Below are 57,117 nucleotides of genomic sequence, written 5' to 3' on the forward strand. Positions count from 1 at the left end.
TTCGTCCTGGGTGTAGCCCGCGGGCGGCTGCTCGTCGGGTCCCACGCAGAGGACTTCGCCGTTGGGGCCGTAGAAGATCGGGATGCGGTGGCCCCACCACAGTTGGCGGGAGATGCACCAGTCGTGCATGTCGTCGACCCAGTCGAAGTAGCGGGGTTCTTGGCTGGCCGGGTAGATGACGGTGTCTTTGGCGCGGATAGCCTCGCCGGCCATGGCGGCGAGCTTGTCGACCTTGACGAACCATTGCAGGGACAGGCGGGGTTCGATGGGTTCGCCGGAGCGCTCGGAGTGGCCGACGGAGTGGACGTAGGGGCGCTTTTCAGCGACGATGCGTCCTTGTTCGGCCAGCGCTTCGCGGATTTTCACGCGCGCTTCGAAGCGGTCCATGCCGTCGAATTGGGTGCCGGTGCCGGCGATGTGGCCGGTGGCATCCATGATGGTGGGCATGTCCAGGTTGTGGCGTTGCCCCATGGCGTAGTCGTTGGGGTCGTGGGCCGGGGTGATCTTGACGGCACCGGTGCCGAACTCGGGGTCGACGTAGTCGTCGGCGATGATGATCATCTTGCGGTCCGGCAGGAAGGGGTGGTCCAGGGTGGTGCCGATGAGGTCCTGGTAGCGCTCGTCGTCGGGGTGGACTGCCACCGCGACGTCGCCGAGCATGGTTTCCACGCGGGTGGTGGCCACGATGACGTGGGGTTCGTTGTCGTTGAGGGAGCCGTAGCGGATGGACACCAGCTCGCCTTCGACGTCTTTGTAGACGACCTCGATGTCGCTGACGGCGGTTTCGAGCACGGGCGACCAGTTCACCAGGCGGTTGGCCCGGTAGATCATGCCCTGGTCGAATAGTTCTTTAAAGATGGTCTGCACCGCGCGGGACAGGCCCTCGTCCATGGTGAAGCGCTCGCGCGACCAGTCCACGGAGTCGCCGATGGCGCGCATCTGGTTGCCAATGCGGCCGCCGAAGTCGCGCTTCCATTCCCACACCTTCTCCACGAAGTCTTCGCGTTCGTAGTCGAAGCGGTTTTTGCCCTCGGTTTCTTTGAGCATTGCTTCGACTTTGGTTTGGGTGGCGATGCCGGCGTGGTCCATGCCGGGCAGCCACAGCACTTCATAGCCTTGCATGCGCTTGCGGCGGGCGATGGCGTCCATCAGGGTGTGATCGAGTGCGTGACCCATGTGCAGCTGGCCGGTGACGTTCGGCGGGGGCAGCACAATGGAAAAGCCGGGCTTGTCGCTGGCGGGGTCAGCGGTGAAGTAGCCGGCGTCGACCCAGGAGTTGTAGAGGTCTGATTCGACCGCCTTCGGGTCCCAGGACGCGGGCAGGTTGTTGGCTCGATCATCGGCATTAGACATGCGGCCCATCTTAGCCGGTCTATGGGCGATCTTTTGTGATGGGCCGGGTTTTTGGTGGTGCCTGCGCCGGCGTGGGTGTGGCTTGGGGTGGCGGGGACTCCTGGAGGCTGGGGAGATCATTTTGGGGGTTGCTTGCCCGCGCCTGTGGCTGGGGCGGATGGTAGATGCCGACATCGTGGGCGGGGCACACAAGCCACAATTTATGTGTCGTTGGACACATTTTCTTGCGGGAAGGATTCAATGAGCGATACCCGTTCCGGGTGCAAAATATTTTCACCTACACACATTTAGCCCGCCTAGCAGCCCACATATTTAGGGTATGTACAGGCAAAACGTAGCCTAACCCCACCAATACAGCGACAGTTTTTGACAACAAAGCACGTCGCCGAGAAATTGAACAATGTTCATTTCTTGCTGTGATAGGTCGTAGACTGCCTAAACATGTCACAAACTTCAGATGATTTACAGGGGCACACAAGCGCCCCGAAGGAAATGGACACGCGGTTTTTCGGCCACCCCCTCGGACTGGCAAACCTGTTCGGCGTGGAAATCTGGGAGCGATTCTCTTTCTACGGCCTGCAGGCCGTGTTGGTGTACTACCTGTACTACTCCGTCACTGATGGTGGCCTCGGCAAGGACGAAGCGGTCGCCACTGCCGTCATCGGTGCCTACGGCGGCCTGGTGTACCTGGCCTGCATCGCCGGCGGCTGGGTAGCCGACCGCATCCTGGGCGCGGAAAAGACCCTGCTCTATTCCGCCATCGCAATCATGGCCGGCCACGTTTCCCTGTCGGCGCTGCCCGGCATGTTGGGCCTATCCATCGGCCTGGCGCTAATCGCCTTTGGCTCCGGTGGCGTGAAAACGACCGCCTCCACGGTACTCGGCTCCCTCTATGACCGCGCCGACGCCCGGCGCGACGGCGGTTTTTCCATCTTCTACATGGGTATCAACATCGGCGCCTTGTTTGGCCCGCTGTTGACTGGTTTTGTGTGGAAGGAATTCGGTTTCCACCCGGCGTTTTTGACGGCGGCGTTTTTCATGCTGGTCGGTGTCATCCAGTACATTGCGCTGCGCCGCAAGACTATCGATGTCGATAGCTTCGGCCCGACCAGCCCGCTGGAAAAGGGCGCCTACCCGAAGATTGCGGGTGTTCTCATCGTGGGTGCCTTGGTGGTGTTCGCCGCTTTCGCGTCCGGCTTGTTGACTGCTGGTCGCCTTTCGGATGCGGTCAGTGCGGTGGCTTTCGTGTCGGCAATCGTTTTGTGGCTGCAGATGTACCGTTCTGATTTGGTCTCCGAGGTCGAACGCAAGCGGCTGGTGGGCTATGTTCCGATGTTCTTGGCGACCAGTGCTTTTGCCGCGCTGTTCCAGCAGCAGTTCACGGTGCTGGCTATTTATACCGATCAGCGCCTAAACCGCGATATTTTCGGCTATGAGATTCCCCCGGCGTGGATGAATTCGATCAACCCGGTGTTCATCATCGTGTTCGCTGGTGTGTTCGCGGCCCTGTGGACCCGCATGGGTAAGCGTCAGCCGACCACCCCGACGAAGTTCGCCATTGGTCTGATTGTCATTGGTTTGGCTCCGCTGATGTTCCTGCCGTTTGCTGGTGGCGGCCCGAACTCCACCCCGTTCATGGTGATCGTGGCGATTTTGTTTGTGTTCACCATGTCTGAGCTGTTGATTTCCCCGATTGGTTTGTCGATGGCCACCAAGCTTGCTCCGAAGGCTTTCCCGACCCGCATGATGAGTTTGCACTTTTTGTCGTGGGCGATCGGTACGGCTTTGGCTGGTACTTTTGCCGGTTTCTACCACCCGGATGTGCCCTCCCAGGAGCGCATGTTCTACATCGTGACCACGGTGGTCATGATTGGCCTGGGCCTGTTGCTGATGGCGTTCCGTAAGCCGATTGAGAAGGCTTTCGGCGGCGTGCTGTAGCAGCCGCGTGCGCCTGTTGCGGACAAACCGCCCGCGTGCTCCCCGATTGTGGGGAGTGTGCGGGCGGTTGTTTTTGTGCCTTTAGTCGGCGTGATGCCGGGGGGTTAGTTGAGCTGGAAGTGTTGTTGGGGGATTTCTCGCAGCTGTTGGCGCAGTTCGAAGGCGAAGCCGGGCCATACGGCGGTGAGTGTGTTGGTGCGCCCGTCGACGTACCAGGCACCACAGCCGCCGCCTTCGGTCCACACGGTGCCTTGCGCCATCTCGGCGAGTTTGTGTGCGTAGGCGTCGTGGGCGTCGCGGCGGGCTTGGAAGGTGGCTGCGTTCCATTTCAGTGCCTGCATGGCGGCGTCTACCTGGGTTTCGATGATGTGCACCAGGGAGTTGTGGCCAAGACCGGTGTGGCGGGCGTTGACGGCGATCAGGTTGGGGAAGTCCGGGGCGAACAGGGTGTGCAGGAGCACATCTCCCCTACCCCATGCTTGGGACAGGCTTTCGCCGCGGTCGTTGAAGACCTTTTCGGCGTAGACGGGTTCGGCGACGTCGAATCCGGTGCAGAAGATCAGCACGTCGGCTTCGATGGTGGTGCCGTCGGCGGCGACGAGGGTGTGGCCTTGTGCGTGATCCAGGGCCGAGGCTACGAGTTCGACGTTGTCGCGGTTGAGCGCGTGATAGAAGTCGTTGGCAACCAGTACGCGTTTGCAGCCGGGCGCGTAGGTGGGGGTGAGTTTTTCACGGAGGGCTTCGTCTTCGATGAGGTTGGCGCGGTGGGCGTCGGCGAGTTTTTTCAGCATTGCTTGGGTGCCGGCGTGTCCGCGCATGGCCGGGTAGAGGGCTTCGCCGTGCCAGAAGCGGTAGGCGCGTTCGGCTTCGAGTGCCTCTGGCACGCGGGCGAAGGTGCGTTTTTCGGCCTCGGTGTAGGCGCGGTCTTCGCGGGGGATGATCCAGGCGGGGGTGCGTTGGAAGACGGTGACTTCGGCTGCGGTGTCGGCGATGGCGGGCACGACCTGGATGGCGGAGGCGCCGGTGCCGACGACGGCGACGCGCTTACCGGCGAGATCGACGCTGTGATCCCAGGCGGCGGAGTGCAGCACTTCCCCGGCGAAGTCGGTGTCGGGGATTTTCGGGTCGATGAGGTGCCCGGTGGCGGTGATCAGCACGGTGCAGCGGTAGCTGGCCTGGTCGGTTTTGACGTCCCAGCCGCCGTCGCGGTAGGTGGCGGATTCGAGGTTTTCGCCGGGCCGGTAGTGCTGGTCAAGGCCGAGTTCGAGCGCGGTGTCTTCGAGGTATTGGCGAATTTCTGGGCCGGTGCCGTAGACGCGGGAGAAGTCTGGGTTGGGGCGCCAGGAGAAGGAGTAGAGGTGGCTGGGCACGTCGCAGGCGACGCCGGGGTAGGTGTTATCGGACCAGCAGCCGCCGAATTGGTGGTTGCGGTCGATGATGAGGAAGTCGGTGATGCCCTGCTGGAGCAGCCCACGGCCTAATGCGATACCGGAGAAGCCGCCACCGATGACGAGGACGTGGGTGGTGATGGGGGTGGTGTTCATGATGCCTGCCTAGTTGTACTCGTTGGCGATGGTGGTGCCCGGGGCGTGCCGTTCGGGGTCGTTGAAGAAGTCCGTGAGAACCGCGGTGATTTCTTGGGCGCGTTCCATGACCACCATGTGTCCGGACTCGATGTGGCGCAGTCGGGAGTTTTCAATGGCGCCGAACAGTTGCTGTTGGTGGTGCGGTGGCACCATGGTGTCTTTGGTGCAGGACACAATTAGGGTGGGTGCGGTGATGCGGCCGACCTCCCCACTGATGTCGATGCGGGCGTTGAGGTCCATCTGGGCGCGGATGAATTCGTTGATCGGCAACGCCTCGATGGCCGGGGCGATGGCAGCCGGCGGGGTGTGCAGGATGAAGCCCGGGGAAAACGCGCAGAAGGCCATGTATTCGCGGATGGCGCCGGAGTTTTCGTCGTACAGCTTCGACCAGATGCCGTTGCGGAGTTTTTGTTGGGCGTCGGTGGTGATCCAGCCGGCGATGAGCGCCAGGGCGCCAACGCGTTCGGGGTCGCGGGCGGCAATCGCTGCGGCGGCGACCGCCCCGAGGGAGAATCCCACCAGGTCGAACTCACCGTCGGGCGCAGCTTTCATGACCTGTTCGATGATGTCGTCGAGTTCGAAAGTATCCCCGGTGGGGCTCCAGTCGATGCCGCTGACATCCCGGTAGCGGCCGAGCATCGGCGCGATGGTGCCGTAGTGGCCGGCAAAAGTTCCTGATGTGCCGTGGATCATGACCAGTGGTCGGTTCATAGCGAAGGCTCCTGTACTCGCAGGTGGATTTGCACGTAGCTTTGGACGCCACAATGTGCAATATTTGATACAGTTTCATGTATTCTCCCTCACACAATGAGCGTCGACAAGGGATTTAAGCAAGAAAGTTGTCCAACTAATGAGCGTCATTTCTAAAGCTGCTTCCGTAATCCGAGTCCTGGAAGCCATGGGGCCATGTGGTGCCACCATGGGTCAGATCACCGACGAAACCGGCCTGCCCCGCCCCACCGCCTATCGCCTTCTCGACCAACTATCCGAAGAAAACATCACCCTCAATAAGAGCGGACGCTGGTACGCCCGTAACCAACTCTCACCCCACCTGGCGGAAGACGAGTTCGGCATCGTCGACAAGTACGCCCGCGAACTCGCCCACGTCACCGGGGTGACCGCCTATGTGGCCCAGCTCGACTCCGGGCGCGCCCTGTATGTCACCCGCGCCGATGGCACCAGCCCCATCCGCGTGTTCAGCGTGCGCGTCGGAGAATCCAAACGCCTCGCCACCAGCTACGCCGGCGTGGCCTTACTTTCCCGGCTCCCCCGCCGCCGCCAGGAAGCCGAAATCGAACACGTAGCCTCCCACATCCCGACCCGCTGGATGGTCAACGGCGCACAAGCCCGACGGAAGCTGTGGGACTGCCTGAATCAGACCCTCGAGCAAGGCTGGTGCGGCACCGAGGTCTTCATCCCCCAGGTCGCAGGTCTCGCCGCCCCCGTGCCCAACACCGAACTCTCACTGACCATCTCCGGGGTGCTCAGCGACATCCCCCCAGAAACACACCCCCGCCTGGCCCCCGAGCTGCTGCGCATCTGCGCCGATCTCGGTCAAGAACTTAACGAGCTGCGCGCAGCCCGCACCCCCAGCACCTAGTCCACACACGAAAAAGAACCCCACACTGATGTGAGGTTCTTTTCACTTTGCTTGTGCTGCACTAAACAGCAAGCCTAGATCAGGCCAGCAGCCTTCACGGCGTCACGCTCGGACTCGAGCTCGGCGACGTTGGCGGCAATGCGCTCCTTCTGGAAGTCGTTGAGCTCCAGGCCCTGAACGATCTCCCACTTGCCATCGCGCGCGACGGTCGGCAGGCCGAAGATCAAGCCCTCCGGCACACCGTAGGAACCATCGGAAGACACGGCAGCGGAGCACCACTTCTCAGTGCCCTGCACCCAGTCGCGCATGTGGTCGACAGCGGAAGATGCGGCAGAGGCAGCCGAAGACTTGCCACGCACCTCAATGATCTCAGCGCCGCGCTTAGCCACACGCGGGATGAACTCGTTGAGGTACCACTCGCGCTCGACCAGGTCGGACACCTTCTGGCCGTCGATGGTGGCGTAGGTGATGTCGGGGAACTGGGTGGCGGAGTGGTTACCCCACACGACCATGTCCTCGAAGTCGGAGGAAGGCTTGCCCAGCTTGGTGCCCAGCTGAGAGATCGCGCGGTTGTGATCCAGGCGCATCATGGCGGTGAAACGCTCAGCCGGAATGTCCTGAGCGTGAGCCTTGGTGATCAGAGCATTGGTGTTGGCCGGGTTACCGACCACCAGGACGCGAATGTCATCAGCGGCGTGATCGTTGAGGGCCTTGCCCTGCGGGCCAAAGATCTTGCCATTGGCTGCCAGCAGAGCGGAACGCTCCTCGCCCGCACCGCGGGGCTTCGCGCCAACCAGGAAGGCAGCGTTAGCACCGTCAAATGCCTCCTCGGCCTTGTCGGTGATGGTGATGTTGCGCAGCAGCGGAAAAGCAGAATCCAGCAGCTCCATCGCGACACCCTCAGTAGCGCCCAGCGCCGGGGTGATCTCCAGCAGGTTCAGCTCGACCGGGGTGTCCTGGCCGTAGACATCGCCATTGGCAATGCGCCACAGCAGGGAGTAGGAAATCTGGCCGGCAGCACCGGTTACGGCAATCTTCTTAGGTTGCGTCATGGGTAAAGCTTGGTCCTTATCTGGCCGGCTTCTAAGCACCCCATTATCTGGGACACCCCAGCAGGAGCGAGAAACTTCATCATCGCCACCGTGCTGGCCAAAACCATCGGCCACGGGAGTTGAGTATTTGTTTGCAGGAAGTCACAAAAGCGACCCGCACGAACACCGTCGAACACTCACATTCGATGGGACTTTGTCTGAAGCCCGCTGACGCGGGGCGCTTTCCTGCCTTAAAGCCTAGCGGCGAACCCGGCAAGCGCGCCGCGCCCCACAACCCATGCACACCAGCGCACACGGCGCCGATCCGCGCCAGGAATCAACAATGCACCACACCCAGAGTGTGTGATTAAGACGCCGCCACCTGGGGTAGCACGCCATCTACCCCCGTACTTCTCCCCCGCCGTGCCCAAAAGGGTGCACACATGCACAAGAGATGTTCATCAAACCGAGGGGCAGAATGTGGCGAAAATCTCCCTAAAAGCAGCTTTTGCCTGAATGCTCGACTAATGGGAAAGAAAACTACCCCCGAAAAGGGCCAGGCCCCTGCACTTGTCCCCATTTTCGTGTTGCATAGTACGCAGACCACGAATTGGATCTCCTGCCGGATCACAGCACCGCACAGGCCGCTGAAAGGCGACCACCGCGGCACCATGACCCGGCTGCAGTTGGAGGACTTTTCCTTCAATTGACCAGCGGTGTTAGCGGATGACTTCGGCAGGAATCCGGATGCGGATGCCGTGGGGCTACACATCCCCGTGATCCTTTTCGTCGGCAATTCCCCGGCCACACCTACTACCACCTGCAGACAAAAGAACACAGACTCGCGCACGCTTGAACCTTTGGCTTTCGGCACAGAAAAAGTGATAGTTTTCTAGTTTCGTGCTTTCGCCCTTTGGGGTGAGATGCGCACGGGCTAGCCGGCGCACCAAGACACCGTTGCGGCCCCGCCGCAACGGCCGGGCGTGTACGCGCCATGTTTGCAGTACTACACCGCTAACTTCATACAGAAATACCCAATTTTTTTCGCTGCGACCGCAGCGAATCATGCCATCGCTTCCTCATCGCGCGGGGGCGTTGAGCTCCACCAATTAATCAACGTATGAGTTTCTTTGCCTGAAGAACCGCACGAGTGAAGAAGGGACACGACGAGCCGCAATGACGAGCACTGAAATCGATGTCGACCAGGGCACGGTAACCGTGGAAAAGGTCGTGGCTATCGCACTGGACTGCTTCGCCACCGGTGGTTTCGATGACACTCGACTCGAGTCCATCGCCCAGCGCAGTGGCATGTCCAAGCGCATGATCCATTACCACTTTGGCGACAAGCGCGGCTTGTACGTCAAGGCACTGCAGCTGGCGATTGCGCGCCTGCGCCCGGACCCCAGCGAAATGGCCCTAGAGACCGAAGTCCCCGTCGAGGCGATGGGCAAGATCGTCAACGCCATCTACGACTGCATGGTGGAGGAAGAAAACTCCGTTCGCCTGGTGACGATGGAGAACCTTTTCGGCCAGGCCGACATGCTGCGTGGCGCCCCGCTGGCGGATCAGTCCTCGGTGGTGCTGCAGATGGAACGGATCTTGATGATGGGCCAGGATGCCGGCGCTTTCCGCCCCGGTATCGCAGCCGTTGACGTGTACGCCATCGTGGCGTCTTTGTGCATGTTCCGCGTCACCAACCGGGCAACCTTCGCCAACCTCTATGGCACCGACATGACCGATGAGGAAAACCTCGATGGGATGCGCCGTCTGGTGCGCGACGCCGTGCTGGCGTTTTTGACCTCGAATATGCGCAACACCGGCGGAATGAGCTACCTGGTGGGCACTTTTGGCCAAACCGATGGTGGCGCGCAGTCGATTTACGAAGACCACAGCAGCCTGTAGAACCACCTCCTGCGCCCTCTTCGGGGCGCACACCACATGCCACTGCCCGGCAGCTTCTCTGATGTTAGGAAGCTGCCGGGCAGTGGTGTTTTGGGGTGGTGTAGCCGGAAAGACCTTCGGTGGTCTTTTAGGCGGATTTGACGTGCCGGCCAGGCTGCTCGATGAGGTTTTCCACCAGGGTGACATCTTCTTCGCCGGCGACGTAGCCGGCGGTGATGATGACCCGGGCGATTTCCTGGTCGGGAAGGTCGTACATCAGCGGCATGAGGAGGTCTTCCAGGATGGAGCGCAGGCCACGGGCACCGGTTTTGCGTTCCAGCGCCTTGTTCGCGATCGCGGTCAGCGCTTCGTCTTCGAAGACGAGCTCCACCCCGTCCATCGCGAACAGGGCGCAGTATTGGCGCACCAGCGAGTTGCGGGGCTCGGTCAGCACTTTCACCAGGGAGTCGGCGTCGAGGTTGGTGACCGTTGCGGTAATGGGCAGACGGCCGATGAATTCGGGGATGAGCCCGAATTTGACCAAGTCCTCGGGTTCCACCTTGGAGTACACGTCGATTTCGTCGAGTTCTTCCTTGGAGCGCATGGTGTTGCCGAAGCCGAGCGTGTTGGAGCCCATGCGCTTCTCGATGACTTTTTCCAGCCCGGAAAACGCACCAGCGACGATGAACAGGATGTTGGAGGTATCGACGTTGATGTATTCCTGGTTGGGGTGCTTGCGCCCGCCTGCGGGCGGCACGGCCGCAATGGTGCCTTCCAGGATTTTCAGCAGGGCTTGCTGCACGCCTTCGCCGGAGACGTCGCGGGTGATGGAGGGGTTTTCGCTGCGGCGGGCGATCTTGTCGACCTCGTCGATGTAGACGATGCCGCGTTGGGCGCGCTCAACATCCATGTCGGCGGCTTGCAGCAGGCGCAGGAGGATGTTTTCGACGTCTTCGCCGACGTAGCCGGCCTCGGTGAGGGAGGTGGCGTCTGCGATGCAGAAGGGCACGTCGAGCATTTTCGCCAGGGTTTGCGCCAGGTAGGTTTTGCCGGAGCCGGTGGGCCCGAGCAGCAGGATGTTCGACTTGGACAGCTCGACGGCCTCATCGTCATCGCTGCGCTTGGTGGCTTGATCTTCCTGGGTCTTTAGGCGCTTGTAGTGGTTGTAGACGGCCACGGCGAGGGTGCGTTTGGCTTGGTCTTGGCCGATGACGTAGGCGTCGAGGAAGGCGGAGATCTCTTTGGGTTTCGGCAGGCGTGGGCCGGCCTCGGCGGCTTGTTCAGCGTCCTGTTTGGACAGTTCTTCTTCGATGATTTCGTTGCACAGCTCGATGCACTCGTTGCAGATGTAGACGCCGCCGCCGGCGATCAGTTTGCGGACGAGTTTCTGGCTCTTGCCACAAAAAGAGCATTTGATGAGGTCGGAAGCTTCAGACATGCGTTACTTCTACCGGTCCTTTTCTTTGTGTGTTGGCCAGACGGGGTGCGGTGGGCTGGTCCCGCGTGGGCGCGGGTTTCGGCCACACTGCTGTTCAACACAGCAGGGGCGCGTTCTATGCCCGACAGCAGTGGGCGCGTGCCGCGATGGTACCGACTTACTCTAGTCGGGGTTGGGGTGTTTTCTTTGGTGGCGCGCGGGGCGGAAGGTGGGGGCGCGCAAAAACCGACGCCTCCGCGGTGATGGTGACGCGGCGGAGGCGTCGGTTGACCGGGCCCCCGATACCAAACTGGGGGCTTGCGGTGGGGGTTAGCTCTGGGCGGAGAGCTTGCGGTACTCGAAGACTTGGTCGATGATGCCGTATTCCTTGGCTTCTTCGGCGGTGAGGATCTTGTCGCGGTCGGTATCGCGGCGGATGGTTTCGGCGTCGCGGCCGGTGTGGCGAGCGAGGGTGGTTTCCATCAGGGTGCGCATGCGCTCGATTTCCTTGGCCTGGATTTCCAGGTCGGAGACTTGGCCTTGCACGCCGCCGGTGGCGGGCTGGTGGATGAGCACGCGGGCGTTGGGCAGGGCGGCGCGTTTGCCGGGGGTGCCGGCTGCCAGCAGTACGGCGGCGGCGGAGGCGGCCTGGCCGAGGCAGACGGTCTGCACGTCGCAGCGGACGTATTGCATGGTGTCGTAGATGGCCATCAGGGAGGTGAAGGAACCGCCGGGGCTGTTGATGTACATGGTGATGTCGCGGTCGGGGTCGAGGCCCTCGAGGACGAGCAGCTGCGCCATGATGTCGTTGGCGGAAGCGTCGTCGACCTGGGTGCCGAGGAAGATGATGCGCTCTTCGAACAGCTTGTTGTAGGGGTTGGATTCCTTGGCGCCGAAGCTGGAGTGCTCAACGAAGCTGGGAAGGATGTAGCGGGAGGTCGGCATGGAGGGGGTGTTCATGAGTGGGGGTGCTCCTTGGCTCGTCTGATCAGTGGTGGGGGTACGCGTGGTGGTGTTACTTGGCGTGGGTGATGACGTGATCGACGAAGCCGTAGTCTTTTGCTTCCTGGGCGGTGAACCAGCGGTCGCGGTCGGAGTCTTTGGTGATCTGCTCGACGGTCTGGCCGGTGTGTTCGGCGATGAGTTCGGCCATTTCGCGCTTGGTGTGGGCGAACTGTTCGGCCTGGATGGCGATGTCGGCTGCGGTGCCGCCGACGCCGGCGGACGGCTGGTGCATCATGATGCGGGCGTGGGGCAGGGCGTAGCGCTTGCCTTTGGTGCCGGCGGACAGCAGGAACTGGCCCATGGAGGCGGCCAGGCCCATGCCGTAGGTGGCGACGTCGCAGGGCGCGTACTTCATGGTGTCGTAAATGGCCATGCCGGCGGTGACGGAGCCGCCGGGGCTGTTGATGTAGAGGTTGATGTCGCGGGAGGGGTCTTCGGCGCTGAGCAGCAGGATTTGGGCGCACAGCTTGTTAGCGATCTCGTCGTCGACCTGGGTGCCGAGGAAGATAATGCGTTCCCGGAGGAGTCGCTCGTAGACGGAGTCGGACAGGTTCATGCCTGCTGCTGCGGATGACATCAGGGGGGAGTTAGTCATTGTCTCTCAATCGCTAATAGGAAAGTTTTTGTTTGAGCGCACGACCATGGGGTGCGCGGTGTGGGCTTCAGCCTACCGCTGTCGGCGGCGTTTCGGTGGGTTGAGGGCCGGATGTTCGCTGACAGCGTAGCAGGGTGTGAAAAAGCCCGCCCCGACCGTGTGGTTGGTGGGGCGGGCAAGGGTCATGCCGGTGCTGGCATGGGAGGGGTTTAGTTCTCCTCGGAGTCGGCCTGCTCGGCGTCTTCCTCACCGTAGTACTCGCTGGGGTCGATGTTGTTGCCCTCGGAGTCGGTGACGGTGACCTTGCAGATAGCGGAGGCGAGTGCCTTGCCGCGGCGCAGGTCGGCCATCAGGGTGCCCATCTGGCCTGCTTCGTTGATGCGCTGGATGAACTCGCGGGGGTCCATGCCGTAGTTCTGCGCGGTGAACAGGATGTGCTGGGTGAACTCGTCGTTGGTCACCTCGGGCTGCTCGATGTCGGACAGGGCATCCAGGAAGATCTGGGTGCGCACGTTGTTGCGGGAGGACTCGCGGGTCTGCTCCTCGAACTTGGCGCGGTCCATATCCTGTGCGGACAGCAGGTTGTCGAGCAGTTCTTCGTTGCCGCCGACCTGGGCGAGCAGCTGCTGCATCTGGGCCTGGGTCTGCTCCTCAACGAGGCTTTCGGGAAGCTCGAAGGAGACCTTGTCCAGGGCAGCCTTGAGAACCTCGTCGCGGATGGCCATGGCCTGGGCCTGCTTGGCGCGCTCCTCGACGGTCTCGGCGAGGTCTGCGCGGAGCTCTTCGATGGTGTCGAACTCGGAAGCTTCCTGAGCGAACTCGTCGTTAGCTTCCGGCAGGACGCGCTTCTTCACGCCCTGGACGGTGACGGTGATTTCGCCCTCTTCGCCGGCGTGGTCGCCGTTGGGCAGGGTGGCGGTGAAGGTGGCGGACTCGCCGGTCTTCAGGCCGGTGACGGCCTCGTCGAGGCCCTCGATGAAGTCGCCGGAGCCAACGATGTAGGTCAGGCCTTCAGCGGAAGCTTCCTTGATTTCTTCACCGTTGTGGGTGGCGGACAGGTCGATGGTCAAAACCAGGTCCTTGGCGGCCTTGGCGCGGGAGGTCTTCAGGGTGGAGAAGCGCTCGCGCAGGCGGTCGAGTTCCTTGTCGACCTCGGCGTCGTCGGTCTTGATCGCATCAACGGTGACGTTGATGTCTTCGAACTTCGGAACCTCGAACTCGGGGCGAACGTCAACCTCGGCGACGAACTCGACGAGCTTGCCGTCTTCGACCTTGGTGACCTCAACGTTGGGCTGGGAGATGACGTTCAGGTCGTTTTCTTCCACAGCCTGGCCGTAGCGGGACGGCAGCATGTCGTTGATGACCTGCTCGATGACCGGGCCGCGGCCGATGCGGGCCTCGATGAGCTGGCGGGGGGCCTTGCCCTTACGGAAACCGGGCACCTGGATCTGGCGAGCCAGTGCGGCGTAGGCCTGATCAAACTCAGCGGAGAGCTCGTCGAAGGGAACCTCGACGGTGATCTTCACGCGGGTGTCATTGAGCTTCTCGACGGAACTCTTCACGAGTCACACTCCTGGATGTTGAACTCACCCACCGTCTGACGCCCCATCCCCCACCCCTTAATCGGGGCCGGGAGGGCAACAAACTCAGCGGGCAAAAGCATTAGATGCAAATTACTAGTTGTCTTGTGCCCCGCGCCCCGGTACCAACTGTGTGATACCGGGGCGCGGGTGCGACGTCGGGATAACAGGATTTGAACCTGCGACCCCCTGCTCCCAAAGCAGGTGCGCTACCAAACTGCGCCATATCCCGTCGTGTTGTTGCCGAAGAAAATCCTCAACACAACAACGCTGTCAAAGCTACCCAATGAGTTCTAGCCGGCCGACATTGGGGCTGCGTTTTCACACAACACCGCCGTCATGAGCGGGCCTGTCACGAACAACGTCCACACTTAAAAACGTACTAGGAAGTCCGTGGCCCATCGGGCGTGAGGTGCAGTTTACCGAGTCTCGGGAAATGAGGTTGTACTTGGGGTGGGCATTACCCAGGACAACTTGCAAACGCGCTGTTCACAGCAGCCTTTTCCACCCATCGTCGAAATAGAACTGCCAGGCGAACCTGCACACAGCAATCCACTGACCTCCACTGACCTTTTAACCCCCAACCAAGCCCCAACAGCCCCGTCCTGTCTTCACGCGCGCTGAGTACTCCCACCCCGCATCTTCCCCGCTCCCCCACACCTCCCCTTTCCCCCTTCCCCCCTTCGCGCCGCCCACCCCTCAACGGTACGGAAGGCACGCAATCGTCGTGTCCGAGGATCACCATTTGGCCCCTGGATTCATGCCCTATGTGGAGTTTTTGCAACCACCCGGGGCGGATGTGGTAACCTCAACCGTCGTTGAAGCAGACTTCCTTGTGAGGTCGCTTTTGACGCGTTGGGAACGTCGTATAGTGGCTAATACCTCAGCCTTCCAAGCTGAAGACGCGGGTTCGATTCCCGTCGTTCCCTCCAAGCATAACCCCCGCTAGGGGCCTATTTTAGGCCCGCGGGGGTTTCTACATTCCGGGGTGCGTGTGCTGACTGTGTGCAGTGAGCTTTTTAACACAATCAGCGTCCCCACCCGCGACCTACACATGCCATCGTTGCGTGCGGACTACACCCCACCGGCAGGGCGCGGCTTTCCCCCCACGGGCCGAGGATTCGGAATGCAACCCCGCCGATCCAACCGCAACGCCAGCACAACCGGGAAGACCAGCGCCCATCTGTGCCTTCCCAGACCTTAGGCACAGTCGCGACCGGAACACCCAAGGAAGAGAAAACATGCGCACGCTTTGCGAGCGGTTTCTTCCCGTCTCGATTCACACTCAGGCGCATCGCCCGGTTGTCGCATCCCTTCAGCGACTAAGCTGCGCCGCCGAAACCCACCGCGTTTTCCCACTGTGAAGTTCCGGGTTTTACCCCACCCCCAGCCCCAGCCCCGCCACTATCGGGCGGTGATGAAGTGCCAGGGCAGGACTCCGCCTGCTCAGGGGTCGCGCAGGCCAACGCCCACGGGCGAAAAGTTTTTCTCATTGGGGGAGGTTTTAAGCATCCGAACCCCACTCCAACAGCGCCATTTACCTTATTCACAGCATGGCGACGACACGTCCACTCACGCCAAAGAGCGCCATCAGCCCCCTCTACTAGCAGATTCGCTCACATAATGCGACAAAACTAACTATCCGAAAGCCAAGCAACACACTTTTTAAACCGCACCCATCCTTAATAAATTCTTAAGTAAAGGGCGTTTCGGAGGCCTTTCCAAATGCTTTTCACACCCTTTATTCAGGGTGTGCCCATGTGAGGCTTGGGATGATTTACGACCCTTTTCTCAGATAATGCACATCCATTCTTTTTGCGCTAACCTAGGGCGCATGCAACCAAAGATCATTGACGCCAACACCGGCACCGAGCTGTGGACAGCTCGTGAATGTGCAGATGTTTCCGGCACCGCACGCGGCACTTTCACCAGCTACGCTGGCCGTGGGCGCGCACCTAAGCCTGTTGCGAAGCTTCACGGCTTGACCCTCTGGGATTCCCGCGACATTCGCGAATGGATTGATTCTCGGAAATCTGCACAAAACGCCGAATAATTTTTCCCCAACCTTGAATTGCGGGGCGAGGATGTTTTTACACATTCCTCGCCCCGCAATTTTTGTTTTTTATTTCTCAAATAAATAATTCCCCCAACGGCGCCCCTTTACCCCCTGGGGTATATTTTTACCGGCTTAACGACGTCCCCATTTTACGTCCACTATTCGGACGGTGCCTTTTAGCCTTTTCTCATAAGCCCAGCTTTCGCACCGCTGGAGGATACGTTCCCCCCAAAACACATCCCAGGCGCCGGATATCTCCATTGCCAACACGGCTCGTTTTCCATCTTTTCCGAAAAGATTTCACTTTTCACAAAACAGGCGTCCCGGCACCTCCACACACACCGCCAAGACCCCACAAAAAAGATGAAGACGAAAGTCGGCTTTAATGTGGCCGGCTTTCGTCTTCGTCTTTTTATCCCCCACCCCAAGGGGCAGGAACAATTATGGAGTTTTCCCTATGAGCGAGGGGTTTTGTGATTATTTTTCGGGCAGTGCCGGTGCAATACCGGTCTTCTCGTACTCAGCCAGGATGTCGATACGACGCTGGTGGCGCTCCTCGTTCGACCAGGGCTGCTCCAGGAAAGCATCCACGATAGCCAGTGCTTCCTCCTCGGAGTGCATACGGCCACCGATACCGATGAGCTGAGCGTTGTTGTGCTCACGGGCCAGCTTCGCGGTCTCCACCGACCAGGCCAGGGCACAACGAGCACCCTTAACCTTGTTCGCGGCGATCTGCTCGCCGTTGCCACTGCCGCCGAGCACGATGCCGAGCGAACCCGGATCGTTGACGGTACGACGTGCCGCTTCAATGCAGAATGCGGGGTAATCGTCCAGGGCATCGTACTCATGAGCACCGCAGTCAATGACCTCGTGTCCAGCCTTGGACAGGTGCTCAGCAATAATGTTCTTCATGTCGAACCCAGCATGGTCCGCTCCCAAGTAAACGCGCATGTCCCCTAGTGTAACCAACCCCACCGCCATGCACGCAGCCACGCCGTGCCCGCCGAAGGAATCTACGCCACGCAGCCGCTTTCTTTCCCGCGCCCTGCACGCCACGGTGCTTGGCCTCGGGGCCCTGCTCATGGCCTGCGCCGCACCGTCAGTACCCGGCTCAGCGATCGACCTTTCCCCCGCCCAGCAAGAGCTTGCCTCGCTACGCACCATCGATGATCCCGCGCCCGGATACCAACGCGATGCTTTCGGACAACGCTGGAGCGACGACGTCGAAGTCGACGGCGGCCACAACGGCTGCGACACCCGCAACGATGTCCTCCGGCGCGACCTGAAAAACCTAGAAATCAAAAAAGGCACCCACGACTGCGTGGCCTACGCCGGCGACTTCGTCGACCCCTACTCCGGCCAACAAGTGCACTTCCAACGCGGCCGCAACGGAAACGCCGCAGAAGTACACATCGACCACGTCGTAGCGCTCGCCAACGCCTGGGCCACCGGAGCACACCAGTGGGATGACGACCACCGCCGCAACTTCGCCAACGACCCAATGAACCTACTGGTCACCACCAAAGAGATGAATAAGTCCAAAGGGGCCAAAGACGCCGCCCAATGGATGCCACCCAACCGCGACACCTGGTGCACCTACGCCCGCACCCAAGTAGAAGTGAAAAAGAAATACGACCTCGCCGTCACAGATAAGGAAAGACAAGCCCTCTCCGCCGCGCTCTCCTCCTGCCCCACCCCATAAACAAACGGCGACTGCCCTCGTCACCAACACGCAACCAGGGCAGTCGCCGTTCAGTTCAACCAAAGCCTCAGAGCTAGTCGAAGCTGGGCATCTCGTCGCGGGAGCGCTTGAGCTCAAAGAAGTGCGGGTAGGTTCCCAACGTCAGGGCCGCATCAAACAACTCGCCAGCGGTCTCTCCGCGCGGGATACGGGTCAAAACAGGTCCGAAAAACGCCCGCTCCCCCAACTGAATAACCGGGGTACCGACGTCGTTGCCGACCTTCTCCATCGCCGTAGCGTGGAACTTCCGCAGCTGCTCGTCATACTCATCACTGTCGGCCACTGCGGCAAACTCCGCGTCCAAACCCACCTTTTCGACCGCACGGGCAATGATGTCGTTGTAGCCGCCAAAATCCTTTCGGCCACCATTGCCCTCGTTATGCACCATGTGCCCCATCACGGTGTACAACTCATCAACCTTGTCCGGGGCCTCCACCGCCACCTTGCTAAACACCCGGGCAGGCCCCAGGTTAGCTTTCATCTTCTCCCGGTAATCAGCCGGCAACTCCTCGCGCCCCTCATTAAGCACAAACAAGCTCATCGGGGCGAAAGTAACCGCAACGTCACGAACCTTTTCAACCTCTTTGATCCAACGGGAGGTCACCCAACAAAACGGGCAAGAAACATCGAAATAGAAAGTGATTGCTTGGGCATTGTTCTGGGTACTCATGAAGGGACTCCTTACTCCACTTGGGAGGTAAAACGGTGCTATTCGAAGGACACAATACAAAACGTCACACAGCGCCTGAACCGCAGATGTGCGGTCACAGCCCTGCCACTTTCACCCGGCGGGTACACCCGCCTGGAGTGTTACAGTGGTCACTATGACCTCTTTGAATTTGACCCGTGAGGAAGCGCAAACCCGCGCCGACCTCGTCTCTGACTGCCACTACGACATCGCCCTGGATCTCACCGAACAGGGCGAGACGTTTGTCTCCGACACTACGGTGCGTTTCACCACCACCAAAGCAGGAAGCACGTTCATCGATCTGCGCGCAGACAAAATCCGTGAAGCCGTCCTCGATGGCCAGCGCCTGGACAACCCGGATCCGCAGCAGGGCATCGTGCTGAGCAACATGGAACCGGGCGAGCACACTCTTCAAGTTATTGCCGATTGCGTTTATTCCCGCACCGGTCAAGGTCTGCACCGCTTCATCGACCCGGCGGACAACGAAACCTACCTCTACACCCAGTTCGAAACCGCCGACGCCAAGCGGGTGTTCACCTGCTTCGACCAGCCCGACATCAAAGCCACCTACACCATGAAGGTGACCACCCCGCAAGGCTGGAAGGTCATCTCCAACCCGGCACTCGAGGTCAACCACACCGAAAACGGCGACATTCACACCGGTGCCGTGGACTACAAACTGTCCACCTACCTGGTTGCCTTCTGCGCCGGCCCCTATCACGAGGTCACCGACTCCTGGACCGGCGCCCTGACCCACCACCCGGAAACCCCGGCCACCGAGCCGACCGAGCTGACCGTGCCGTTCGGCATCTACTGCCGTAAATCCCTCGCGCACGCCCTCGACCACGAGACCCTGTTCGAACAGACCAAGCAGGGCTTCGATTTCTACCACGCCAACTTTGGCATGGCCTACCCCTTCGGCAAGTACGACCAGGTTTTCTGCCCCGAATACAACATGGGTGCGATGGAAAACGCCGGCTGCGTGACCTTCCGCGACGAATACGTGTTTATCTCCAAGGTGGCCCGCACCCTCTACGAGCGCCGCTGCGACACCGTCCTCCACGAGCTGGCCCACATGTGGTTCGGCGACCTGGTCACCATGCGCTGGTGGGGTGACCTGTGGCTCAACGAGTCCTTCGCCACCTGGTCCGCCGCAATCAGCCAGGCAGAAGCCACCGAATTCGACACCGCCTGGGTCACCTTCGCCAACGTCGAAAAGGCATGGGCATACCAGCAGGATCAGCTGCCCTCCACCCACCCCATCGTCGCGGACGCCGGCGATATCGAAACCGTGGAGCAAAACTTCGACGGCATCACCTACGCCAAGGGCGCATCCGTATTCAAGCAGCTGCAGGCCTACGTGGGCCGCGAACCCTTCTTCGCTGGCGTGCGCAAGCACTTCGCCAACCACGCTTTCTCCAACGCCACCTTCGAGGACCTGCTCGGCGCCTTGGCGGAAGCCTCCGGCCGCGACCTGAGCGACTGGGCCAACCAGTGGCTGACCACCACCGGCGTCAACACCCTCTCCCCCGACTTTGAGGTCACCGACGGTAAATACACTCGCTTCGCGGTCGCCCAGTCCGGCGCCCAGCCGGGCCAGGGCGAAACCCGCACCCACCGCATCCAGGTCGGCCTGTACAACCTGGTCGACGGGGAAGTGAAACGTACCTTCGCGCACGCCCTCGACATTGAGGGCGCATCCACCGAGGTGCCCGAAATTGTCGGCCAACAAGCCGCCGATTTGGTCATCGTCAACGACGAAGACCTCACCTACGCGCTGATGAAACTCGACGAGGTATCCTTGTCCTTCGCGCTGGAAAACATGGACAAGATCAGCGACCCGATGGCCCGCGCCCTGATCTGGTCCACCGCCTGGGAAATGGTGCGCGACGGCGAGTTGAAGGCCCGCGACTACCTCCGCCTGGTGGCGCTGGGCGCGCCGAAGGAGACCGAGGTCTTCGTGCTGGAATCCGTGCTGAACAAAGCTGCCCTCGCCCTGGGCTCCTACGCGGACCCGACCTGGCGCGACAACACCGGCGCCATCGCGCACGCCTCCATGGTGCTCGAGGCAGCCAAAGCCGCACCGGCAGGCTCCGACTACCAGCTGGTCTTCACCCAAGCGCTGTCCAACCTGGTCTTCGGCGACGATGCCGCCCAGCTCATGCGCTCCATCCTGGCCGATGCCCCCGAACTGGAGGGCCTGCACGTCGACGCCGACCTGCGCTGGCGCGCCCTGACCTCCCTGATCGCCCGTGGCGACTACACCCCCGAGGAAGCACTGGCCGCAATCGAGGAGGAAAAAACCCGCGACAAGTCCTCCAACGGCCGCAACTGGGCCTGGACCGCCGAGGCCGCAATCAACACCGCCAACAACAAGGCAGCCATCTTCGAGGCCATCACCGCCCACGGTAAGGACATGTCCAACCTGGAGCTGCGCCACAAGGGCCGCGGTTTGACCTGGGCAGGTTCTGATAAAAACCTCACCGATCTTTCCGCCCGCTACTTCAGCGTCGCGCCGACTGTGTGGGACACCTTCGAATCCGAGGTCGCACTGCGCACCCTCACCGAGATCTACCCCAGCTGGGACATCTCCGAAGAAGGTATTGCCCGCGCTGAGGAGCTTCTCGCCGGCGAGCACACCGCAGGTTTCAAGCGCGTCATCGCTGAAGGCGCAGACCGCGTCAAGCGGGCCCTGCGCAACCGCACCATCGACGCACGTTAAAAGCACCACCAGCTTCTAGCAGTCCGACAAAGGTTTTGGCCCGGCACACACAGTGTCGGGCCAAAACCTTTTTTCGCTGCTTAGGCCAGCACCTCGTGGGCCTTTTGCAGGCACTCCACCAATGCGGCAAAACGGGTAGAGGTTGGTGGGGTATTTTCGGGGGTCATCTGCCGCACCGCGATCATGAAGTTGCCCGATTTTCCTTCACCAATAGTTAGTTCGGAGTCTGTAAAGCCCGCTGCGCGCAGCAGCTGCTCCAACTCATCACGAAGGGCCAGGTTGTTTTTCACCATCGACACCTGCGTCGCGGTGGCCTGGAAACGGATCTGGCTGACCAGGGTGCCTTCTTCACCACCCGGCAGGCTCACCTTAAACTTGGCCTCTGCCTGTCGGCCGATCGAGGTCGCTACCCGCTGTTCTCCTTCATTGACGGCCCCATAGAGCTGTTCAAACCAGTCGATTCTCTCAGACGAAATGGCGTGCTTGTCGCGCAAGACGCCGGCGACCGCATCCAGGCCATAGTTCCAGGTGACGTCGGGCTTGGAATGCGAGTTTCCAACCGCGGTGATTGCCGAGATGTGCATGCTGGCACGCAATTGTTCAAAAGCCGCCGCCTGGTTGGATTTTTCCCCTTCACCGGTGAAGATTTCGGCGAAATTTTGCAAAAACAGTTCAAATTGTTCGGCGTCCTCGCCCCGGATGCCCCATTCGGAAAGCTTGTCGAGATGTTTTTCGGAGTCGTCCTCGTCGAAGTTGATGTCGGCGTGGATGAAGCTGGCGAACTCTGGCGCATCCTGCGGGTCACCTAAGCTCATCAGGCGCCGGTTGAAGTGCTGATAGTAGCGGGGGTAGGCGCTTTGCATGCACAGGGCGGCCAGGAGACATTCTTTCCGCTGGGTTGTGGCCTGGTTGGTGTCTGTGTGCTGGTCATCGATGATGGTCAACAGGCCGAAGGTGTTAACCAGGCGCTTGAGGGAACGGGGGTTGTTGCCGATCGAATAGCGGATCGCGTCGATGAGGTGCGGGTCGATGTCTTGGCTGCTGTCGACCAGGATGCCTTCCAGCATCCCTTTGAGCAGGGAGCTGATTTCGTAGGCGTTGACCGGGACGTGGAAAGGCACCTGGATGATCTTGTCGAAAAATGCTTGCGCTTTGCGGTCGTCGAATTCGCTGCCGTATTTCGCTTTGACTCCCTGTTTGACGACTTCGAAATCGATGGCCAGCACGAAGACGCAATTTTCGACGTCGAGGAACAGTTTGAGTGCCTCCATCAGTTCCACCGCCCGGGCAGGCTCTAGGCGGTCGAGGTCGTCGATAAAGACCACTAATCGTTCGTAGCGGCCGGCCAGGCTGGTTGCGACGAGTTCTCGAAGTTCCTCGCGCAATTCGCTCAGAATCTTGGTGTTGCCTTGCAGTTCCGAGCGGGCCTGTTCGCTGAGTTCCTCGCTGCTCAAGGTGTTGGCGTAGGCGTCGATGCCGCCGTCTACGGCTTTGACCAGTAATGGGAGCAGCGGGATCACGGAGGCTGCTTCGGTGGCCACCCCAACGCCGAGGGTGCGCGCGATTTTCGCGAGGGTCTTTTTGAGTTTTTGCCCTTGCTGGGCACCCGGGGTTTCTGGGGAAATGTGGTCGATGAACTGTGAGATCAGCGCGAGGATGAGGTTGTCGCCCATGTCGAACTGGGAGTATTGCCAGGTGTTGAAGAACATGGTCTTCACCGCGGCTGGGGTTTCGGGCCGCTGGTTTGGTGGTTGTGTTTCGCCACTGTCGAGGAGTTCTCGCACCATGTTCATCAGGCTGGTCTTGCCGGATCCCCAGTCGCCTTGAATGGCCACGGTCATGGGCGTTTCGCAGCCGCGCATGAACGCCGCCAGGCCTGTCGCGTAGTTGCCGAGGTTGAGCAGGTCGTGGTTGTTGCCTTGGCCCACTGGATTGTCTGTGGCTGATAAGACGGCTGCGGCTTTGCGTCCGAACATGGTGGGTAGGCCCTTTCACGGTGTGGGGAGGTGTGTGTTCGAGCCTATCGGGGTTGCTGAAATCGGCTGTCGGGTTTTATGGGGTGCGTTGCTGGTGTGCGCTTGTTCCAGTTCACGGGGCCTGGCGCTTAAGAGCGGGCGACTCAGTTTGGGGGTAATACGGGAACGCCCCGACTTTCTGTGGGGAAAGTCGGGGCGTGCAGCAATGAGATTGCCGGGTGGCAGCTTGGTGCCGTTTAGGCGTGGGGGTGGGGGAAGGCTTCGGAGTGGTTGATGAGCATGTTGGCGACGCGCTCCATGTGGTCCCACACTGCTGCGCGGTGGGCATCATCAAGCTGATCAGCGGGGATCTCATCGAGGGAGGCCTTCATCATTTCCAGCCAGCGGTCTTTTTCTTTTTCCCCGATGACGAAGTGGTTGTGGCGCATCCGCAACCGGGGGTGTCCGCGGTTTTCGTTAAAGGTTTGGGGGCCTCCCCAGTATTGGGCGAGGAACCAGCGGAGGCGGTCTTCGGCACCCTCCCAGTCGTCGTGGGGGTACATCGGCCCAATCAGGTCATCTTCGCGGACGCGGGTGTAAAAACCGTGGACGAGTTGGCGGAAGGTTCCTTCCCCACCGACGCTGTCGTAGAAGCTTTGCATCTGTTGATCCATAGTCACGAGAGTAGACCTCAACAGAGGCTGACGGGGTCTGGGCGTGAGGTGCGGGACGCCATCGGAAAAAAGTGATGGGTTTCATAGAGTTTTTGTTTCGCCCGACTCATCCGATTTGAGGGTACCCCTGCCTATATGTACTGCCAGGCATCCCCCAGGCCCCTATCCAGCATTATTTGCTCATATATCGAAGTGATTGCCCACCTCGCCGCGATCGACCAGCTGAACCCAGGTCTCAATTGGGGTTGGTCACCCTACACTCACTACCCCCGGCAGGGGGAATGTTAAACCAAGGAAGTGTTTACTAACTCCCATCATTTAGATAGGGTTCACATCGTTGCGATACCGAATGCGTAACCCACGAACGACTTTTGGATCCATCAATCGATTGATGATGACCACGACCTAAGGAGCATTTCCTTGCGCCGTACCCGTATGCGCCTCCTGGCCACCGCCCTGACCGCCGCCCTCGCTTTGAGCGCCTGCAGCAGCAACGACGACTCCACCACCGCAGAGAGCACCGCCGCCGCAGCTAGCGCCGAGGGCACCGCCACTGAGGCCGCCGCCGACGAGAAGGGCACCCACACCGTCATCGATGCCGACGGCAACTCCGTGGAGGTTCCCAACAAGCCGCAGCGCGTGATTGCCACCGACAACACTGTCTTCCGCACCATCCACGACTGGGGTGTGAAGCTGGTGGCTGCACCGCAGGGCGTCATCGCCTCCACCAGCCCCTACAAGACTGATTCCTCCATCAACAACATCGGCAACCACCGTGAGCCGAACATGGAGGTCTTCGTTGCCGAGGATCCCGACCTCGTGCTCACCGGCTACCGCTTCGGCAAGTACCTGGATGAAATCAAGCAGCTGGTTCCGAACGCTGCGGTCGTGAACACCGACATCCGCAGCGGCTTCGGCGGCGACGATGTGCCTCTGGACGAGAAGCTGCGTAAGCAGACCGTCATGCTCGGCGAGGCCCTGGACAAGCAGAAGGAAGCCGACAAGCTGGTCAAGGACTTCAACGCCGCCATCGAGCGCGCCCAGAAGGCCTACAACAAGGACGAGACCGTCATGGGTCTGCTGACCTCCGGCGGCGACATCAACTACGCCGCACCCCACGTGGGTCGCTCCGTCGGCCCGGTCTTCGACATCGTCGGCCTAACCCCGGCTCTCGAGGTTGAAAACGCCTCCAAGGAGCACACCGGCGACGACATCTCCGTCGAGGCCATCGCCCAGGCTAACCCCGACTGGATCATCGTTCTCGACCGCGACGCTGCTGTGGCCGCCGACAAGCCGGAGTACAAGTCCGCCGCTGACCTGATTGCCAACTCTGAGGCACTGCAGTCCGTGCCCGCAGTCAAGAACGGCAACATCATCGTTCTGGAGCCGGACTTCTACCAGACCGAGGACATTCAGGCCTACACCAAGCTGCTCAACCAGATGGCTGAAGCCATGGAGAACGCCTCCAAGAACACTGGCGCCTAACTTATAGCCTGCGTTCTTTCGCTGTTTTTCTTCAGCGCACCGCCCGACGACGGCCGGCCACCGCTAGCGTGGCCGCCTCGCCGGGCTTTCGCATGACGCGTCTTTTATCAGTGCTCACATAACCTCTCACCCACCCCGCCCAGCGCACCCGCGCACACCCGCGTGTGGCGCGTTGTAGGCCCCAAGCCAACGCGAAAGACTCCCATGTTTCGACTCCGCTATATTGCGGCGTTTTTGTTAACAGTCGGCCTGATTGTGGCTTCGCTGTTTGTTGGTGTTTATGACATCACCGGCACTGACGATGGGTGGCGCATGTTTGCGATTACTCGCATTCCGCGCACCATTGCTCTTGTTCTTGCCGGGGCATCGATGGCGATGTCCGGTTTGGTGATGCAGTTGCTGACCCAGAACAAATTCGTCGAACCTTCCACCACCGGCACCACTGAGTGGGCGGGCTTGGGCCTGCTGCTGGTGATGATTTTCTACCCAAATGCCAGCTTGACCGAGAAAATGATCGGCGCGATTGTTGCGTCTTTTGTGGGCACGATGGTGTTTTTCATGTTTTTGCGCCGTATCACGCTCAAGTCGAGTCTGATTGTTCCGATTGTGGGCATCATGCTCGGCGCGGTGGTGTCGGCGATTTCGACCTATGTCGCGCTGAAGACCAACATGTTGCAAAACCTCGGCATTTGGTTTGCGGGTAACTTCACCTCGGTGGTGCGGGGTAATTACGAGCTGTTGTGGATCGTGGCCGTGATGAGTGTGTTGGTGTTTGTGGTGGCGGATCGTTTCACCGTGGCTGGTTTGGGCGAGGACATCGCCACCAATGTTGGTTTGAATTATCACCGCATCGTGCTCATTGGTGTCGCCATGATCAGTGTGGTCACGGGGGTGACCACGGTGGTGATTGGTTCGCTGCCTTTCTTGGGGCTGATTGTGCCGAATATTGTGTCGCTGTTTCGGGGCGATAATTTGCGCAGTAATCTGCCGTGGGTGTTCTTGTTGGGTATTTGGGTGTTGATGGTGTGTGATTTGATTTCTCGCACGATCATTGCCCCGTTTGAGGTGCCAGTGTCGCTGATTTTGGGCGTGCTGGGTGCCGCGGTGTTCATTTTCCTGATTTTGAAGGGACGAAAGAATGCTGCCTAAACGTTCCTCGGGTTCTTCGACGACGACTTTTGCTTCTCCCCGGGCGCGCCGCTTGTGGTGGTTGACGTTTGCCGGGTTGCTGATTGCCGCGGTGGGCTTCACTTTTGGTTTACTCAGCTGGAATAACCCTTTGCCTTTTGGCAGTGATGGGTATTGGCGCATCGCGAAGATGCGGTCGACGGCAATTGTGGTGATGCTGCTGGTTGCTATCTGTCAGGGTTATGCGACTGTGGCGTTTCAGACGGTGACGAACAATCGCATCATTACTCCATCAATCATGGGTTTTGAGGCGTTGTATGTGGCGTTGCATACGGCGAGTGTCTTTTTCTTGGGTGCTGCCGGTGTGACCGCTTTGCAGGGCGACGGGGCGTTTTTGTTGCAGGTTGTGTTGATGGTTGGTTTTTCTGGCCTTCTGTATGCCTGGTTGCTGTCCGGCAAGTTGGGCAATCTGCATGTGATGCTGTTGGTGGGCATCGTGTTGGGTGGCGGCTTGCGATCACTGGCAAGTTTCATGCAGCGGCTGTTGACGCCGAGTGAGTTCGATATTTTGACGGCGAAGCTGTTTGGAAATATTTCCAATGCGGAGACCAGCTATCTGAAATATGTCATTCCGGTGACGCTTGTGACGGCTGTGGTGTTGCAGTTGCGGGGTCGCACGTTGAATGTGTTGGCTTTGGGCCGGGATACTGCGAACAACTTGGGTGTGCGTCATCGTCGGGAGACGATTGTGACGCTGTTTTTGGTGTCGTTGGCGATGGCGATGACGACGTCGCTGGTGGGGCCGATGACGTTTTTGGGGTTTTTGATGGCGACGTTGGCGTATCAGCTGTGCGATACCTATGACCATCGCTTCTTGCTGCCGATGTCGGTGCTGATTGGCTATGTCATTTTGGTGGGGTCGTATTTCCTCATGCGCAATGTTTTTTATGCGGAGGGCGCCGTCACGATCATCATCGAGCTCATCGGTGGTACCACCTTCCTTATTTTTATTATGCGAAAGGGACGCTTGTGATTCGTTTGAACAACGTCGTAAAGAAGTACTCCGAGGACACGGCGATTGGTCCGATTACGTTGGATATTCCACGCGGTGGGATTACTGCTTTGGTGGGCCCCAATGGTGCGGGTAAGTCGACGGTGTTGACGATGATGGGTCGGCTGCTGACCCCGGATGAGGGCACGATCACTGTTGGTGGTTTGGATGTGGCTTCTACGCCGAGTGGGCAGTTGGCAAAGACGGTGTCGATTTTGCGGCAGGAAAATCATTTTGTGACGCGGTTGACGGTGCGCCAGCTGGTCGGTTTTGGCCGTTTTCCGTATACGCAGGGCCGGTTGACGGTGGCTGATGAGAAATACATTGACGATGCCATCGAGTTTTTGGGACTCGGTGAGCTGCAGCATCGTTTTTTGGATCAGTTGTCTGGTGGCCAGCGGCAGCGGGCGTATGTGGCGATGGTGTTGGCTCAGGATACGGACTACATCTTGTTGGATGAGCCGTTGAATAACTTGGATATGCAGCATTCGGTGCAGATGATGCGGCAGTTGCGGCGGGCGGCGGATGAGTTGGGTACCACGGTGGTGATTGTGGTGCACGATATTAATTTCGCATCTCACTATGCTGACCATATTTGTTGCATGAATAAGGGTCAGGTGACGGAGTTTGGTACCCCGGCTGAGATCATGAATGTTGAGACGTTGACGCGGGTGTTTCATACCCCGGTGCGGGTGCATGAGACGCAGGAGGGTTTGTTGGCCTCGTATTTCTAGGCCCCGTTTGATGCGAACTGCCCCGCAACCATAGGTTGCGGGGCGGTGGTGTGTGGTGGTTAGTTTTGGGGATGGGGGATGCCGACGCCGTGGGGGTAGGCGGTGGCGACTTGGGCGTCTTTGAGTGCGGGGATGATGCGGGCGAGCATTTCGCGTTTCATTTTCCACTGTTGGCCGGGGTGGGTGGGGACGTGTACCCGGATGACCATGTGGTCGGTTTCGACTTGGGTGACCCCGTCGACGACTGGTTCGCCGGCGACGAGGTGTTTAAGTTCCTCGTCGTTGGCGGCAAGGGTGGCGGCGTGCCCGATGGCGGCGAGGGCGTCTTCGACGGTGTTGGACAGGCCCACAGGCACGTCGACGCGGGCGTTGACGATTTCTTGGGTGGCGTTGCCGACCTCTGTTACTTGGCCGTTGCGGATGTACCAGCGGGTGCCGTCGATGTCGCGGATGGTGGTCAGGCGCAGGGTGACGGCTTCCACTTCGCCGGTGACATCACCAATGGTGACGGTGTCACCGACGCCGTATTGGTCTTCGATGAGCATGAAAATACCGGTGAGGAAGTCTTTGACGAGGGATTGTGCGCCGAATCCGAGGGCGACGCCGGCAACCCCGGCGGAGGCAATCAGTGGGGCGACGTTAATGCCGACGGTGGACAGGATGGTCATACCCGCCCAGGTCCACACCACAATGGCAACGGCGGATTTTCCGACACCGGAGAGGGTTTGTAGGCGGGCTTTTTGGCGGGTGCCGTCACCGCGGGCTGCACGCCGGCACAGGGTGGCCACTATCTGTCTGAAGACGATGTGCCCGATGAGGGCAAGCAGCAGGATGATGGCGATTTTGAGGGGTTTGTCAGCAAGGTGTTCAACGGTGAGTAGTTTCACGACCGCCAAGGCTAGTGGAGTTTGGCGCCAAACTTAAAAAGGGTGCCGAAAAGGGGCGCGTGCCGGTCGTTTTCAGCCTGCGCGGTGGGTTTTGTGGTGGGGTGGGGTCGCCAGGGCGCCCCGCGATTGCCCCCATCCCACCCCACCTTCCTCGTGAAGCAGACCACAAAAGCCACATAACCGGGCACCCTGCGCCGAAAAACACGGGGGCAAAAACGGGGGTAAGCGGGGCGGGAGCAATTCCTGAAAAGAAATCCTCTCGGGATACCCTAAGCGCCATGAACGCTGTACTTATAGCTGTGCTGGTGATGCTGATCCTGTCAGTGTCCCGCATCCACGTCGTCCTCGCACTGTTCATCGGTGCCCTCGTTGGCGGCATGCTTGGCGGACTCGGACTGGACGGCACCCTGGTGGCCTTCCAGGACGGTTTGTCAGGCGGCGCCAAAATTGCCTTCTCCTATGCGCTGCTTGGTGCCTTCGCCATGGCAGTTGCCGGGTCGGGTCTTCCACAATTGCTAGCTAACTGGCTGATTGGCCGGATCGGGGTTGAAAGCGATAGCGCTAAAAAGACCACCGAGACGGCGGTGAAGTTCACCATCATTGGTGGTTTGCTCGCCATGGCAATCATGAGCCAGAACGTCATCCCGGTTCACATTGCTTTCATTCCGCTGATCGTGCCGCCGCTGCTGGTGGTCATGAATAAGTTGCAGCTCGACCGTCGCCTGGTGACCTGTGTAATCACCTTCGGTCTGGTCACCACTTACATGTTCGTCCCGATCGGTTTCGGTTCGATCTATCTCAATGAGATTTTGCTCGGCAACATCGAAAGCGCCGGCCTGAACGTTGATGGCATTAGTGTGATGCACGCGATGGGCATTCCCGCCCTGGGCATGTTTGCCGGTTTGCTGATCGCGGTGTTTATTTCCTACCGCAAGCCGCGTGTGTACGCCGATCTTCCGATCGAGGGCAGCCAAACCCCGAAGGGTGCTGCCGGTGCGCTGAGCGAACTCGACCCCCAGGATGAGCCGGTCAGCCGCTACCGCGTCATCGTCGCGCTGGTCGCCATCGTGTTGACCTTCGCGGTGCAGTTGTGGATGCAGTCCACCGGATTTGAAGCCGACTCCTTGATGGTCGGCGCGCTGGTTGGTTTGGCCACCTTCCTGGTCACCGGTGCAGTGAAATGGGGCGAAGCCGACAACGTGTTTACCGCCGGCATGAAGATGATGGCCTTGATTGGTTTCATCATGATTTCCGCCCAGGGTTTCGCGGCCGTGATGAGCGCTACTGGCGCCATCGACCCGCTGGTGACCTCCACTGCGGAATTGTTCAACGGCAACAAGGCCGCCGCCGCGTTCGCGATGCTGCTGGTCGGCCTCATCGTCACCATGGGTATCGGTTCCTCGTTCTCAACCCTGCCGATCATCGCCGCGATCTATGTGCCGCTGTGTGTCTCCCTTGGGTTTAGCCCCATCGCAACCGTCGCCATCATCGGCACTGCGGGCGCTTTGGGTGACGCCGGTTCCCCGGCCTCCGACTCCACGCTGGGCCCGACCTCTGGTCTTAACGCCGATGGCCAGCACGACCACATTCGCGACTCGGTGATTCCGACCTTCCTACACTTCAACATCCCGCTGCTGATCGCGGGCTGGGCCGCAGCGATGGTGCTGTAAATTCACCTATCTTTCCATTCCCCGTGCCCCGGGCTACCACCCGGCGGGCACGGGTTTTTTCTGCCCACCCCCAGTATCGCGGCCCCTATCCGAGCGGGGTGAGCGACAGCGGGCCACCGCTGCGTTGGTACACGCTGCCCAGCCAGGTATCGACCCGCACCCAACTGCCCGCAGCACTAACCCGTGCAGTGGTGGCGGCCGCCGGAAGCTGCGCGCCTTCCAGCGGCAAGAACCCCAGCTGGCGGGCTGCCCACACCAGGCGCATCCCGATCTCAACGCCGTCCACCGTGAGCACCGTCTGGTTCAACAGGCTGGTGGGAACCCCCACGGACTTAACCTCCTGGGCGGCCGCCGCCCCCTGGTTGGCGAGCTCACGCAATACGCTGACCGGCACATCATCAACCCAGCTAAAGCCCTCCACTGGGGGCAATGCGCCCGGCCACAGTGCCGCACCACCCGCTGCCAGCATGGTCGGTGCCGCCTCCTCGACCGTGCTCGCTAGCTTCTCCGCCAAGGCACGCGCCGCCACCACCACCTGATCCGGCTGGGCCGAACCCTGGCACCGGCGCGCCGCAAACACCTCAAAAGGTGTGGTCACAAAGACCTCCACCGTGGGGGTGGGGGCCGGAAAATTCCGGGCCCGCACCGCGCACTGCTCATCCAGCTTCACAGCGCGCTGCAGCATCGCCAACAGGGACTGCTTGGAATCGATCACAGTAATCACGAAAATCCGCCTTTTTGTCTGCCCCACGGGCGACAGCGTCGGGTACTAATCAAATGAAAAAAGACCTCGCCAAGTGCAAGGCCAACCCTTGTCTAAGGGCCTGGCCTTGCACTCGATAAGGTCCATGGAAAAAGTGCTAGCTCCTGGGCCTGGCGAAACTTCGGCCAGCTAGTCCGCGTTGTCGCTAGTCTCATCGTTAGCCGGGGCACCCAGCTGCAACACCTTGACCTCGCTGGCGGTAATCGGACGCGGGGTGGAGGTAGCCACATCGACCGCCACCTGCACACACGTCACCACGGCGCACTCATTGCCATTGCGATCGAACACGGACTGGCGGGTGGTAAAGCTGGTGGTGCCGATACGCACAACACTCGTGGTGACCAGCACCTGGGTGGTATCCGGCAGGATCGGGCGGAGGTAATCGACCTCCATGTGCTTGACGAACACTGCAGGAACCGGCAGCCCCCGGCCGACAAACTCCTCCACGGCGAAGATGTTGCGGGCTTCCTGGGCTAGCTCGATGTAGGCCACATTGTTGATGTGACCGAAACGGTCAAAGTCAGACCATCGGACATCGACGTGAGTGGAATGTGCGCTCTCATTCATGGTTCACCAGTATAGGACCCGGCTGCCAAACCTTCCATCGCTGCAGGATAAGGCAAGAAAAAACACGTTTTTTAACACAAAATATTCTGCGTCACACACCACACCTCTCCTCCCCTACGTGGATCTGCACCAAGATCCCCGAATGATCCGACACCGCACAGGATGAATCATCCGCAAACACCACCTCATGACTGTGCACCCCCAACCCAGCGGAGACAAAGACATAATCAATCCGCAAGGCCTCCACATTGTCCTGCCACCCCGCAATCCGCTTATGCACGGTCGCCTCACCTAAAGTCTCATCGGCAATCAGGAAGGAATCCCGCCACATCCCACCGGCGGTGACCAGGTCATAGCCCTCCCCGCGAACACTGGCGGCATTGTTGAAATCGCCGGCGAGCACCACCGGCGCCTGCGCCCGCAACCGCTCCAACTGGGGCAACAAATGATTCCACTCCGCCCGAAAAATAAACTCATCGGCGTCCTGGTGCGGCTGGCCTAAGGGAAAACCCTGCTCGGTGGCAGGACCAAAGGCCGGATCCCGCCACCAGGAAAAGTGCCCCGAGACCACCCACACCTCCCGGCCAGCCACACCAGCATCCACCCTGGCTGCCACGCTCATCCGGCGGCGCACATTGTCGTAGTCGTAAACAGTGGAATGCGGCAGCGCAACCACCTCAGCAATCGGCCGCCGCGACAACACCGCCACCCCCTCGTCGTACTTGTCGAAACCGATATGGGCGTCCACCCACGCCCACTGCCAACAGGACTGCGAAAGCTCTTTGAGAAAACGTCGCAACACCAGGGCGTAGTTATCGGCCCGCACCTCCCGGCGCGTCCCCCCAACAAACCCCTCGGCGGCAGTGGTTTTCGGGGCGCGGCGCAGCTGGTTGACCTCCTGCAGGGCCACCACGTCAACGTCCCGGTCGACAATGAACTCGGCCAGCCGGGCAATCTTGTCTACTTGCTCGGATTCCAGCCAGGCGTGGGCGTTGAGGGTGAGAAGTTTCATGGGTTCCATCCTAGGAAAATCCCACCCTCACCTACCGCACCGCCCACAGGGCTGCGTGGGGGTTAGTTCCAGATGTCGGAGTCGATCTGGGAGTCGCGGCGCCCCCACGCCTGGAGGGCGTCCACATAATGTTTTTGGCGGGTGGTGAGTTCTTTCACCGCCTGTTTGCCGTGGGTGCTTTTGATCTTTTTGCGGACTTTGACCCGCTGTTTGCGGGTTCCGATGGCTGCGCGGATGTCGCTTAAGTCAAAGTCGAGCCCGGCGGAGTTTTCCTTCTCACGGCCAGGTCCTGCGAAGTAGTCGGCGCTGACTTTTTGGTCGACCTCTGTCAGCCAGTTGCGTTCCTGTTTCCACACCCACCGCAATACGATCACGAACACCATGATGATCAGCGGGACTTTAGCCACGAGGACGACCACGCCCATGTCTCCCTCAGGTACTGGGGAGTTCCACAAGAAGTGGAGGCTGTAGCCGCACAGGAACAGCCCGAGGAAGCGAATGATGCGTTGGGGGAGCGAGAACTGGCGAACGGAGCGTCCCACCAGGATCGCCACCCCTGTGCCCACGATCGCAGAGAACAACCAGTGGGAGGATACTCCCACCAGGCTTCGCATCACGGTCACGCTCAACGCGCCGCTGAGGTCACTGTTGGCGTTGCTCAGCGCGCTGTTGCTGGCGTAGATGATGTTTTCGAAGAGCTGGAAGCCCAATCCGACGAACCCGCCCAACAGCAATCCGTGCATGATGCGGGTGCAGGTGTGGTTGGCGATGAGCATCACCAGCATGATGACCAGCATTTTCGACCATTCTTCGGTGGTGGGTCCGGCGATAGCTGCTGACCATTTCTCCCCCACCGCATCTGGCATCAGTGCGGTAACCACGTTTGTGATCGCCTGGTTTCCGTGCAGTGACAGCCAGGTTGCCACGGTGCCGCCGGCGAGGCTTCCCAGTGCGAATACCCAGGGACGGCGGGCCCGATAGGGATCGCAGGCCAGCACCATCATCACGAACAGCACCAGGGTGATGGCAAATAGTGGGGTGGTCAGCCAGAGCGCATCTTTGGCGGCGAGAAAACCGCGGGAGACCGCGATCAAAATGCCGGAGGTGCCCACCGCTACCAGGCCGCAATAGGCCCACCATAGGGCGGATTGGGGGCGGAAAAACTCGTGTGCTCCCGCGGTGGCGTTGTGGGTGGTGTGGGGCTGTGGCTGCGTGGTTGCGGTCATGAGCGTTCACCTGCGGCTGCGTGGTCGGTGATGGTCATGGAGTCGACGAGTTGGTCGATGGGCAGTTCGGCATCCAGGTCGCTGGATAGTGCGCTGACATTGACCAGGGTGGTGTCTTTGAAGGCCATGACGCAGGGGCCAGCTTTGCCGTCGTTGGCGTCCACGATGGCGCAGTCGATGATTTCTACCCCGTTGGGCGTGGTGCGGGTGCCCTCCCCCAGCACGATGGCTTGTCCCTCGTCGGACAGGATTTTCGCGGTGCGTTTCGCGGCGGTTGCAAAATCGGTGGCATCGCCGATCGCCATGACTGACATGAGGTTGTCCCCGTCGGTGTACCTGGTGGTGCTCAGTTCGCCGGTGCGGTGTTCCACCCACCCGACCGGCGCGGTGTAGGACACCAGTTTGCCGTACACCTCGACGCTGTCCGCGCCATCGCCCGCGACGAGTTCGGTTGGGGCGTGCACCACCGCGGCCAGGGCTGCGGGGACTACCCAGGTGCAGCCTAGGAGGGCAACGATCATTAGCGCGGGTTTTATGTCGCGAATGGGGACTTTTTTCACGGCGGGGATGCTCCTTTGCTTCATTGCTTCATTGCGTCGTGGCCGTTTCACACAAACACCAAAACATTACGTCTTGGCCATTGGTGCTGGCTATCGGGGGTTGCCCTGATTTTTTGGGCACGAAAAACCCGGCCACCCCGACGGTGACGTCAGGGGGCCGGGTTTTGGCCGCTTTTTGTTAGCGGGTCAGCTTACGGTGAGTGACGCGGGAGGGGCGGGCGGCCTCCGGGCCGAGGCGCTCCACCTTGTTCTTTTCGTACTCTTCGAAGTTGCCTTCGAACCAGAACCACTTGCCTTCTTCCACGTTGCCTTCCCAGGCGAGGATGTGGGTACAGGTGCGGTCGAGGAACCAGCGGTCGTGGGAGATGACCACGGCACAGCCCGGGAACTGCTGGAGGGCGTTTTCCAGGGAGGACAGGGTTTCGACGTCCAGGTCGTTGGTCGGCTCGTCGAGGAGGATCAGGTTGCCGCCCTGCTTCAGGGTCAGTGCGAGGTTGAGGCGGTTGCGCTCACCACCGGAGAGAACCTTGGAGGGCTTTTGCTGATCGGGGCCTTTGAAACCGAAGGCGGACAGGTAGGCGCGGGACGGCATTTCGTTTTGGCCGACGTGGATGTAGTCCAGGCCGTCGGAGACGACTTCCCACACGGTCTTTTCCGGGTCGATGTTTTCGCGGCCCTGGTCAACGTAGGACAGCTGTACGGTCTGGCCGACCTTGACTTCGCCGGAGTCCGGCTGCTCGAGTCCGACGATGGTCTTGAACAGGGTGGACTTGCCGACACCGTTGGGGCCGATGACGCCGACGATGCCGTTGCGCGGCAGGGTGAACGACAGGTCCTTGATGAGGGTGCGGCCGTCGAAGCCCTTGGTGAGGTTGTTGACCTCGACGACCTGGTTGCCCAGGCGCGGCGGGGTGGGGATTTGGATTTCTTCGAAGTCGAGCTTCTTGTACTTCTCGGCTTCGGCGACCATTTCCTCGTAGCGCTGCAGACGGGCCTTGTTCTTGGCCTGGCGTGCCTTAGCGCCGGAACGAACCCAGGCGAGTTCTTCCTTCAGGCGCTTTTGCAGCTTCTGGTCCTTCTTACCTGCGACCTCGAGGCGTTCTGCCTTGGTTTCCAGGTAGGTGGAGTAGTTGCCTTCGTAGGGGTAGAGCTTGCCGCGGTCGACCTCACAGATCCACTGGGCTACGTGATCGAGGAAGTAGCGGTCGTGGGTGACGGCGAGGACGGCGCCGGGGTATTTCGCGAGGTGCTGCTCCAGCCAGAGCACGCTTTCTGCGTCGAGGTGGTTGGTGGGCTCGTCGAGCAGCAGCAGGTCGGGCTCGGACAGCAGCAGTTTGGCTAGTGCGACGCGGCGGCGCTCACCACCGGACAGGTGGGTGACGGGGGCGTCGCCGGGCGGGCAGCGCAGGGCGTCGAGGGCCTGCTCGATTTTGGAGTCGATCTCCCACGCGTCGGCGGCGTCGAGCTGCTCTTGGAGCTTGCCCATTTCTTCCATGAGCTCGTCGGTGTAATTGGTGGCCATCTCTTCGGCGATGGCTTCGAAGCGCTGCTTCTTTTCGAAGATTTCGCCGAGGCCTTCTTCGACGTTTTCGCGCACGGTTTTTTCTTCGTTCAGCGGCGGTTCCTGCAGCAGGATGCCGACGGTGGCGCCCGGCTCGAGGTAGGCCTCACCGTTGCTGGGCTGGTCGATGCCAGCCATGATTTTCAGGATGGAGGACTTACCGGCACCGTTGGGGCCGACAACACCAATTTTGGCGCCCGGGTAGAAGGCCATGGTGACGTTGTCGAGGATGACTTTGTCGCCGTGTGCCTTGCGGACACTTTTCATCGTGTAGATGAATTCGCCCATAAGTGGTTTAACTCCCAAATAAGTAATCGTGTGCGCGCTGTGTGGTGCGCGCGGGTGTGCGAGGTGTAAACATCGGCGCGAAAATTTTTTCTTCCCCGCCGCCTGTGCCTGCCCGTTAAAGAGGTGGGCGGCATGTGGCTGCGGTCGTCGCTGGTGTTTACGGGTTCCTACAGAGGGTACATCACCAGGGCAGTGTCGGTGACGACGAAGGTGACCGGGATGATTTTCGTGCCGCGCACGGAATTGCCTGGTTGCTCCAGTTCGATGGCTCCGTGCATGTGTCGGGGCCATTGGTTGAGTTCCGGCCCGTTGGGCGCTACCCGCAGCCCGTCGACGATGTGCAGGGTGGCGGGCTGGCCGCCGTAGGTGGCTTCCAGGCGGTCGGTGCGCAGGTCAAAGTGTTCGATTTTTAAGGGTTGGCCGGCGACTGTGGTGGTCAGTGCGGGGCCGCGGGGTGCGGACAGTTCGGCCGTGTGGTCTGCGCCGAGGTTGTTGAGCGCGGGGCCTAGTTCGATGTCGGCGGGGGTGAAACTCCAGTGGTGGGTGTCCATGGTGCCCAGTTCGATGTCGTCGACGGGGACGAGCATGTCCCAGGTGCCTGCGACTCCGTTGTGGGTGCCTGCCGCCCGGATGAGTCGGGTGCGGGGGCTGGGGGCGCTGACGCTGATGCCGGAGTTGAGGGCGCCGGGGATGGCGGGCAGGCGGGTCCAGTCGGGGACGGGCAGTTGGTTGGCGGCGTAGGCGGGGTTGAAGGTTTCGGCCATTTTGCTGGGCGCGGTGGGCAGGTGGTCGCGGCGATCCCAGTGGTAGCGGAAGAAGACCACATCGCTGCCGGCCCGGTCGAAGTCCCAGCTGCGCACGTACATCTCGCCGGTGTCGTTGGCGACGAGGAAGGTGGATGCGGAGGTGGAGATTTGGGTGGCTTTGAAGCGGCCGTTTTCGGGTGCGGGGACTTTGTAGGAGTCGTCGTTGGGCAGCCAGGGGTCGAGCATGAGGATGTCGCTGCCATCGCCGGTTAGCGCCGCGATCATGGTCATGCGCCCTGCACCGATGGTGTGGGGGCGGGCGGCTGCGTCGAGGTAGTGGTGGTCGTAGTTGCGGTTGTTGACGCTGTAGGACCATTTGCCCATGCCGGTGGTGGGTAGTTGGCGCCCGGGTGCTTGCCAAAACGGCGCGCCCCAGCGGCTGGTGACGTTCCATTCGGCAGGGGTGCTGGTGACCCGGTCGAGGGTGTAGATGTAGCCGTCGGTGGCGATCAGGGCGACTTCATCGTCGTCGGCGGATAGGGCGGTGATGCGCCCGCTGAGGCACCCGGGCAAAGGGACGATGCGCCAGGTGCTATCGCCGTCGATGGCGCGGGTGATGAGGTTGCCGTCGTGGAGGGCGAATTGGTAGCGCTGGTTGAAGCTGTGGGTGTTGCTGCGCAGGGCGACGGTGTGGGGCCCGGGGGCGGCTGCCCAGCTGGTGGGGATGGTGTGGGGTGCGATGCCGGGCCCGGCGAGGGGGATTTGGGCGCTGCCCACCAGGGTGCAGGTGGGCTGGGCGCTGGCGGGTGGGGCGGTGACCAGGGAGGCCAGTAGTGCTCCGGTGAGGGTGAGGGCGGTGGCCATGGCGGTGATGGTGGTGCGGTGGTCCCTGGTATGCATGGCCGTTGAGTATAGGGGGTGAGGGTGGGTGGGTTTTATTTGATGGCGGTCAGCTGGGGCGGGTGAGGTTGGTGGGGCGGGTGGTTGGTGAGTTTGGGGCTGCGGTTGTGGGCCCGGGGTGTGGGTTGCGCGTCGCGGTCGTTGTAGCGGGGTTCGATGGTGGAGGAGTCGATCCAGGTGTGCAGTCCTTGGTCGTCGAGGGATTGGTACTGTTCGCGCTGTTGAATGTCGGCGCTGCCGTGCGGGGTGGGTTCGGGCACGAGATAGCGGTTGAGGTCGGGGCCGATGGCGTGCGCTTTGAGGACGGTGGTGGAGCGGTGTTCGCCGCGCTCGTTGTCGTATTCGTGGGTGACGAGCGTGCCGACGACGATGACGTTCATCAGTTTGCTCAAGCTGCGGCGGGCGTTTTCGGCGAGCTGCCCCCAGGCTTCGACGGTGAGCCAGAGGCTGTCTTGTTCGATCCATTGGCCGTCGGCGGTGCGGGCGGATTTGGTGGCTTTGAGGCGGAATTTGGTCACGCCTTGGTTGGGGGCGGTTTGTTTGTAGTGCGGGTCGGAGCAGATCATGCCGACGGCGGTAAAGGAGTGCAGGGCCATGGGGGACCTTTCTGTGGGATAAGGGGTGTGGCTGCCATGCAAGCAGCTGGCCGTCGGCGGGCTAGGGGGTGCGGGCAGATGGGTGTGGATTGTTGGTGCGGTGGCCGGTTCAAGGTGGGGTTTGTGCACACTGTGCCCAGCTGGGTGTTGCGGGAAAACCCTGCGCCGCCCCCTACCCTTTCGGGCACCCTCGTTGTGGTGTGTTTTGGGTGTTTGTGGGGGTTTTGGTGGATTTGTGAGGCTTTTGTGGCCGCCGGTGGGGATCTGCGGCCCTAGGGTGATCCTCATGACAGCTACGAAGGTAAAAGTTTTGGCCCCGGTGTTGGCGTGCGCCCTGTTGGGCGTGGCGGGGTGTGGCGGCACCAGCATTGAGGATTTGCCACCCGCCCAGGCATCGTTTGCGCGCACCCTCCCGACGGAGGACGTAGAGAAGTTTTTGGACTTGTCCAGCGATGCAGAACGCACACGGTTCATGTCGAACTACTCCTACGACGAGTCCTCGTTAACTCCGAGCGAGTTGGCGTTTTATAAGGATTTGAGCTTCTCGGAGCAGCAGCGTTTCTTGCGGCTTGCGCCGAGTGAGCGCAGCGATTTCGTGTTGGACAAAAAGCGCGAGCAGGAAGCCCAGCGCCAGCGAGAATACGAGCAGCAGCTGCGCCAGCAGGAATATCAGCGCCAGGAGCAGCAGCGCCAGTTTGAGCGCCAGCAACAGCAGCGGGAGGCCGAACAGCGGCGCGCCCAGCAGGAGCGTGAGCGCCAACAACAACAGCAGCAGCAACAGCGCCAGCAACAACAGCAACAGCAACAGCAGCGCCAACAGCAACAGCAGCAGGCGTGGCCGGATCCGCCCTACCCCGCCCCGGGCGGCAACTACCCCATGGAGTGGGCCACCCTTGGGCCCTACGCTTCCCAGTGGACGTGCGATCAGGCCACCAGTTCCTGGCCGGCCGATGCCAGCTACTGCTTCAGCCACGGCGGCAGCTGGTACTACTACGGCCTGCGGCAGGCCCGCTAGCGCGCACTAGCCGCACCCACATACGCCAAACCCGCGCTCGACACACGTTCTGAGCGCGGGTTTTAGTGTTTTCCCCAAAGCGGGTTTTTAACTGTCGCGGGGGTTATTGCGGGGGCTGTTGCGCACGTCGCTGTCGTAGTAGTCGGCCTCAGGATTGATGCCCTGATTCATAGCGGCCAGCATCTCGTTATAGGCGGCCATATCCGCATCATCGGTGGCATCGGCGCGACGATCATAGGACTTCATCTGCCGCTTATCATCGGTCCACCATTGATTGACGATGACGATGTAGACGATCAGCAGCGGAAACTGCCCCGACGCCCAAGCCACACCACCGCCGACCAGCTGGTCTTGCAGCAGATCCGGATTCCAGGGCAAGCCCAGGGTGGAATAGAAGTCATAAGCCAACACGGTCTGCAGCATCATCAGGGTGACACCGAAGAACATGTGGATCGGCAGGGAGAACGTCAGCCACATGAGTTTGATCTTCGGATCCGTGCGACGCGGCGCGGGGTCGACACCGATGAGTTCCCAAAAGTAGATGCTGCCGGAAATGAGGAACATGAAGTTCATGCCCAGGTGGCCGGCGTGCTCACTGACGGCAAAGGAATAGATGGAATCCAGGTACAGCCCGTAGAAGGCAACCAGGAACTGGATGGTATTAACCGCCGGGTGGGTCACGAAACGCATGACGGGGTTGTCGATGAGCACCCCCAGCCAGGCCCGGGGGCCTGGCTCACCGTCGGCGGCCGGCTGGATAGCCTCCCGCCACAAGGTGATCGGCCCGCCCAGCACCCAAAACACGGGCACCCCCATGGACAGGATCATGTGGCCGACCATGTGCATGGAGAACAACGCCGGCATGTACAAACCAATCCCGGAGCACATAGTGACCAGCAGCATGATGTTGCCGCCGATAAACCAGGCGGTGCGCCACCACGGCCAGTCAAAGCCTTGGGCCTTCACCCGCAGCACACCCCAGATATACGCCCACGTCAACAGGATCGCCAAGGTGCCAAACATGATGTCGAAACGCCACATGGTCCACACGTTGGTCCAGGTGGGGGCGACAAACAGCTTGTAGCCAAGCTGGATATCCATGGTGTTGATATCCGGAATCCGCGGCGGGGGCGGCGGGGTGCGCGACAACGCCACAGCCACCCCCACCGTCGCCGCCATCAGGGCGACCTCCACGGCGGCGATACGCCGAAACAGCACCGGGTTCGTTTCCAACTGGGGGATAGTGATCTTGCGGTGATAGAGACCAAAACCAGCCAACGCGATCACGGCGACAGCCTTGATAGCAATCAGGCGGCCATAACCCGTGGTCAACCAGTCACTAAAACTCAGCCGAATGGCAGCGTTAATCAGACCCGAAATCGCCATCCCGACCGCAGAAGCAAACGCCAAGATGGAATACCGGCGTACCGCAGTCTCCATCCCCTCACCCTTGCGCCGACCGTGCGCAATCAGGGCGATCAGTCCGCCAATCCACAGCCCGACGAACAACAAGTGCCACAGGTAGGAGTTGGTGCCGTAATCGTGGTCGCCGCCGGTGGCGGAGTGGCCTTCCAAACCCAACGGCACAAACAAGAAAAACGCACCCACCAGCCACACAGGCTGCATGATCCAGCGGGTGGACAACAACGCCCCCACACCCGTGATCACACCGATGATGGCCACCGCCACAAACGCCACCGACGTCGACACCTGGCCCAAGGCCACCGACCAGTTTTCGGGTTTGATTGCCGTGCCCAAGGTCTCACCGGACACATCGGACAGATACATCGGCACCAACAACAGCGCCAGCACAGCAGTCACCAGACACGCCCACGCGCCAGTGCGGGCGGCAATACTGCCATCCACCCCCAAACGCGCCCCCTTCAACGCCTGCACCAGCGGATCCTGGCCCGGGCGATACTTCCACGCGATCCCCGCAGCATCCAAGGTGTCAGCCGGCCCGCCGTGAGCAGAATCCTCATCCAGGACCTCCTTGCCCTCCCGCAGGCGGCGGGCATCGCCGCGCGCATGGCGGTGAAACAGGCGAGAATCCTCAAACACCCCAACATCCACCCGGGGGCTGACCAAAAAACTCGACAACAAAAACGAGCCAATCGCCACACACGTACTCACCACCGCAGCACCGCGCACCAGCGGCAAACCAGCAGTAGTCAACGGGCCCGGATCAGGAATACCCAGCAGCGCCAGCGACTCCGCCAAAAAACCCGCAGCAATAACCGCGGCAACAACACCGGCAACGAGCGCGAACGCCACAAACAGCGGCCAGGAACCGCGGGCACGACCACCCGCGCCGGCTGCAGGCGGGGACGCAGGACTATCAGGGAATCCATCATCCGTTGTCACAGGGGCAATCTCAGACATGAGTCTTAGGGTAGTGCCGAATAGGTTCCGTGGGGTAAACTGAGCGTTCGCTGCCACCGCCACAGGTGACGGCGACTTTTCATGTTTTCATGAAAACACTCAAGCCCCCTTAGCTCAGTGGATTAGAGCAACCGGCTTCTACCCGGCAGGTCGCAGGTTCGAATCCTGCAGGGGGCGCAACCACACGCGTGCCCGACCCCACCACCAGGGGGCGGGCACATTTGTCATATAACCCCCACCCCCACAGCACTGACCCCCACAGCACAAACCTCCACAGCACCCAGCCCGCCACCCACCACCCACCACGGCTGCTATCACGGGGCAAACCCGCCCACGGCAGGTAGGGTTAAAAACCAACCACGCTGCCGACTACCTGCAGGAGAAACCCCACATGGCACTGCCCACACCCCGCGAACACGCCTACGCCATCATCACCGGCGCCAGCCAAGGCATCGGCGAAGCCATGGCCCGCGACCTAGCCAGCATGGGACACAACGTCATCCTCGTCGCCCGCCGCAAAGACATCCTGGACACCCTCGCCGAAGAACTCGCCAGCACCTACGGTGTCACCGCCGAAGCCTTCCCCTGCGACCTCGCCAACAAAGACGAACGCGCACGACTGATCGAAAAAATCCACCACACCCACGTCAGCATCCTCATCAACTCCGCCGGCATCGCCTCCTTCGGCCCCTTCCTCAACCAAAACTGGGACTACGAAACCACCCAATACGAACTCAACGGCACCGCCGTGTTCGAACTCACCCACGCCGTACTCCCCCAAATGGTTGAACGCGGCGAAGGCGTCCTCTGCAACGTCGGCTCCGCCGCCGGCGACATCCCCATCCCCAACAACGCCACCTACGTGTTCACCAAAGCCGGCGTCAACACCTTCACCGAAGCCCTGCACTACGAACTCAAAGGCACCGGCGTGCACTGCACCCTCCTCTCCCCCGGCCCCGTCCGCGAAGCCGTCATCCCGGAGGAAGAACAAAGCATCGTCGACAAAGTCGTACCCGACTTTTTGTGGACCACCTACGAGTCCTGCTCCAAAGAAACCCTCAATGCCATGGCCGCCAACAAGCGCCGTGTCATCCCCGGGCCCCTATCCAAAGTCGGCGCCGCCATCGGGGCCGTACTGCCCACCGCAGTGATCTCCCCAATCATCGGGAAGTTCTACGCAAAGATGGGAAACTAAACACCATGAACGAAACAATCCCCGCAAAAAACGACCGACTCGTCTGGATCGACCTGGAAATGACCGGACTCGACCCCCACAACGACGTCATCGTTGAAGTCGCAGCACTGGTCACCGACGCCAACCTCAACATCCTCGGCGAAGGCGTCGACATCGTCGTCCACACCAGCGACGAACGACTCAACAACATGAACCCCGTCGTCAAAGAAATGCACCGGGCCTCCGGACTCACCGAAGACATCCGGCAAGCCACCGCCACCATCGAAGACGCCGAAGCCGCAGTACTAGCACTCATCGCCGAACACTGCGACCCCGCCCACCCCGCACCACTGGCCGGCAACTCCATCGCCACCGACCGCTCCTTCATCCGCGAATACATGCCCGCCCTCGACGAGGCACTGCACTACCGCATGGTCGACGTATCCAGCATCAAAGAACTCACCCGCCGCTGGTTCCCCCGCGCCTACTTCAACAAACCCCCCAAAGGCATGAGACACCGGGCTCTAGCCGACATCGTCGAATCCATCGCCGAACTCGACTACTACCAGCGCAGCGTATTCACCCCCGCCCCCGGCCCCGACTCCGAACAAGCCCAAGCCGCCGCCGAAGAAACCACCAAACGCTTCGCCCCAATCCTCGAACGCATGACACACTAACCCCACAAACCACCACTTTTAAGGGATTAGCCTGCGGATTTGTTCAATCGAGCCAATTCGTCATAGGATATCTAGCGCTGCTAACGCAGCAATGGTGGCTGTAGTTCAGCTGGTAGAGCACCAGGTTGTGATCCTGGGTGTCGCGGGTTCGAGTCCCGTCAGCCACCCCGAAAAAATGGCCTCCCACTCATTCGAGCGGGAGGCCATTTGCCATATCCAAGGAAAGCTATACCAAGCATCGCGCTATCTCAGCGCCTGCCTGGCAACGCCTCCAAGCCTAGGAAGACCAGAGACCATCCCAGGCAGCATTCCACACATCGCGGTAGGCGTCGAAAGGCGGCGCTAACGGCGCATCTGGGGTGTCAGAAGACCACACTGGAAGACCCAGAAGAAGAAGCGGAATTCCAACGATCAGGCGACCAATGAGAACGATGACCTCCATGGCTGACCTCCTTTCACAAATGGATCGAAGTAACCTAGATCATATGAAAGCCACCACATTCCCGCAATGATTTTCACCAGGGAAAGCACCCAACACACCCCAGGAAACAGGCCTTAACCAGCAGTAGCCCCAAAACCCAAAAAACTTGTAGCAGAACTGATATTTCCTGCCGGAAACAGCCACCATTGGTCTAATCAGGCACTAGCGACCCCGTAATGCACCCCCAAGAGGCGCTGCCAATCAGTCGAGACGGCGACTACTCATGGGAAATCCCCCTGGGTGCATGCCAGGCGCCAGCACACAACCGCTCCAGAGAGAATCAGCCGTCTAGCAACAGGCTGGTAGCAATCACTCGCTGCGCGGGCGCACAGAAATGTTGGCAATCTGCGCACTATCCCCAACCGCAAGCACACTCAGCAAGGCGCCCGCCACCTCCTGGGGATCGATGTATTTCTCAGGGGTGTACTCCCCTTCCGTAATCCCCTGCAGCATCTCCGTATCCGTGGGCCCAGGTGCGATAGTGGTGACCCGAACACCAGAGGCGGAGGTTTCCTTGCGCAGCGTGTCCGCAAGCGCGTAAAGGGCGTGTTTCGTGGCGCAATAAAGGCCCAGTCCGGCGTGCACGTGCGTCCCGGCGCCAGAGTTGATGAACACGACCAGCCCCTTGGAGGCCTCCAGGGCCGGCATCAAAGCCCGGGTCAGGGTTGCCGGCGCGATGACGTTGAGCATCATCTGGCGCTGCCACTGGTTCGTGGTGGTCTCCTGGAGGGGCACACGGGTGGCAACAGCAGCGGCGTGGACGAGCACGTCAACCCGGTCTACACCCAGCAGCCCCTCGGGCAGTGGGTTGGCGTCAGACAGCTGCAAAAGATCGCTGGCGACAGGAATGATCCGCTCAGAGGCCATGGCATGCAGCTTCACCTCATTACGGCCCAAGGCGTAGACGATGTGGGTTTCGGCGAGTGCCGCGGCAATGGCCTGCCCCATTCCACCGGTCGCACCGGTGACTACAGCTACGGGGATCCGCACGGTGTTTTCGTCCAAATTGCGGCCGGCGGTGGTTTCTGGCGTGGTCGTCATACTGACTTAGGTTAGTGAAAGAGCCGACTGCCTGGGCTGTTTTTGCAGGAAAGAGAAAACCCACCCAGCATCAATGGGTGGGGATGCTCGGGTGGGTAAAGGCCATCAGGCGAGAATGTTATTGGTCCTCGCGGTTCGCGTTGCCCTTAGACCAGGTCTCCCAGGGGATGTTCCAGTCGCCAAGACCGTCGTAACCATTTAGGGTGCCGCCGACGGTATTTTTCACGACCACCACGTCGCCGCGCTTGGTGTTGTTGAAGAACCACTCAGCGTTCGCGGTGGAGACGTTCAAACAGCCGTGTGAGGTGTTCTGGGAGCCCTGCGCCCACACCGACCACGGTGCAGCGTGGACGTAGATGCCCGACCAGGACATCTGGGTGGCGTACTTGACGTTGGTGCGGTAGCCGTCAGGTGCGGTGGTGGCAAGACCGTAGGTGGAGGAGTCCATCACCAAATCCGGGTAACGATCACCAATGACATAGGTGCCGTTGGGGGTGGCGTATTTGTCGCGCCCCATAGAAATCGGCATGGTCTGGATCTCTTGGCCATCCTTGGTGATGGTCAGAGTTTTGGTGTTGTCGTCCGCATAGGCGATGACGGAATCACCAATGGTGAAGTTGGTCTTGTTGTCATCATCGCCCCACACCCCATCACCGAGCTTGGTGCCATGCATCTTCACATCAACGTCGACCTTGGTGCCGGGGGTCCAGAAATCCTTTGGACGCCAGCGCAGCACCCGGTCGTTCAGCCAGAAGAAAGCGCCATCAACGTGGGGTTCAGTTTTGATGGTGATGGCTTTTTCGGCGGCTTCACGATCCGGAATGGAGGTGGAGAAGGTGATGGAGACGACCTGGCCGACACCGACGGTGGAGTCAGGGATCGGCGACAGGTAGGCCTCGGCCAGGGCGGAAGGCGCCACCGTTTGGAAGGTGGTGTTGAGCTCCTCGCCCGTGGAGGTCTTCGCCACGATGGTGTAGGTGCGGGAATACCCGAGCACCTCATCGGTCTTCCACGACTTCCCATCAGGGGCGATAGAGGACTCGATGACCTTGCCGTTTTCGTTGGTCATCTGCACGTCAGTCAGGGTGCCATCGACCGCTTTGACTGTCACCGGAGTGTCAGGATTGACGTCAGTCTCTCCGTCGGTAACGGAAGCCACGGGAGGCATCGGCATTGCGGAGGTTTCAGCCGCCGAATTCACCGACTGGTCATCGCCGTTTTTCTCAATGGTGCACGACGTCAGGGTGGCACCAAGCGCTAAGGCAGCGATCAGCGCGCACCCTTTGACCAGGGTGCGGCGCTTCGACTCGGAAAGAAACGCACGTTTTTGTGCACTCGGCACGATGGCTACTCCACTCACAGTTTGGTTGAGGCTCATTGGTTGGTCGAAGAAGATCACAGCACAAGGGGCGCAATCGCGCCCACGGCGTGTTCGAACAAGGCGTTCGAGGAGCACCCTGCATTAGATGTGCAGCATACCGCCTACAAGCTGGCTTTCCTACCAAGGCGACACGGCGGTGTTGCCCGCATCTTTGGATACATCTGACGGCGAGCGCTGGGTCTGGCGAAGTCTGTCGCGAGTGTGCGCCGCAAATTAACAATCGCGGTGCGAAAACTGGCAGATGGCAGCCCTCATCTTCATTCGACTTCGCACCAGCCTACACGCAGCGCACAGCGCTAAACGTGGGCACGCACCGCTGGATGGGACGGGCTACGCACCGAGTCACAGCTTACTGAAATCGATTGCACAAGAATCACCCGCTGGGAGCCAAAAACCCGAGGTAGTTGTGACACGCCCCCTACCGCTTGCCCTTGCCACAGGGAGACAAACTCACAGCCAAATCGAAGCCAGCGAACCGTTTCGACACCCCCACCGCCCCACCCGAACGGGTTTCACCCACTTTCTTCCAACCAGCCCCGCCCTTCGCCGGCTCGCCACTTCATCCACGCCCCGCAATCTGCCCCAAACCCGGCCATGAGGAAGCCCCGCCAAAAGCTCTGCGCCCGGCATTGAAGCAACAGCGCAACAAAAATGCTCCCAAAACCCCAATCTAGCTGGCGATTTGTCAAGATATGGGGTCGTGGGTAATATTCTTTCTCGTTGCCAGGGAGGCCGCAAGGAAGCCCAAACAACTAAGCGCCATTAGCTCAATTGGCAGAGCAGCTGACTCTTAATCAGCGGGTTCGGGGTTCGAGTCCCTGATGGCGCACAAAATAACGATGACCCCCACCGCAAGGTGGGGGTCATCGTCGTATCTCCACCCGGATCCGATTCAGCGTAGCCCACCATCATGGCTAAGCGGTAAATCGGGGCTATAGGACAAAATGTGTGTCTGCACGGCGTGTCGTGGATATAGGACAAAAAGTGTGTCCGGTTTTAGCGGGGTTGGCCTTTTCGGATTCCTATAGAGTGGGTCTAGCCGGTGTCGATACCGGTGTCGTATTCGGCAGGAGCTCCAGTGGGGTTGCTGTCGGTTAGTGCTTCGGTGGCTGTTTTAACTTTGGCGAGTTGGTTAGTCCCGAAGTCGTGTTGCCTGGCGATTTCTATGAGGTCGCCAGGCTTTTTCGTTCTGCTTAGCAGCCACCATTCGCAGAGTTTTCTTTGGCGTTCTGCGGGTAGTCCTCTGTGTGCGTGCAGCAGGGCTTTCAAGGGGCTGTTGATGCCGCCTTCTAGGCTGTTGGTGCTGGATTGGTAGATCGCCTCGTAGATGGTGTTGGGGCTGTCGGTGTCTGTGCCGATGACCGCGATGGATTGTTCGATGAAGGCGAACAGGTGGTTTCGCCGGGTTTGTTCCATCAGGATGCGGTGGGCGCTGCGTGCACGGTCGTGGGTGTACCAGTAGTGCTTGTTTTTCCTTTTGTTGTTGGGGATAAGCACTTTGGGGCAGCTGTCGATGTAGGTTTTTTCATCCAGCCAGTCGCGGTATTGGTTGCTGACCTGGTGAAAGAGAGTGACCCATTGTGCTGCTTGTTGGTTGTTGGTGACTTTCAGCAGTTTTAGCGATAGGGCGCGTAGGGCTTTGCCGCAGTTGGATTGGGGGCGTGTTGTGACGTATCGCTGGACGTTGCGTTTGATGTGGATCAGGCAGCGTTGGATGTGGGTGTGGGCTTGTGGGGTGGCTGGATCGTTTGGGAAGACGTCGTTGATTGCTGATAGTGCGGCATTGCACCCATCTGTGGTGATCAGTCGGGGGCGTTGGATTCGGTGGAGGAGGTGTTGGTATGCCCGGGTGTTTTCGCTGTGTGACCAGTGCCAGGTCAGTACTTTGTTGGTGGTTGATGCGATGAGCAGGCATTGCTGTTTGTTGAAGTAGGTGGCGTCGATAAAGACTTGTTCGTCGTAGTTGTTGTCGCCTGTGGGGGTGGGGATGGGGATGAGCCAGAAAGGTTCGAACCAGCGTTGTAGTGTGCGTCGGCTGAGTTGGTGGTGGCGGGCGAAGTCTGCCAGTGATTGGGTGGATTGGACCCAGGACAAAAACAGTGTGAAGCGAACGAGTTGTGTGTGGGCTGTATTTGTTTGTGTGAAGGAGTGTCCGCAGTGTTTGCAGCGCCATCGTTGGCGGTTTTTGCTGGTTGAGCCGTTTTTCTTTGTGGGTGATTGGCAGATGGGGCAAGTAGGTGATGTTGGCATTTACCCCGCATACCACATGTTGTTTGAAAAACGGGGATATTTGACCTGAGGCTGGTTTAGCTCCTTGTCAGGAGATGAAAAACGCCTTTATCGCAGGTCAGCACTTGAAAAAACATACTTACAGACACACTTTTTGTCCTATAGCCCGTAAATCGCGTCCGAGTCACGCTCGGATACGTCACACACGTTGGTGGGAATTAGTTTTCGACAAACCTCTCCCCCGCCCCGCGCAGCAGTTATTCTATGCGCATGCATGCTTTGATCATTGTGGACGTCCAACCCGACTTCTGCCCCGGCGGGCCGCTGGCAACCAGCCGGGGTGACGAGGTAGCCGGGCTGATTGCCCAACACGTCGCGGACAATGTCTCCTCCTATGACGCCATTGTCAGCACCCAGGACTGGCACATCGATCCAGGCTCCCACTTCTCCAGGAACCCTGACTTTGTGGATTCCTGGCCCGTGCATTGTGTCGCCGGAACCGATGGGGCAAAACTCCACCCACTGTTGGCCCCCATTGCGGAAAATATCGAAGGCCACTTCCTCAAAGGGGAATACTCCGCCGCATATTCGGGTTTCGAAGGCCACCTGGCTGACAGCGAGCAAACCTTGGCGCAATGGCTTCACGCCCGCGGTATTACGACTGTAGATGTGTGTGGCATTGCCACCGATTTTTGTGTCAAGGCCACAGCAAGCGATGCACTAGCCAACGGCTTTGGCGTGACCGTGTTGTCCGAATTGTGTAGCGCCGTCGCGCAAGACTCTGGGATTAAGGCTTTGCAGGACTTGGCGGACGCCGGCGCCCGCATTCAGGACTAGACAGATCACACGCGCTGGGGTGTGCGAATTAGCCGGCATAAGCACCCCATGACCGCACCCCCTGACTGTGGGATGCGTGGCGGTTACGCACTGTTGTGCACACGCCCTTAAAAGTCCACCAACGCGCGAAGCCCTCGCCACCACGGATGTTCTCCGGGAGGCGAGGGCTTCGTGTTAGTGATATGAGAAACTAGCGGGCCTGCAAAGCACCCGCTGGTTGGTATTTGCTCGGCTTATTCGCCGGAGAGAAGCTTCTGCAGGGTTTCCAGGTCCTTGGAGCGCTTGCGGGACTTGGAGATGGAAAAAGCGATGCCAGCAACGACGACTGCGGCGACACCAGCAACGATGGCCTGCACCTTGGGGTCGCGCAGCTTATCAGTGGCGGACTGCTTGGCGTCATCAACCAGGTTGGCCGGGCGGGTGCGCTCTGCGAGCTGGTCGAGGGTAGAGGCCAGCTGGCCGCGGGTGCGCTCGATTTCGCGCTGGATGTCGTCAATGTTGCGTGCCATGGTGTGCTCCACTTCTTTGGGTAAACAACTAATGTAAGAAAAGTTTAGCGTCAGCGGGGTCTCTGTTGAGCCTTAGCCCACCGGATAAGTGTCCAGGGTGGGATTTTTTCGCTCTGCTGGCGCTTCGCCACGACAGCCAACTGTATTAGATTCGGCACCGAACTGCACCCTCTTTAGCGCCCCAGCGCAGCCGGTGGCTTTTCGCTTAAGCTGGCCGCATGACTGATCAACCTGTTTCCACCCCCGCACGCTTAGAAGTCGGCGATCCGGCACCGGCGTTTAGCCTGCCCAACGCCGATGGTGGCACCACGTCCCTGTCGGACTACGCCGGCCGGAAGGTCGTGGTGTATTTCTACCCGCGCGCAAACACCCCGGGCTGCACTAAGGAAGCCTGTGATTTCCAGGAGTCCCTTTCCGACCTTGAGGGCCTGGGTATCGATGTGGTGGGTATTTCCCCTGACAAGGTCGACAAGCTGGCGAAATTCCGTGACGATCACGGGTTGTCTTTCCCGTTGCTCTCGGACGAGGATCGTTCGGTGATGACGGCCTATGCCGCCTTCGGTGAGAAGAAGAATTACGGCAAGGTGGTGCAGGGCGTTATTCGTTCCACGTTCCTGGTGGATGAGGCCGGCAAGATTGAACTGGCCATGTACAACGTTCGTGCCACCGGACATGTGGCGCGGGTGCTAAAGCAACTGCAGGACTAGCCACGCCAGAGGGCCTAAGTTTTGCTCTTTCGTGTCTCACGCCTTCTCGCCTGTGCGAGGGGGCGTGATGGCTTTGTGCCCTACCCCTTCTGGGGTGTGTGGCCGGGGTGTGGTCAAGGTGACATCACTTTGCCCCCAAAGGTGGGAGAAAGCAGGCGCGGAAAACTGGTATGTGTCCGTACAATGGGACTTTCGTGGGCAATACTGTGCCCGCACCGTGCCCACTGTGCCCACTGTGCCCACTGTGCCCACTGCGTGGTGAGTCGTTGGGGACTATCTCAGTTCTGTGCCTAGAGCACCAAAACTTTGCCCTTGGCACGAAAGTCACCACCACGATCTGTGGGTCTAGCACTGCCCGCGTTTTGAAGAAGGAAAGGATGCCAGCTGTGACCACTGCCGACGATCATGTGTCACTCGAAAAAGCTGCGCCGGAAATCCTTCTCCCCCGCCGCCGGCCCGCCCAGCAGCGCAGCCGGGAGCGTTTTAATCGCATCCTCAAAGCGGCTCGCAGCGTGCTGGTGGATGTGGGCTTTGAATCTTTCACTTTTGATGAGGTGGCCCGCCGCGCCGAGGTTCCCATCGGCACCCTGTATCAATTTTTCGCCAACAAGTATGTGCTGATTTGCGAGCTCGACCGGGAGGACACTGCCGGCATTGTTTCCGAGCTGAAGCGTTTTTCCGAGCTGGTTCCGGCGCTGCAGTGGCCGGACTTCCTCAATGAGTTCATCGATCACTTGGCGTCCCTGTGGCATGACGATCCCTCCCGGCGCGCGGTGTGGCATGCGGTGCAGTCGACTCCTGCGACGCGTGCGACGGCTGCGTTGACGGAGTCTGAGATGTTGGCGATTATCGCTGAGGTGATGCGGCCGTTGTCGCCTGGGGCGGCGCGTGAGGTGCGTACGCAGTTGGCGGGCATTTTGGTGCATACGGTGTGTAGTTTGTTGAATTTTGCGGTGCGTGATGCGCAGTTGGGGGCGTCGTCGGCGGAGAATGAGGCGGCGTTTGCTGCGACTGTTGCGGAGATTAAGCGCATGGTTGTGGCGTATTTGTTTGCTGTTGCTACGGGCTAGCGGGGGCTGGGTGTGGTTGGTGTGTCGAGTGGTGTTTTTGGGCAGTTGATGCCTCCGCGGCCGCGGTTGGCGATTGAGCGTGGGGTGGGGACTCCGATTTTTGATGAGTTGTTTGAGCGTTTGGCGGCTGGGGAGTTTGCGCCGCCGGTGGCGGCGCCGTCGCCGTTGGCGATGCCGTTGCATTCGGCGCGGCGGGTGTCTGCGCGGGAGGCGTTGGTGTTTCCGTTGCCGGTGGGGCCGGATGGTCGGTTGCCGAGGTCGGCGTTTGTGTTTGTGCGTTTGTGGGGTTTTCGTCGGCGTGGGCGGGAGTTGACGGTGTTTGTGTCGGCGGTGATTTCTACTGGCCCGGTGGTGCGTTCGTGGGTGTCGTCGCGGACGGTGGCGGTGGAGAGTGTGCCGTTTTCGGGGTTGCGGTATCAGTCGACGGAGCATGGGGTGTTGGTGTCTGCTCCGGGGGTTGATGAGGTGCGTGCGTGCCCGGTGGGGTGGGAGGCGTTTGAGCGTTTGCGTGCTGATGTGTTGGGGGATGTGGCGCGGATGGTGTTGTCGTTGCGGTTGTTGGGTTTTGTGCCGTCGGTGCGGGTTGCTGGTGGTGGTTTTGATGGTCGTGGTGGGGGTGCGCCGTGGCCTTTGGGGGCGGCGCAGGCGTTGGAGCGGGAGGCTGCGGGGTTGTTTGGGGCGTTGCAGAAGGAGCAGCAGGTGGTGTTGCCGTTTGGTCCGCGGGTGGCTTATGTGGATCCTGTGGATTATCCGCCGCGCCCGGATGAGGTGGTGATTGCGACGGATGGTTCGTGGCGGATTGCCACGCATCATGGTGGTGTGGCGTGGGTGAGTAGTGAGGGTGGGTCGTGGTTTTCGACGGGGAAGTTTGCGACGATTCGGGATGCGGAGCGGGCTGCGGTGAATAATGCGATTGCGTATGCGTGTTCGAAGTTTCCGGATCGGGATGTGGTGGTGTTGACGGATAATCGTTCTGTTGCGTTAGAGAAGCAGCAGGTGGTGCATACGCATGCTGGTTTGCGGGTGGAGTGGGTGCGTGGTCATGATGGGCATCCGTTGAATGAGGGGGCGCATCGTTTGGCGATGGCGGCGCGGCGGTGTCGGGAGTTTGGTACTCCGGATGCGGTGTTTGCGGTGCAGCGGCAGCGGATTGTGGACGATAGCGTGGCTGGGTGGCGGGTTTTTCGTGGGGCTTCCCGGGGTGTGGGTTAGGGGTTGTGGTGGTTAGTGGGCGGGGAGTTCCCAGGTGTCGTTGTCGCGGGGGATGACGATGGGGCGTTGGGTGCGGGGGTCGGCGACGATGTCGCAGTCGAGTTCGTAGACGTCTTTGAGTAGTTGTGGGGTGACGGTGTCGTGGACGTTGCCTTCGGCGACGATGTGTCCGTCTTTCATCATGATGAGGTGGGTGGCGTAGCGGAAGGCGAGGGTGAGTTCGTGGAGGACGGCGACGACGGTGCGTCCGGAGCGTTTGAGGGCGCGGGCGAGGTTGAGGACTTCGACTTGGTGGGTGATGTCGAGGTAGGTGGTGGGTTCGTCGAGGAAGACGATGGGGGTGTCTTGGGCGAGGACGAGGGCGATCCAGACGCGTTGGCGTTGTCCGCCGGATAGTTCGCTGACGCGCCGGTTGGCGAGGTTGTCGACGCGGGCGTTGATCAGTGCTGCGTTGACGGCGTGTTCGTCTTCGCGGGACCAGTGTTGGAAGGCGGTTTGGTGGGGGTAGCGGCCGCGGCTGACGAGGTCGTAGACGGTGATGTCGTCGGGGGCGATGGGGCTTTGGGGTAGGAGGGAGATTTTTTTGGCGACGTCTTTGGGGTGTTGGCGGTGGATGTTGGTGCCGGCGAGGTGGACTTCTCCTTTGCTGGGGGTGAGCATGCGGCACAGGGTTTTGAGCAGGGTGGATTTGCCGCAGGCGTTGGGGCCGACGATGACGGTGAATTCGCCGGCGGGGATGTTGACGCTGATGTCGTGGAGGATGTCGCGGTCGCCGTAGCCGACGGTGATGTTGTGGGCGCTGATGGTGGGGTGTTCTGTGGTGGTGTTCATGGGTTTTTTGTTTGGGGGTTTATCCGCGTTGGGTGCGCCATTGGTTGGCGAGCAGCCAGACGAGGTAGCAGCCGCCGGCAACGCCGGTGACGACTCCGACGGGTAGTTGGGTGGGGGCGAAGATTCTTTGGGCGATGATGTCGCTGGTGATGACGATGAGTGCCCCGGTGGCGGCGGCGCCTAAGAGTCCGGCGCCGGAGGTGCGGCTGATTTTGCGGGCGATGTGGGGGGCGGCGAGGGCGACGAATCCGATGGGTCCGGCGGCGGCGACGGCGACGGCGACGAGGGCGATGGCGACGGCGAGCAGCACGATGCGGGTGCGGGCTACGGGGACTCCTAGCCCGGTGGCGAGTTCGTCGCCGCAGGTCATGATGGATAGTGGTGTGGCGTAGTAGAGGGCGATGGGGATGAGGATTAGGACGAGTGCGGTGACGACGTAGGTGGTGTTCCAGGTGGTGGCGTTGAAGGATCCTGATAGCCAGATGGCGGCGGTTTGGGCGGCTGCGAGGCTGCCTTTGACGATGAGGAGGGTGTTGATTCCTTGCAGGATGGCGGCCACGCCGATGCCGATGAGGACGAAGCGGGTGCCGTTCATGCTGCCGCCGCGGGCGAGCAGGTAGACCAGGATGCCGGTGGCTAGCCCGCCGATGAGGGCGCCGAAGCTGGTGGCCAGGGCGCCGGCGTGGAAGACGATGATTTGGATCAGTGCGCCGGTGGCGGCGCCGGTGGTGAAGCCGGTGATGTCGGGGCTGCCGAGGGGGTTGCGGGTGAGGGTTTGGAAGATTCCTCCGGAGACTCCCAGGGCGGCGCCGACGATGAGGGCGAGCAGGACGCGGGGGGCGCGCATTTGTCCGACGAAGAAGTTGGTCATTCGGTCGGCGGATTGGCCGAGCAGTGCTGCGGGCACGTCGCTGATGGGCACGTGGTAGTCGCCGAGGGTCAGGGCGATTGCCCCGGCCAGTAGTGCGGCCAGGGTGGTTATCGCGGTGCTGATGACGGCGCGGCGGCCCAGGCGCAGGCTGATTGGCCCGAGGGTGATGAGCATTTTGCCTTGTGCCCCGGCAATGGTTGGGGTGGTTGGGGTGGTGGGGGCGCTGGTGGTGCTGGTGGTTGTGCTGGTGGTGCTCATGCGATCGCTACCTTCCTGCGGCGGACCACGGCGATGAAAAATGGGGCTCCTAGGATCGCGGTGGCGACCCCGGTTTGGATTTCCTGTGGCGCGATGATCAGGCGGGCGGCAATGTCGGCGGCGAGCAGTACTACTGGGGCGATCAGGGCGCACAGGGGGACTGCCCAGCGCATGTCGGCGCCGGCGACGGTGCGCGCCAAATAGGGCACTGCCAGTCCGATGAACATCACTGGCCCAATTGCGGCGGTGGCAGCGCCGGCGAGCACTGTCACTGCGATCATCACGAGGGTGCGCAGTCGGGTGACGCGCACGCCGAGGGCTTTGCCGGCGTCGTCGCCGAGGGCCAGGGCGTTGAGACCTGGGGTGAGTGCGAAGGCCAGGATGAGGCCCGCGATGATGAACAGGCTGGTGGCTTCCAGGATGGGGTAGCCGCGTCCTTCTGCGGAGCCGGCTGCCCACAGGCGGAATTCGTTGAAGGCGTTTTTGTCGGCCAGGATGACGATTTGTACGAAGGAGCTCACCGTCATGGTGACGGCCACACCGGCCAGGGCCAGGCGGGCGGGGGTGGCGGTGCGGGATGCCACGCCGCCGAGGGCGTAGACCACCACGGAGGCGATTGCGGCGCCGATGAATGCGAACCACAGGTAGAACCAGATGCTGGTGCGGCCGAAGATGGCCACCGACAGCACCACCGCCAGCGCGGCACCCGCGTTGACGCCGAGCACGCCGGGGTCGGCCAGCGGGTTGCGGGTCAGCGACTGCATGAGCGCGCCCGCAACACCCAGGGCCGCGCCCACCATGATGATCAGGAGGGTGCGGGGGATGCGCTGCCCGTGCACTACCGTCGACGCGAAAGAGTCATCCGGGTGCAGCAGCAGTTTGACGGCCTCCAACGGGGACAGGTCCCCGCTGCCGAGCATCAGCGAGCCGATGACCAGTACACTCAGCAACCCCAGCACGGCAAAGGCTGCCCCTATCCGCAGCGGCGTAGGCCGGGCGACGGTGATGGTTTTTCTGGGGCTAATTCCCCCACCGGCTGCTGCGCCGCTGGGGTGGTCTGCGCGCAGCAGGGGCAGCGTCGCGGTCGGGGCATCGGCACCGCCCATTGCTGTGCGTGCAGATGCAGGTGGCGTCCCAGACGCATCCAACTCATCATCGTCTAGCCCTTTCGCAGTGGAATCATCAGGATCCTTAGGATCCTCGGGGTTTTCGCCGGTGGGGGGTTCTCTTCAAAAATCCCCGCCGCGCGGGCGGCGGTTGACATAGAGGTATGCCGCGATCGCGCCGAAACCGACGATCAAAATGGCGCCACCGACCAGCAGACCAATCATGGGCGCCCGATCCTGCGACTGCGCCACCACATATTCAGAATCGGTAGCCGGATCGTAGGCGATGCGCTGGCCAGGCTGCTGGGCGGCTTTCTGCTGTGTTTTTCCGCCAGTGGCC

General features: G+C 60.7%; 48 protein-coding genes, 5 tRNA genes and 2 pseudogenes (2 of these 55 cut by a window edge). 23 read left to right on the forward strand and 32 right to left on the reverse strand.

The features are described from left to right. Positions 1-1,353 carry the 5' portion of a valine--tRNA ligase gene (locus CAQU_RS09190; protein ID WP_245797247.1) on the reverse strand. It extends 1,329 nt beyond the left edge of the window, so 1,353 of the gene's 2,682 nt are visible here — the first part of the coding sequence; its start codon is at positions 1,351-1,353; its stop codon lies beyond the left edge, outside the window. 441 nt (positions 1,354-1,794) lie between these two features. On the opposite strand from CAQU_RS09190, the gene CAQU_RS09195 reads away from it, so the two are divergent. Next, positions 1,795-3,291, forward strand: coding sequence for a peptide MFS transporter (locus CAQU_RS09195; RefSeq protein WP_075727120.1), 1,497 nt, complete (start codon positions 1,795-1,797; stop codon positions 3,289-3,291). A gap of 104 nt (positions 3,292-3,395) precedes the next feature. Here CAQU_RS09195 and CAQU_RS09200 read toward each other — a convergent pair whose 3' ends face one another. Together CAQU_RS09200 and CAQU_RS09205 are read right to left on the reverse strand one after the other, a co-directional pair. Next, the gene (locus CAQU_RS09200) at positions 3,396-4,835 is read right to left on the reverse strand and encodes a flavin-containing monooxygenase (protein WP_075727122.1); all 1,440 of its coding nucleotides are present in this window, start codon (positions 4,833-4,835) and stop codon (positions 3,396-3,398) included. Positions 4,836-4,844: 9 nt separating this feature from the next. After that, positions 4,845-5,588, reverse strand: coding sequence for an alpha/beta fold hydrolase (locus CAQU_RS09205; protein ID WP_075727124.1), 744 nt, complete (start codon positions 5,586-5,588; stop codon positions 4,845-4,847). Between the two features lie 139 nt (positions 5,589-5,727). Between CAQU_RS09205 and CAQU_RS09210 the strand changes: the two genes are divergently transcribed. Beyond that, positions 5,728-6,477 (forward strand): IclR family transcriptional regulator, encoded by a 750-nt coding sequence (locus CAQU_RS09210; RefSeq protein ID WP_075727126.1) that lies wholly within the window; start codon positions 5,728-5,730, stop codon positions 6,475-6,477. A gap of 74 nt (positions 6,478-6,551) precedes the next feature. Here CAQU_RS09210 and CAQU_RS09215 read toward each other — a convergent pair whose 3' ends face one another. After that, complete coding sequence (locus CAQU_RS09215; protein WP_075727128.1) at positions 6,552-7,529, reverse strand: malate dehydrogenase; 978 nt, start codon at positions 7,527-7,529, stop codon at positions 6,552-6,554. 1,155 nt (positions 7,530-8,684) lie between these two features. Between CAQU_RS09215 and CAQU_RS09230 the strand changes: the two genes are divergently transcribed. Continuing rightward, on the forward strand, positions 8,685-9,410 hold the full coding sequence (locus CAQU_RS09230) for a TetR/AcrR family transcriptional regulator (protein WP_075727134.1): 726 nt from the start codon (positions 8,685-8,687) through the stop codon (positions 9,408-9,410). A 127-nt stretch (positions 9,411-9,537) separates the two neighbouring features. Here CAQU_RS09230 and clpX read toward each other — a convergent pair whose 3' ends face one another. From clpX to CAQU_RS09255, 5 genes are all read right to left on the reverse strand, one after another. Continuing rightward, a complete protein-coding gene (gene clpX / locus CAQU_RS09235; protein WP_075727136.1) occupies positions 9,538-10,827 on the reverse strand; it encodes an ATP-dependent Clp protease ATP-binding subunit ClpX in 1,290 nt (429 codons plus the stop codon). A gap of 309 nt (positions 10,828-11,136) precedes the next feature. Beyond that, positions 11,137-11,766: an ATP-dependent Clp protease proteolytic subunit gene (locus CAQU_RS09240; RefSeq protein WP_075727138.1), complete on the reverse strand. Its 630-nt coding sequence runs from the start codon at positions 11,764-11,766 to the stop codon at positions 11,137-11,139. Between the two features lie 55 nt (positions 11,767-11,821). Next, positions 11,822-12,406: an ATP-dependent Clp protease proteolytic subunit gene (locus CAQU_RS09245; RefSeq protein WP_075727140.1), complete on the reverse strand. Its 585-nt coding sequence runs from the start codon at positions 12,404-12,406 to the stop codon at positions 11,822-11,824. A gap of 209 nt (positions 12,407-12,615) precedes the next feature. Then, positions 12,616-13,968: a trigger factor gene (tig, locus tag CAQU_RS09250; protein ID WP_075727142.1), complete on the reverse strand. Its 1,353-nt coding sequence runs from the start codon at positions 13,966-13,968 to the stop codon at positions 12,616-12,618. Between the two features lie 176 nt (positions 13,969-14,144). Continuing rightward, positions 14,145-14,218 (reverse strand) — tRNA-Pro (locus CAQU_RS09255). A gap of 625 nt (positions 14,219-14,843) precedes the next feature. Between CAQU_RS09255 and CAQU_RS09260 the strand changes: the two genes are divergently transcribed. Then, positions 14,844-14,918: transfer RNA gene (locus tag CAQU_RS09260), tRNA-Gly, on the forward strand. 902 nt (positions 14,919-15,820) lie between these two features. Beyond that, positions 15,821-16,039, forward strand: coding sequence for a helix-turn-helix transcriptional regulator (locus tag CAQU_RS09265; protein WP_075727144.1), 219 nt, complete (start codon positions 15,821-15,823; stop codon positions 16,037-16,039). A 480-nt stretch (positions 16,040-16,519) separates the two neighbouring features. Here the strand turns inward: CAQU_RS09265 and CAQU_RS09270 are convergent, their stop codons facing one another. After that, on the reverse strand, positions 16,520-16,993 hold the full coding sequence (locus CAQU_RS09270) for a ribose-5-phosphate isomerase (RefSeq protein ID WP_075727146.1): 474 nt from the start codon (positions 16,991-16,993) through the stop codon (positions 16,520-16,522). Here CAQU_RS09270 and CAQU_RS09275 point away from each other — a divergent pair. Continuing rightward, positions 16,992-17,744, forward strand: a complete 753-nt coding sequence (locus CAQU_RS09275) for an HNH endonuclease family protein (protein WP_245797248.1) — start codon at positions 16,992-16,994, stop codon at positions 17,742-17,744. The two genes, CAQU_RS09270 and CAQU_RS09275, sit on opposite strands and share 2 nt — an antisense overlap. Positions 17,745-17,817: 73 nt before the next feature. Here CAQU_RS09275 and CAQU_RS09280 read toward each other — a convergent pair whose 3' ends face one another. Next, positions 17,818-18,453, reverse strand: a complete 636-nt coding sequence (locus CAQU_RS09280) for a mycothiol-dependent nitroreductase Rv2466c family protein (RefSeq protein WP_075727148.1) — start codon at positions 18,451-18,453, stop codon at positions 17,818-17,820. Positions 18,454-18,607: 154 nt separating this feature from the next. Here CAQU_RS09280 and pepN point away from each other — a divergent pair, with 154 nt between their 5' ends. Then, on the forward strand, positions 18,608-21,193 hold the full coding sequence (gene pepN, locus CAQU_RS09285; RefSeq protein WP_075727150.1) for an aminopeptidase N: 2,586 nt from the start codon (positions 18,608-18,610) through the stop codon (positions 21,191-21,193). 80 nt (positions 21,194-21,273) lie between these two features. Here pepN and CAQU_RS09290 read toward each other — a convergent pair whose 3' ends face one another. Both CAQU_RS09290 and CAQU_RS09295 read right to left on the reverse strand, forming a co-directional pair. After that, complete coding sequence (locus tag CAQU_RS09290) at positions 21,274-23,169, reverse strand: KAP family P-loop NTPase fold protein (RefSeq protein WP_075727152.1); 1,896 nt, start codon at positions 23,167-23,169, stop codon at positions 21,274-21,276. A 236-nt stretch (positions 23,170-23,405) separates the two neighbouring features. Then, on the reverse strand, positions 23,406-23,822 hold the full coding sequence (locus CAQU_RS09295; RefSeq protein ID WP_084562988.1) for a globin: 417 nt from the start codon (positions 23,820-23,822) through the stop codon (positions 23,406-23,408). Between the two features lie 420 nt (positions 23,823-24,242). Here CAQU_RS09295 and CAQU_RS09300 point away from each other — a divergent pair, with 420 nt between their 5' ends. From CAQU_RS09300 to CAQU_RS09315, 4 genes are all read left to right on the forward strand, one after another. Next, on the forward strand, positions 24,243-25,307 hold the full coding sequence (locus CAQU_RS09300; RefSeq protein WP_075727156.1) for a siderophore ABC transporter substrate-binding protein: 1,065 nt from the start codon (positions 24,243-24,245) through the stop codon (positions 25,305-25,307). Between the two features lie 204 nt (positions 25,308-25,511). After that, the gene (locus tag CAQU_RS09305; protein WP_075727158.1) at positions 25,512-26,456 is read left to right on the forward strand and encodes an ABC transporter permease; all 945 of its coding nucleotides are present in this window, start codon (positions 25,512-25,514) and stop codon (positions 26,454-26,456) included. Further along, on the forward strand, positions 26,446-27,468 hold the full coding sequence (locus tag CAQU_RS09310; protein ID WP_075727160.1) for an iron chelate uptake ABC transporter family permease subunit: 1,023 nt from the start codon (positions 26,446-26,448) through the stop codon (positions 27,466-27,468). Before CAQU_RS09305 ends, CAQU_RS09310 begins: the two co-directional genes overlap by 11 nt. After that, positions 27,465-28,220, forward strand: coding sequence for an iron ABC transporter ATP-binding protein (locus CAQU_RS09315; RefSeq protein WP_075727162.1), 756 nt, complete (start codon positions 27,465-27,467; stop codon positions 28,218-28,220). Before CAQU_RS09310 ends, CAQU_RS09315 begins: the two co-directional genes overlap by 4 nt. Before the next feature lie 59 nt (positions 28,221-28,279). Here the strand turns inward: CAQU_RS09315 and CAQU_RS09320 are convergent, their stop codons facing one another. After that, on the reverse strand, positions 28,280-29,107 hold the full coding sequence (locus CAQU_RS09320) for a mechanosensitive ion channel family protein (RefSeq protein ID WP_157108972.1): 828 nt from the start codon (positions 29,105-29,107) through the stop codon (positions 28,280-28,282). A gap of 308 nt (positions 29,108-29,415) precedes the next feature. On the opposite strand from CAQU_RS09320, the pseudogene CAQU_RS13280 reads away from it, so the two are divergent. Beyond that, positions 29,416-29,586 (forward strand): annotated as a pseudogene (locus tag CAQU_RS13280) (transporter permease); the annotation flags it as partial. 126 nt (positions 29,587-29,712) lie between these two features. Next, positions 29,713-30,777: pseudogene (locus CAQU_RS09325) on the forward strand (Na+/H+ antiporter family protein); the annotation flags it as partial. A gap of 85 nt (positions 30,778-30,862) precedes the next feature. On the opposite strand, the gene CAQU_RS09330 reads toward CAQU_RS09325, so the two are convergent. The 8 genes from CAQU_RS09330 to CAQU_RS12845 all read right to left on the reverse strand — a co-directional run bounded on the left by CAQU_RS09330 (position 30,863) and on the right by CAQU_RS12845 (position 38,996). Further along, positions 30,863-31,501: a DUF8185 domain-containing protein gene (locus CAQU_RS09330; RefSeq protein WP_084562992.1), complete on the reverse strand. Its 639-nt coding sequence runs from the start codon at positions 31,499-31,501 to the stop codon at positions 30,863-30,865. Positions 31,502-31,669: 168 nt separating this feature from the next. After that, on the reverse strand, positions 31,670-32,107 hold the full coding sequence (locus CAQU_RS09335) for an acyl-CoA thioesterase (protein WP_075727168.1): 438 nt from the start codon (positions 32,105-32,107) through the stop codon (positions 31,670-31,672). A gap of 91 nt (positions 32,108-32,198) precedes the next feature. Further along, a complete protein-coding gene (locus CAQU_RS09340; protein ID WP_075727170.1) occupies positions 32,199-33,119 on the reverse strand; it encodes an endonuclease/exonuclease/phosphatase family protein in 921 nt (306 codons plus the stop codon). A gap of 62 nt (positions 33,120-33,181) precedes the next feature. Then, a complete protein-coding gene (locus tag CAQU_RS09345) occupies positions 33,182-34,345 on the reverse strand; it encodes a PrsW family intramembrane metalloprotease (protein WP_075727172.1) in 1,164 nt (387 codons plus the stop codon). Further along, positions 34,342-34,905: a hypothetical protein gene (locus CAQU_RS09350; RefSeq protein WP_075727174.1), complete on the reverse strand. Its 564-nt coding sequence runs from the start codon at positions 34,903-34,905 to the stop codon at positions 34,342-34,344. The genes CAQU_RS09345 and CAQU_RS09350 overlap by 4 nt, the downstream gene beginning before the upstream one ends. 178 nt (positions 34,906-35,083) lie before the next feature. Beyond that, complete coding sequence (gene ettA, locus CAQU_RS09355; protein ID WP_075727176.1) at positions 35,084-36,754, reverse strand: energy-dependent translational throttle protein EttA; 1,671 nt, start codon at positions 36,752-36,754, stop codon at positions 35,084-35,086. 167 nt (positions 36,755-36,921) lie between these two features. Then, positions 36,922-38,400 (reverse strand): hypothetical protein, encoded by a 1,479-nt coding sequence (locus CAQU_RS13210; protein WP_075727178.1) that lies wholly within the window; start codon positions 38,398-38,400, stop codon positions 36,922-36,924. Positions 38,401-38,435: 35 nt separating this feature from the next. Further along, complete coding sequence (locus CAQU_RS12845; RefSeq protein ID WP_075727180.1) at positions 38,436-38,996, reverse strand: single-stranded DNA-binding protein; 561 nt, start codon at positions 38,994-38,996, stop codon at positions 38,436-38,438. Between the two features lie 286 nt (positions 38,997-39,282). On the opposite strand from CAQU_RS12845, the gene CAQU_RS12695 reads away from it, so the two are divergent. Beyond that, positions 39,283-40,011, forward strand: coding sequence for a hypothetical protein (locus CAQU_RS12695; protein ID WP_075727182.1), 729 nt, complete (start codon positions 39,283-39,285; stop codon positions 40,009-40,011). Positions 40,012-40,098: 87 nt separating this feature from the next. Here CAQU_RS12695 and CAQU_RS09375 read toward each other — a convergent pair whose 3' ends face one another. Beyond that, complete coding sequence (locus CAQU_RS09375) at positions 40,099-42,393, reverse strand: bifunctional copper resistance protein CopD/cytochrome c oxidase assembly protein (protein WP_075727184.1); 2,295 nt, start codon at positions 42,391-42,393, stop codon at positions 40,099-40,101. Positions 42,394-42,496: 103 nt separating this feature from the next. Between CAQU_RS09375 and CAQU_RS09380 the strand changes: the two genes are divergently transcribed. The 4 genes from CAQU_RS09380 to CAQU_RS09395 all read left to right on the forward strand — a co-directional run bounded on the left by CAQU_RS09380 (position 42,497) and on the right by CAQU_RS09395 (position 44,411). Further along, positions 42,497-42,570 (forward strand) — tRNA-Arg (locus CAQU_RS09380). Positions 42,571-42,784: 214 nt separating this feature from the next. After that, entirely contained in the window at positions 42,785-43,588 is an 804-nt protein-coding gene (gene cmrA / locus CAQU_RS09385; protein ID WP_075727186.1) for a mycolate reductase, read from the forward strand. A gap of 5 nt (positions 43,589-43,593) precedes the next feature. After that, positions 43,594-44,244 (forward strand): oligoribonuclease, encoded by a 651-nt coding sequence (gene orn, locus CAQU_RS09390; RefSeq protein ID WP_075727188.1) that lies wholly within the window; start codon positions 43,594-43,596, stop codon positions 44,242-44,244. Between the two features lie 94 nt (positions 44,245-44,338). Further along, positions 44,339-44,411: transfer RNA gene (locus tag CAQU_RS09395), tRNA-His, on the forward strand. A 110-nt stretch (positions 44,412-44,521) separates the two neighbouring features. On the opposite strand, the gene CAQU_RS12700 is transcribed toward CAQU_RS09395, so the two are convergent. The 3 genes from CAQU_RS12700 to CAQU_RS09405 form a co-directional block, all read right to left on the reverse strand. Further along, positions 44,522-44,686 carry a hypothetical protein gene (locus CAQU_RS12700; protein WP_157108974.1) on the reverse strand — a complete coding sequence of 55 codons (165 nt, stop codon included), beginning with the start codon at positions 44,684-44,686 and terminating at the stop codon, positions 44,522-44,524. 348 nt (positions 44,687-45,034) lie between these two features. Next, positions 45,035-45,766, reverse strand: coding sequence for an SDR family oxidoreductase (locus tag CAQU_RS09400; protein WP_075727190.1), 732 nt, complete (start codon positions 45,764-45,766; stop codon positions 45,035-45,037). A gap of 118 nt (positions 45,767-45,884) precedes the next feature. Further along, the gene (locus tag CAQU_RS09405; RefSeq protein WP_084563243.1) at positions 45,885-47,144 is read right to left on the reverse strand and encodes a L,D-transpeptidase; all 1,260 of its coding nucleotides are present in this window, start codon (positions 47,142-47,144) and stop codon (positions 45,885-45,887) included. 759 nt (positions 47,145-47,903) lie between these two features. On the opposite strand from CAQU_RS09405, the gene CAQU_RS09410 reads away from it, so the two are divergent. Then, a tRNA-Lys gene (locus CAQU_RS09410) sits at positions 47,904-47,976 on the forward strand. A gap of 206 nt (positions 47,977-48,182) precedes the next feature. Here the strand turns inward: CAQU_RS09410 and CAQU_RS09415 are convergent. Next, positions 48,183-49,397 carry an IS1249 family transposase gene (locus tag CAQU_RS09415; protein WP_075727192.1) on the reverse strand — a complete coding sequence of 405 codons (1,215 nt, stop codon included), beginning with the start codon at positions 49,395-49,397 and terminating at the stop codon, positions 48,183-48,185. A 249-nt stretch (positions 49,398-49,646) separates the two neighbouring features. On the opposite strand from CAQU_RS09415, the gene CAQU_RS09420 reads away from it, so the two are divergent. After that, the gene (locus CAQU_RS09420; RefSeq protein ID WP_075728654.1) at positions 49,647-50,213 is read left to right on the forward strand and encodes an isochorismatase family protein; all 567 of its coding nucleotides are present in this window, start codon (positions 49,647-49,649) and stop codon (positions 50,211-50,213) included. A 233-nt stretch (positions 50,214-50,446) separates the two neighbouring features. Here the strand turns inward: CAQU_RS09420 and CAQU_RS09425 are convergent, their stop codons facing one another. Beyond that, complete coding sequence (locus CAQU_RS09425; protein WP_075727194.1) at positions 50,447-50,722, reverse strand: DUF3618 domain-containing protein; 276 nt, start codon at positions 50,720-50,722, stop codon at positions 50,447-50,449. Between the two features lie 218 nt (positions 50,723-50,940). On the opposite strand from CAQU_RS09425, the gene bcp reads away from it, so the two are divergent. From bcp to CAQU_RS09440, 3 genes are all read left to right on the forward strand, one after another. Then, positions 50,941-51,429: a thioredoxin-dependent thiol peroxidase gene (bcp, locus tag CAQU_RS09430; RefSeq protein WP_075727196.1), complete on the forward strand. Its 489-nt coding sequence runs from the start codon at positions 50,941-50,943 to the stop codon at positions 51,427-51,429. A gap of 377 nt (positions 51,430-51,806) precedes the next feature. After that, a complete protein-coding gene (locus tag CAQU_RS09435; RefSeq protein ID WP_075727198.1) occupies positions 51,807-52,499 on the forward strand; it encodes a TetR/AcrR family transcriptional regulator in 693 nt (230 codons plus the stop codon). Between the two features lie 21 nt (positions 52,500-52,520). After that, on the forward strand, positions 52,521-53,711 hold the full coding sequence (locus tag CAQU_RS09440) for a ribonuclease HI (protein ID WP_157108975.1): 1,191 nt from the start codon (positions 52,521-52,523) through the stop codon (positions 53,709-53,711). 12 nt (positions 53,712-53,723) lie between these two features. Here CAQU_RS09440 and CAQU_RS09445 read toward each other — a convergent pair whose 3' ends face one another. The 4 genes from CAQU_RS09445 to CAQU_RS09460 form a co-directional block, all read right to left on the reverse strand. Continuing rightward, a complete protein-coding gene (locus tag CAQU_RS09445) occupies positions 53,724-54,542 on the reverse strand; it encodes an ABC transporter ATP-binding protein (RefSeq protein WP_075727201.1) in 819 nt (272 codons plus the stop codon). Positions 54,543-54,561: 19 nt separating this feature from the next. After that, positions 54,562-55,671 carry a FecCD family ABC transporter permease gene (locus CAQU_RS09450; protein ID WP_245797250.1) on the reverse strand — a complete coding sequence of 370 codons (1,110 nt, stop codon included), beginning with the start codon at positions 55,669-55,671 and terminating at the stop codon, positions 54,562-54,564. Further along, entirely contained in the window at positions 55,668-56,777 is a 1,110-nt protein-coding gene (locus tag CAQU_RS09455) for a FecCD family ABC transporter permease (RefSeq protein ID WP_084563000.1), read from the reverse strand. Before CAQU_RS09455 ends, CAQU_RS09450 begins: the two co-directional genes overlap by 4 nt. A gap of 123 nt (positions 56,778-56,900) precedes the next feature. Next, positions 56,901-57,117, reverse strand: the 3' end of a protein-coding gene (locus CAQU_RS09460) for an ML domain-containing protein (protein ID WP_157108976.1). Its footprint extends 797 nt past the window's final position; 217 of the gene's 1,014 nt are visible here — the last part of the coding sequence; its start codon lies beyond the right edge, outside the window; its stop codon occupies positions 56,901-56,903.

The sequence above is a fragment of the Corynebacterium aquilae DSM 44791 genome, assembly GCF_001941445.1.
Lineage (GTDB): Bacteria > Actinomycetota > Actinomycetes > Mycobacteriales > Mycobacteriaceae > Corynebacterium > Corynebacterium aquilae.

Excerpts from the sequence above, each read along its gene's own strand:
- orn (WP_075727188.1), top strand. The coding sequence starts at position 43,594 with ATGAACGAAACAATCCCCGCAAAAAACGACCGACTCGTCTGGATCGAC.
- CAQU_RS09335 (WP_075727168.1), bottom strand. The coding sequence starts at position 32,107 with ATGAATGAGAGCGCACATTCCACTCACGTCGATGTCCGATGGTCTGAC.
- CAQU_RS09415 (WP_075727192.1), bottom strand. The coding sequence starts at position 49,397 with ATGCCAACATCACCTACTTGCCCCATCTGCCAATCACCCACAAAGAAA.
- CAQU_RS09420 (WP_075728654.1), top strand. The coding sequence starts at position 49,647 with ATGCATGCTTTGATCATTGTGGACGTCCAACCCGACTTCTGCCCCGGC.
- CAQU_RS09340 (WP_075727170.1), bottom strand. The coding sequence starts at position 33,119 with ATGAAACTTCTCACCCTCAACGCCCACGCCTGGCTGGAATCCGAGCAA.
- CAQU_RS13210 (WP_075727178.1), bottom strand. The coding sequence starts at position 38,400 with ATGCATACCAGGGACCACCGCACCACCATCACCGCCATGGCCACCGCC.
- CAQU_RS09215 (WP_075727128.1), bottom strand. The coding sequence starts at position 7,529 with ATGACGCAACCTAAGAAGATTGCCGTAACCGGTGCTGCCGGCCAGATT.
- clpX (WP_075727136.1), bottom strand. The coding sequence starts at position 10,827 with ATGTCTGAAGCTTCCGACCTCATCAAATGCTCTTTTTGTGGCAAGAGC.
- CAQU_RS12695 (WP_075727182.1), top strand. The coding sequence starts at position 39,283 with ATGACAGCTACGAAGGTAAAAGTTTTGGCCCCGGTGTTGGCGTGCGCC.
- pepN (WP_075727150.1), top strand. The coding sequence starts at position 18,608 with ATGACCTCTTTGAATTTGACCCGTGAGGAAGCGCAAACCCGCGCCGAC.
- CAQU_RS09200 (WP_075727122.1), bottom strand. The coding sequence starts at position 4,835 with ATGAACACCACCCCCATCACCACCCACGTCCTCGTCATCGGTGGCGGC.
- CAQU_RS09345 (WP_075727172.1), bottom strand. The coding sequence starts at position 34,345 with ATGACCGCAACCACGCAGCCACAGCCCCACACCACCCACAACGCCACC.
- CAQU_RS09230 (WP_075727134.1), top strand. The coding sequence starts at position 8,685 with ATGACGAGCACTGAAATCGATGTCGACCAGGGCACGGTAACCGTGGAA.
- CAQU_RS09375 (WP_075727184.1), bottom strand. The coding sequence starts at position 42,393 with ATGTCTGAGATTGCCCCTGTGACAACGGATGATGGATTCCCTGATAGT.
- CAQU_RS12700 (WP_157108974.1), bottom strand. The coding sequence starts at position 44,686 with ATGGAGGTCATCGTTCTCATTGGTCGCCTGATCGTTGGAATTCCGCTT.
- CAQU_RS09400 (WP_075727190.1), bottom strand. The coding sequence starts at position 45,766 with ATGACGACCACGCCAGAAACCACCGCCGGCCGCAATTTGGACGAAAAC.
- CAQU_RS09305 (WP_075727158.1), top strand. The coding sequence starts at position 25,512 with ATGTTTCGACTCCGCTATATTGCGGCGTTTTTGTTAACAGTCGGCCTG.
- CAQU_RS09210 (WP_075727126.1), top strand. The coding sequence starts at position 5,728 with ATGAGCGTCATTTCTAAAGCTGCTTCCGTAATCCGAGTCCTGGAAGCC.
- CAQU_RS09455 (WP_084563000.1), bottom strand. The coding sequence starts at position 56,777 with ATGGGCGGTGCCGATGCCCCGACCGCGACGCTGCCCCTGCTGCGCGCA.
- CAQU_RS09240 (WP_075727138.1), bottom strand. The coding sequence starts at position 11,766 with ATGAACACCCCCTCCATGCCGACCTCCCGCTACATCCTTCCCAGCTTC.
- cmrA (WP_075727186.1), top strand. The coding sequence starts at position 42,785 with ATGGCACTGCCCACACCCCGCGAACACGCCTACGCCATCATCACCGGC.
- ettA (WP_075727176.1), bottom strand. The coding sequence starts at position 36,754 with ATGGGCGAATTCATCTACACGATGAAAAGTGTCCGCAAGGCACACGGC.
- CAQU_RS09280 (WP_075727148.1), bottom strand. The coding sequence starts at position 18,453 with ATGAGTACCCAGAACAATGCCCAAGCAATCACTTTCTATTTCGATGTT.
- CAQU_RS12845 (WP_075727180.1), bottom strand. The coding sequence starts at position 38,996 with ATGGCCCTGCACTCCTTTACCGCCGTCGGCATGATCTGCTCCGACCCG.
- CAQU_RS09205 (WP_075727124.1), bottom strand. The coding sequence starts at position 5,588 with ATGAACCGACCACTGGTCATGATCCACGGCACATCAGGAACTTTTGCC.
- CAQU_RS09245 (WP_075727140.1), bottom strand. The coding sequence starts at position 12,406 with ATGACTAACTCCCCCCTGATGTCATCCGCAGCAGCAGGCATGAACCTG.
- bcp (WP_075727196.1), top strand. The coding sequence starts at position 50,941 with ATGACTGATCAACCTGTTTCCACCCCCGCACGCTTAGAAGTCGGCGAT.
- CAQU_RS09265 (WP_075727144.1), top strand. The coding sequence starts at position 15,821 with ATGCAACCAAAGATCATTGACGCCAACACCGGCACCGAGCTGTGGACA.
- CAQU_RS09290 (WP_075727152.1), bottom strand. The coding sequence starts at position 23,169 with ATGTTCGGACGCAAAGCCGCAGCCGTCTTATCAGCCACAGACAATCCA.
- CAQU_RS09425 (WP_075727194.1), bottom strand. The coding sequence starts at position 50,722 with ATGGCACGCAACATTGACGACATCCAGCGCGAAATCGAGCGCACCCGC.
- CAQU_RS09270 (WP_075727146.1), bottom strand. The coding sequence starts at position 16,993 with ATGCGCGTTTACTTGGGAGCGGACCATGCTGGGTTCGACATGAAGAAC.
- CAQU_RS09275 (WP_245797248.1), top strand. The coding sequence starts at position 16,992 with ATGTCCCCTAGTGTAACCAACCCCACCGCCATGCACGCAGCCACGCCG.
- CAQU_RS09435 (WP_075727198.1), top strand. The coding sequence starts at position 51,807 with ATGCCAGCTGTGACCACTGCCGACGATCATGTGTCACTCGAAAAAGCT.
- CAQU_RS09310 (WP_075727160.1), top strand. The coding sequence starts at position 26,446 with ATGCTGCCTAAACGTTCCTCGGGTTCTTCGACGACGACTTTTGCTTCT.
- CAQU_RS09295 (WP_084562988.1), bottom strand. The coding sequence starts at position 23,822 with ATGGATCAACAGATGCAAAGCTTCTACGACAGCGTCGGTGGGGAAGGA.
- CAQU_RS09195 (WP_075727120.1), top strand. The coding sequence starts at position 1,795 with ATGTCACAAACTTCAGATGATTTACAGGGGCACACAAGCGCCCCGAAG.
- CAQU_RS09450 (WP_245797250.1), bottom strand. The coding sequence starts at position 55,671 with ATGAGCACCACCAGCACAACCACCAGCACCACCAGCGCCCCCACCACC.
- CAQU_RS09405 (WP_084563243.1), bottom strand. The coding sequence starts at position 47,144 with ATGAGCCTCAACCAAACTGTGAGTGGAGTAGCCATCGTGCCGAGTGCA.
- CAQU_RS09445 (WP_075727201.1), bottom strand. The coding sequence starts at position 54,542 with ATGAACACCACCACAGAACACCCCACCATCAGCGCCCACAACATCACC.